The sequence below is a fragment of the Nonlabens sp. Asnod3-A02 genome (assembly GCF_045063755.1).
GTDB classification, from domain to species: domain Bacteria; phylum Bacteroidota; class Bacteroidia; order Flavobacteriales; family Flavobacteriaceae; genus Nonlabens; species Nonlabens xylanidelens.
Genome location: NZ_JBEFOC010000008.1, coordinates 1,098,259 through 1,155,929, shown reverse-complemented (window position 1 = coordinate 1,155,929; position 57,671 = coordinate 1,098,259). Strand labels below are relative to the sequence as shown.

The 57,671-nt window shown below is 36.0% G+C and carries 52 protein-coding genes (2 of these 52 only partly in view); 21 read left to right on the top strand and 31 right to left on the bottom strand.

All coding sequences use genetic code 11. The features are described 5' to 3' along the window. The 10 genes from ACJJVN_RS15185 to ACJJVN_RS15140 form a co-directional block, all read right to left on the bottom strand. A protein-coding gene (locus ACJJVN_RS15185) for an acyl-CoA dehydrogenase family protein (protein ID WP_104514677.1) crosses the window boundary here: on the bottom strand, nt 1-541 show its start. Its footprint begins 629 nt before the window's first position; the window shows 541 of its 1,170 coding nt (coding positions 1-541); it begins with the start codon at nt 539-541; its stop codon lies beyond the left edge, outside the window. 79 nt (nt 542-620) lie between these two features. Further along, nucleotides 621-1,484 carry a helix-hairpin-helix domain-containing protein gene (locus tag ACJJVN_RS15180; protein WP_104514676.1) on the bottom strand — a complete coding sequence of 288 codons (864 nt, stop codon included), beginning with the start codon at nt 1,482-1,484 and terminating at the stop codon, nt 621-623. A 12-nt stretch (nt 1,485-1,496) separates the two neighbouring features. Next, nucleotides 1,497-3,287 (bottom strand): alanine/glycine:cation symporter family protein, encoded by a 1,791-nt coding sequence (locus ACJJVN_RS15175; RefSeq protein WP_405369754.1) that lies wholly within the window; start codon nt 3,285-3,287, stop codon nt 1,497-1,499. Nucleotides 3,288-3,367: 80 nt separating this feature from the next. Next, nucleotides 3,368-4,378: a potassium channel family protein gene (locus ACJJVN_RS15170; RefSeq protein ID WP_405379233.1), complete on the bottom strand. Its 1,011-nt coding sequence runs from the start codon at nt 4,376-4,378 to the stop codon at nt 3,368-3,370. 12 nt (nt 4,379-4,390) lie between these two features. Continuing rightward, on the bottom strand, nt 4,391-4,618 hold the full coding sequence (locus ACJJVN_RS15165; RefSeq protein WP_104514673.1) for a PspC family transcriptional regulator: 228 nt from the start codon (nt 4,616-4,618) through the stop codon (nt 4,391-4,393). Nucleotides 4,619-4,681: 63 nt separating this feature from the next. Beyond that, entirely contained in the window at nt 4,682-5,950 is a 1,269-nt protein-coding gene (locus tag ACJJVN_RS15160) for a DUF2851 family protein (RefSeq protein WP_405379231.1), read from the bottom strand. 105 nt (nt 5,951-6,055) lie between these two features. After that, nucleotides 6,056-7,072, bottom strand: a complete 1,017-nt coding sequence (locus ACJJVN_RS15155) for a PLP-dependent cysteine synthase family protein (RefSeq protein WP_104514671.1) — start codon at nt 7,070-7,072, stop codon at nt 6,056-6,058. A gap of 106 nt (nt 7,073-7,178) precedes the next feature. Further along, on the bottom strand, nt 7,179-8,261 hold the full coding sequence (locus tag ACJJVN_RS15150; protein WP_405379229.1) for an amidohydrolase family protein: 1,083 nt from the start codon (nt 8,259-8,261) through the stop codon (nt 7,179-7,181). Nucleotides 8,262-8,308: 47 nt separating this feature from the next. Then, on the bottom strand, nt 8,309-8,725 hold the full coding sequence (locus ACJJVN_RS15145) for a hypothetical protein (protein WP_405369757.1): 417 nt from the start codon (nt 8,723-8,725) through the stop codon (nt 8,309-8,311). Nucleotides 8,726-8,835: 110 nt separating this feature from the next. Then, on the bottom strand, nt 8,836-9,621 hold the full coding sequence (locus tag ACJJVN_RS15140; protein WP_405379227.1) for an SDR family oxidoreductase: 786 nt from the start codon (nt 9,619-9,621) through the stop codon (nt 8,836-8,838). Nucleotides 9,622-9,734: 113 nt separating this feature from the next. Between ACJJVN_RS15140 and map the strand changes: the two genes are divergently transcribed. The 3 genes from map to ACJJVN_RS15125 all read left to right on the top strand — a co-directional run bounded on the left by map (nt 9,735) and on the right by ACJJVN_RS15125 (nt 12,031). After that, complete coding sequence (gene map, locus ACJJVN_RS15135; RefSeq protein WP_405379225.1) at nt 9,735-10,544, top strand: type I methionyl aminopeptidase; 810 nt, start codon at nt 9,735-9,737, stop codon at nt 10,542-10,544. 110 nt (nt 10,545-10,654) lie between these two features. Then, nucleotides 10,655-11,260 carry a WG repeat-containing protein gene (locus ACJJVN_RS15130; RefSeq protein WP_405379223.1) on the top strand — a complete coding sequence of 202 codons (606 nt, stop codon included), beginning with the start codon at nt 10,655-10,657 and terminating at the stop codon, nt 11,258-11,260. Between the two features lie 6 nt (nt 11,261-11,266). Further along, a complete protein-coding gene (locus tag ACJJVN_RS15125; RefSeq protein WP_405379221.1) occupies nt 11,267-12,031 on the top strand; it encodes a class I SAM-dependent methyltransferase in 765 nt (254 codons plus the stop codon). A gap of 64 nt (nt 12,032-12,095) precedes the next feature. On the opposite strand, the gene ACJJVN_RS15120 is transcribed toward ACJJVN_RS15125, so the two are convergent. After that, the gene (locus tag ACJJVN_RS15120; protein WP_405379219.1) at nt 12,096-13,145 is read right to left on the bottom strand and encodes an FAD:protein FMN transferase; all 1,050 of its coding nucleotides are present in this window, start codon (nt 13,143-13,145) and stop codon (nt 12,096-12,098) included. Beyond that, nucleotides 13,142-13,504: a Na(+)-translocating NADH-quinone reductase subunit F gene (locus ACJJVN_RS15115; RefSeq protein ID WP_104514664.1), complete on the bottom strand. Its 363-nt coding sequence runs from the start codon at nt 13,502-13,504 to the stop codon at nt 13,142-13,144. The genes ACJJVN_RS15120 and ACJJVN_RS15115 overlap by 4 nt, the downstream gene beginning before the upstream one ends. 144 nt (nt 13,505-13,648) lie before the next feature. On the opposite strand from ACJJVN_RS15115, the gene ACJJVN_RS15110 reads away from it, so the two are divergent. The 7 genes from ACJJVN_RS15110 (at nt 13,649) to ACJJVN_RS15080 (ending at nt 21,112) form a co-directional block, all read left to right on the top strand. Beyond that, nucleotides 13,649-15,094 (top strand): aldehyde dehydrogenase, encoded by a 1,446-nt coding sequence (locus ACJJVN_RS15110; RefSeq protein WP_405379217.1) that lies wholly within the window; start codon nt 13,649-13,651, stop codon nt 15,092-15,094. A gap of 152 nt (nt 15,095-15,246) precedes the next feature. Further along, the gene (locus ACJJVN_RS15105) at nt 15,247-15,807 is read left to right on the top strand and encodes a transposase (RefSeq protein WP_405379215.1); all 561 of its coding nucleotides are present in this window, start codon (nt 15,247-15,249) and stop codon (nt 15,805-15,807) included. Beyond that, nucleotides 15,794-17,002, top strand: coding sequence for an NAD(P)/FAD-dependent oxidoreductase (locus ACJJVN_RS15100; protein WP_405379213.1), 1,209 nt, complete (start codon nt 15,794-15,796; stop codon nt 17,000-17,002). The genes ACJJVN_RS15105 and ACJJVN_RS15100 overlap by 14 nt, the downstream gene beginning before the upstream one ends. Nucleotides 17,003-17,477: 475 nt before the next feature. Continuing rightward, nucleotides 17,478-18,992 carry a 2,3-bisphosphoglycerate-independent phosphoglycerate mutase gene (gpmI, locus tag ACJJVN_RS15095; protein ID WP_405369765.1) on the top strand — a complete coding sequence of 505 codons (1,515 nt, stop codon included), beginning with the start codon at nt 17,478-17,480 and terminating at the stop codon, nt 18,990-18,992. Nucleotides 18,993-18,996: 4 nt separating this feature from the next. Beyond that, the gene (locus tag ACJJVN_RS15090) at nt 18,997-19,605 is read left to right on the top strand and encodes a thioredoxin family protein (protein WP_405379211.1); all 609 of its coding nucleotides are present in this window, start codon (nt 18,997-18,999) and stop codon (nt 19,603-19,605) included. 80 nt (nt 19,606-19,685) lie between these two features. After that, the gene (locus ACJJVN_RS15085) at nt 19,686-20,756 is read left to right on the top strand and encodes a hypothetical protein (protein ID WP_405379209.1); all 1,071 of its coding nucleotides are present in this window, start codon (nt 19,686-19,688) and stop codon (nt 20,754-20,756) included. Next, nucleotides 20,753-21,112 carry a cupin domain-containing protein gene (locus ACJJVN_RS15080; RefSeq protein WP_405369768.1) on the top strand — a complete coding sequence of 120 codons (360 nt, stop codon included), beginning with the start codon at nt 20,753-20,755 and terminating at the stop codon, nt 21,110-21,112. The genes ACJJVN_RS15085 and ACJJVN_RS15080 overlap by 4 nt, the downstream gene beginning before the upstream one ends. A gap of 29 nt (nt 21,113-21,141) precedes the next feature. Here the strand turns inward: ACJJVN_RS15080 and ACJJVN_RS15075 are convergent, their stop codons facing one another. Continuing rightward, entirely contained in the window at nt 21,142-22,449 is a 1,308-nt protein-coding gene (locus ACJJVN_RS15075; protein WP_405379207.1) for a hydroxymethylglutaryl-CoA reductase, degradative, read from the bottom strand. Nucleotides 22,450-22,577: 128 nt separating this feature from the next. Here ACJJVN_RS15075 and ACJJVN_RS15070 point away from each other — a divergent pair, with 128 nt between their 5' ends. From ACJJVN_RS15070 to ACJJVN_RS15060, 3 genes are all read left to right on the top strand, one after another. Continuing rightward, a complete protein-coding gene (locus ACJJVN_RS15070; RefSeq protein WP_104514655.1) occupies nt 22,578-24,731 on the top strand; it encodes a S9 family peptidase in 2,154 nt (717 codons plus the stop codon). A 36-nt stretch (nt 24,732-24,767) separates the two neighbouring features. Further along, entirely contained in the window at nt 24,768-26,852 is a 2,085-nt protein-coding gene (locus tag ACJJVN_RS15065; RefSeq protein WP_405369771.1) for a peptide MFS transporter, read from the top strand. A gap of 83 nt (nt 26,853-26,935) precedes the next feature. Then, nucleotides 26,936-27,460 (top strand): thioredoxin family protein, encoded by a 525-nt coding sequence (locus ACJJVN_RS15060; protein WP_405379205.1) that lies wholly within the window; start codon nt 26,936-26,938, stop codon nt 27,458-27,460. Here the strand turns inward: ACJJVN_RS15060 and ACJJVN_RS15055 are convergent. From ACJJVN_RS15055 to surE, 5 genes are read right to left on the bottom strand one after another with little or no spacing between them, the layout of a single operon-like run. Continuing rightward, nucleotides 27,457-29,523: a ComEC/Rec2 family competence protein gene (locus ACJJVN_RS15055; RefSeq protein WP_405379203.1), complete on the bottom strand. Its 2,067-nt coding sequence runs from the start codon at nt 29,521-29,523 to the stop codon at nt 27,457-27,459. The two genes, ACJJVN_RS15060 and ACJJVN_RS15055, sit on opposite strands and share 4 nt — an antisense overlap. Before the next feature lie 23 nt (nt 29,524-29,546). Beyond that, nucleotides 29,547-30,212: a C40 family peptidase gene (locus tag ACJJVN_RS15050; protein WP_405369776.1), complete on the bottom strand. Its 666-nt coding sequence runs from the start codon at nt 30,210-30,212 to the stop codon at nt 29,547-29,549. A 1-nt stretch (nt 30,213) separates the two neighbouring features. Then, nucleotides 30,214-31,329, bottom strand: a complete 1,116-nt coding sequence (gene lpxB / locus ACJJVN_RS15045) for a lipid-A-disaccharide synthase (protein ID WP_104514651.1) — start codon at nt 31,327-31,329, stop codon at nt 30,214-30,216. Next, nucleotides 31,326-31,601 (bottom strand): hypothetical protein, encoded by a 276-nt coding sequence (locus tag ACJJVN_RS15040; RefSeq protein WP_104514650.1) that lies wholly within the window; start codon nt 31,599-31,601, stop codon nt 31,326-31,328. Before ACJJVN_RS15040 ends, lpxB begins: the two co-directional genes overlap by 4 nt. A gap of 19 nt (nt 31,602-31,620) precedes the next feature. Further along, on the bottom strand, nt 31,621-32,403 hold the full coding sequence (surE, locus tag ACJJVN_RS15035; protein WP_104514649.1) for a 5'/3'-nucleotidase SurE: 783 nt from the start codon (nt 32,401-32,403) through the stop codon (nt 31,621-31,623). A 123-nt stretch (nt 32,404-32,526) separates the two neighbouring features. Here surE and ACJJVN_RS15030 point away from each other — a divergent pair, with 123 nt between their 5' ends. The 4 genes from ACJJVN_RS15030 to ACJJVN_RS15015 are packed head-to-tail and all read left to right on the top strand — an operon-like array spanning nt 32,527 to nt 37,037. Then, nucleotides 32,527-34,683, top strand: a complete 2,157-nt coding sequence (locus ACJJVN_RS15030; RefSeq protein ID WP_405379200.1) for a carboxy terminal-processing peptidase — start codon at nt 32,527-32,529, stop codon at nt 34,681-34,683. After that, the gene (locus tag ACJJVN_RS15025) at nt 34,683-35,786 is read left to right on the top strand and encodes an ABC transporter permease (RefSeq protein ID WP_405379198.1); all 1,104 of its coding nucleotides are present in this window, start codon (nt 34,683-34,685) and stop codon (nt 35,784-35,786) included. Before ACJJVN_RS15030 ends, ACJJVN_RS15025 begins: the two co-directional genes overlap by 1 nt. Further along, nucleotides 35,787-36,608, top strand: coding sequence for a DNA/RNA non-specific endonuclease (locus ACJJVN_RS15020; RefSeq protein WP_405379196.1), 822 nt, complete (start codon nt 35,787-35,789; stop codon nt 36,606-36,608). A 3-nt stretch (nt 36,609-36,611) separates the two neighbouring features. Next, on the top strand, nt 36,612-37,037 hold the full coding sequence (locus tag ACJJVN_RS15015; RefSeq protein ID WP_405379193.1) for a DUF4279 domain-containing protein: 426 nt from the start codon (nt 36,612-36,614) through the stop codon (nt 37,035-37,037). A gap of 57 nt (nt 37,038-37,094) precedes the next feature. Here ACJJVN_RS15015 and ACJJVN_RS15010 read toward each other — a convergent pair whose 3' ends face one another. After that, nucleotides 37,095-38,375 (bottom strand): ABC transporter permease, encoded by a 1,281-nt coding sequence (locus ACJJVN_RS15010; protein WP_405379190.1) that lies wholly within the window; start codon nt 38,373-38,375, stop codon nt 37,095-37,097. Here ACJJVN_RS15010 and ACJJVN_RS15005 point away from each other — a divergent pair. After that, nucleotides 38,368-39,633: an exo-beta-N-acetylmuramidase NamZ domain-containing protein gene (locus tag ACJJVN_RS15005; RefSeq protein ID WP_405379188.1), complete on the top strand. Its 1,266-nt coding sequence runs from the start codon at nt 38,368-38,370 to the stop codon at nt 39,631-39,633. The two genes, ACJJVN_RS15010 and ACJJVN_RS15005, sit on opposite strands and share 8 nt — an antisense overlap. Nucleotides 39,634-39,838: 205 nt before the next feature. Here the strand turns inward: ACJJVN_RS15005 and ACJJVN_RS15000 are convergent, their stop codons facing one another. The 3 genes from ACJJVN_RS15000 to ACJJVN_RS14990 all read right to left on the bottom strand — a co-directional run bounded on the left by ACJJVN_RS15000 (nt 39,839) and on the right by ACJJVN_RS14990 (nt 42,849). Next, on the bottom strand, nt 39,839-40,576 hold the full coding sequence (locus ACJJVN_RS15000) for a hypothetical protein (RefSeq protein ID WP_405379185.1): 738 nt from the start codon (nt 40,574-40,576) through the stop codon (nt 39,839-39,841). Nucleotides 40,577-40,609: 33 nt separating this feature from the next. Further along, nucleotides 40,610-41,617: a GTPase ObgE gene (gene obgE / locus ACJJVN_RS14995; RefSeq protein WP_104514643.1), complete on the bottom strand. Its 1,008-nt coding sequence runs from the start codon at nt 41,615-41,617 to the stop codon at nt 40,610-40,612. Between the two features lie 128 nt (nt 41,618-41,745). After that, complete coding sequence (locus tag ACJJVN_RS14990; protein ID WP_405379182.1) at nt 41,746-42,849, bottom strand: adenylate kinase; 1,104 nt, start codon at nt 42,847-42,849, stop codon at nt 41,746-41,748. Between the two features lie 152 nt (nt 42,850-43,001). On the opposite strand from ACJJVN_RS14990, the gene purK reads away from it, so the two are divergent. After that, nucleotides 43,002-44,144: a 5-(carboxyamino)imidazole ribonucleotide synthase gene (purK, locus tag ACJJVN_RS14985; RefSeq protein ID WP_405379179.1), complete on the top strand. Its 1,143-nt coding sequence runs from the start codon at nt 43,002-43,004 to the stop codon at nt 44,142-44,144. Nucleotides 44,145-44,396: 252 nt separating this feature from the next. Here the strand turns inward: purK and ACJJVN_RS14980 are convergent, their stop codons facing one another. The 9 genes from ACJJVN_RS14980 to porU form a co-directional block, all read right to left on the bottom strand. Continuing rightward, nucleotides 44,397-44,630, bottom strand: coding sequence for a hypothetical protein (locus ACJJVN_RS14980; RefSeq protein ID WP_405379176.1), 234 nt, complete (start codon nt 44,628-44,630; stop codon nt 44,397-44,399). Continuing rightward, nucleotides 44,623-44,787, bottom strand: a complete 165-nt coding sequence (locus tag ACJJVN_RS14975) for a hypothetical protein (protein ID WP_405379173.1) — start codon at nt 44,785-44,787, stop codon at nt 44,623-44,625. Before ACJJVN_RS14975 ends, ACJJVN_RS14980 begins: the two co-directional genes overlap by 8 nt. A gap of 227 nt (nt 44,788-45,014) precedes the next feature. After that, nucleotides 45,015-45,698: an SDR family NAD(P)-dependent oxidoreductase gene (locus tag ACJJVN_RS14970; protein ID WP_405379171.1), complete on the bottom strand. Its 684-nt coding sequence runs from the start codon at nt 45,696-45,698 to the stop codon at nt 45,015-45,017. After that, nucleotides 45,691-46,692, bottom strand: coding sequence for a M20/M25/M40 family metallo-hydrolase (locus ACJJVN_RS14965; RefSeq protein ID WP_405379168.1), 1,002 nt, complete (start codon nt 46,690-46,692; stop codon nt 45,691-45,693). Before ACJJVN_RS14965 ends, ACJJVN_RS14970 begins: the two co-directional genes overlap by 8 nt. A gap of 145 nt (nt 46,693-46,837) precedes the next feature. Beyond that, on the bottom strand, nt 46,838-48,481 hold the full coding sequence (locus ACJJVN_RS14960; RefSeq protein ID WP_405379165.1) for a pyruvate dehydrogenase complex dihydrolipoamide acetyltransferase: 1,644 nt from the start codon (nt 48,479-48,481) through the stop codon (nt 46,838-46,840). Nucleotides 48,482-48,484: 3 nt separating this feature from the next. Beyond that, the gene (pdhA, locus tag ACJJVN_RS14955) at nt 48,485-49,483 is read right to left on the bottom strand and encodes a pyruvate dehydrogenase (acetyl-transferring) E1 component subunit alpha (RefSeq protein WP_104514637.1); all 999 of its coding nucleotides are present in this window, start codon (nt 49,481-49,483) and stop codon (nt 48,485-48,487) included. Between the two features lie 152 nt (nt 49,484-49,635). After that, the gene (cdd, locus tag ACJJVN_RS14950) at nt 49,636-50,118 is read right to left on the bottom strand and encodes a cytidine deaminase (protein ID WP_104514636.1); all 483 of its coding nucleotides are present in this window, start codon (nt 50,116-50,118) and stop codon (nt 49,636-49,638) included. Between the two features lie 3 nt (nt 50,119-50,121). Then, nucleotides 50,122-51,276 carry a type IX secretion system outer membrane channel protein PorV gene (gene porV / locus ACJJVN_RS14945; RefSeq protein WP_104514635.1) on the bottom strand — a complete coding sequence of 385 codons (1,155 nt, stop codon included), beginning with the start codon at nt 51,274-51,276 and terminating at the stop codon, nt 50,122-50,124. Nucleotides 51,277-51,319: 43 nt separating this feature from the next. After that, nucleotides 51,320-55,165 carry a type IX secretion system sortase PorU gene (porU, locus tag ACJJVN_RS14940; RefSeq protein WP_405379162.1) on the bottom strand — a complete coding sequence of 1,282 codons (3,846 nt, stop codon included), beginning with the start codon at nt 55,163-55,165 and terminating at the stop codon, nt 51,320-51,322. Nucleotides 55,166-55,361: 196 nt separating this feature from the next. Between porU and gldJ the strand changes: the two genes are divergently transcribed. After that, entirely contained in the window at nt 55,362-57,053 is a 1,692-nt protein-coding gene (gldJ, locus tag ACJJVN_RS14935; protein WP_405379159.1) for a gliding motility lipoprotein GldJ, read from the top strand. Nucleotides 57,054-57,128: 75 nt separating this feature from the next. Then, nucleotides 57,129-57,671, top strand: partial view of a UDP-N-acetylmuramoyl-tripeptide--D-alanyl-D-alanine ligase gene (gene murF, locus ACJJVN_RS14930; RefSeq protein WP_405379156.1) — the 5' end (the start) only. It continues 723 nt past the right edge of the window; 543 of the gene's 1,266 nt are visible here — the first part of the coding sequence; it begins with the start codon at nt 57,129-57,131; its stop codon lies off the right edge, out of view.

Genomic DNA, 57,671 nt, shown 5'->3' with positions numbered 1-57,671 from the left:
TACCCTTTGCATCTACATCAGTTTTTGCAGCGATTACCAAGTAGTCACTATAAACACCGTTAGTAATAAATGTTTTTGAGCCGTTAATGATATAATGATCACCATCTTTAACAGCAGTGGTTCTCATTCCTGCAACATCACTACCACCGAATGGCTCTGTAATACCTAGACATCCTATTTTCTCTCCTGTTAACGTAGGAACAAGGTATTCTTGTTTTATACGCTCATCTCCTTCTTTAAGTAAGTGTTGTGCACCTAGGAAAGCTTGCACCCACATAGCTGCTGCAAAACCACCTGAATTAATGCGTTGCATTTCTTCTAAGAATATCACTGTATAAAAGAAATCTAGATCTAGACCACCATATTCTTCTGGATAATAAAGACCGAAATAGCCCATCTCTCCCATTTTCTGAAAAATCTCTCGATCTATCTTTCCTGTTTCTTCCCATCTATCAATATGTGGAACAGCTTCTTTATTAAGAAAGTCTCTAAAACTTTGTCTGAAGGCGTCATGCTCTTCAGTGAAATATTTTGAATACATAAATTAAGTACTATATGATTATAGAAAAACACTTAAAACATAATTTTAAATGCGATATTCTCAGTTACAACTGATTATTTTAATCTAATGTCAAATATAGTTGAATTAATGCTAATTTTTCTTGTGGAAATCTAGATGTTAACATCACTTTATCCCAAGATTTAAATCCATCGCGCAACGTCCTTTGTTCCATTAGTTTATCAACTAGGTAGTCGTCAAAATAAGGAATAGCTAACAACTGTTCATCGGTAGCGGTATTTAATGCTATTTTCTTAAAACCAACCGGAGCTGTGACATAAAAATGCTTCTTTAATTGCACCATAGTAGAATCGGTAAGGCCATAGACACCTCTAACTTGAGAGATATCTATAAAACCCTTAAGTCGATCTCTTTCTTTAATAATTCTCCCAGAAAGGGCTGGACCTATTCCATAAACCTTTTTAAGTTGATCTTGAGAGGCTAGGTTAATATTTGCAGCGACTACTTTACGATCTTTATAAGGTACAAAGGTTTTATAAGTATTCTTTTTAGGGTTTGTAACCCATTCAGGAAATTTAAAATATGGCGATATACTATCCAGCCATTGATCACTAACTTGGGTTACTTTTTGAAAATCTTTCTTAGAGTTTACCCATTTTCCGCTTTCGCGAAAGCGGTGCAATCGATCTATCTCTTCTACACTAAGACCTAATTTATAACCTCTATAGTCAGTTATATAATTAGGGTTAAAAGGATAAATAGTATCTCTTCTACTTTGTTGGATTCTTTTTAATGAATCTACCCTATGTTGATATGAAGAAACGTTATCTAGTACGAGTGGATCTGGCGGTAAGGTTCTAATATAATAGAGACCAGCAACAACTAATATGATAAATAGTAATAATATAAAAATCCCTCTTTGCTGACTTCTATCAAATGCAAAGAGGGATTTTATATTATTCAAAATAAGTATGTTTTATTTAGTCTGTGGTATTTCTCCAGATTTTACTTTAGCAAAATAAGTTTTGAGATCTTTTGCAACTCCACCTGACATCATGTATAAACCGATAAGGTTAGGAATAGCAAGAGTAAGGAACATCATGTCTGCAAAATCTATTACCGCACCTAAACCTATAGAAGCCCCTAAAACTACCGTTAATAAAAATACAGCTTTAAATATAATTTCTACAATTTTCTTGCTTCCAAAAATACTTTGCGCTGCTTTTACACCGTAGTAAGACCATGTAAGAATAGTTGAAAATGCAAATAAGAAAATAGCTATAGTAAGTAAATAGTCTGCTCCAGGAATTACTTTAGAAAATGCAACTGCTGTAAGAGCAGAACCTGTAGCTACTTCTCCTTGATACGTACCAGTAAAAATAAGAACTAAAGCTGTAAGTGTACATACTACAACGGTATCAATAAATGGCTCTAAAAGAGCTACAAAACCTTCAGCCACTGGGTGATTAGTTTTTGCAGCAGAGTGAGCAATTGAGGCAGATCCTAAACCAGCCTCATTAGAGAATGCAGCACGTTGAAATCCTAATACAAGAACACCTAAGAAACCACCATACATAGCGTCTGCTTGAAATGCGCCATCTATAATTAATCCAAACGCGTGTCCTACTTCAGTAATGTTTGCTCCTACTACGATTATACACATTAAGATATATAAACCTGCCATAGAAGGGACAACCTTATCAGTAACCTTTGCGATTCCTTTAAGGCCTCCTACGATTACGATACCTACTAGGACTGCGATTACAACACCTATGATAGTTTTTGCTGTTCCATCCACACCCATAACACTTGCTAGTTGCGCAGTTGCTTGGTTAGCCTGAAACATTGATCCTGCAGCAAATGCCGCAAGCATAATAATAATGGCATATATAAGAGAAAGACCTTTACCTAGTCCACCTAATCCTTTTTCAGCAAAACCTTTTTTAAGGTATTCCATAGGACCACCAGAGATCGTTCCATCTTCTGCAACGGTTCTATATTTTACTCCAAGAGTACATTCTATAAACTTAGAAGACATACCTAGTAAACCTGCAAGAATAATCCAGAATGTTGCTCCTGGACCACCTGTAGAAATAGCTACTGCTACACCTGCTATATTACCTAATCCTACTGTTCCAGATACTGCTGTTGCAAGAGCTTGGAAGTGTGTAACCTCACCTTTAGCATCTGCCTCATCATACTTACCGCGCACTAGTCTTAAAGAATGCTTTATACCACGTATATTGATAAAACCAAAACGAATAGTAAAAAACACTGCTCCTAGAATTAACCAGATTACCATGAATGGCAACTTTATAGTCTTTACCGTACCGTTAGGGTTTAAAACTATGTCGCCATTAGCATCCTTAACCTGATTATCATACAGTCCTAAAGAGTAAAAAGGATCAAAGAAAAAGTATTCATCCATAAATCCTACAATCGGTGCAAATGCCGCACTCATTTTTTCAGGGATAGACTCTGCTGGCACTTCAAAGGCTAGCTCACCAGTTAAACCTGCAGCATCTTCTACTCTTACAGAGTATTCTTTACCTTCTTTTGCGTTTTTTACGGTTTTTGTAGAAGTATCAATATTCTTTTCAGACCAATAATATTTGTATGGAGCCGCTCCTCCTTCTACATTTATATCTATAACAGCTGTCTCTATCTCACTAGAATCATCGGTGATGTTGTGAGACACTTTTAATTGAGAAAAACCTAATTGAGAGAAAAATGTGAAAATTATTAAACTAAGAAATAATTTATTCATGAAGTATAACTTTAAATACATTAAATGGTTAAGTCAGCAAGATGCACAAAAATCTTGCTTTTTGAAAGCTTTACAGCTATTTATGTTATGTCATTGTTAATTCTGTACACTTTTTGCAGTCTGGAAATCTGCTCTGTATTACCTACAACTATAATTTTTGAGCCTGGAACTAATTTTTGATTAGGATCTGGGTTTACAATATAATCTCCTTGTGGAGATTTATAACCTATAATCGTACAACCTGTTTGTTCCCTTAGATTTAGTTTAACAATGGGGCAATCTTTAATATCATCAAACATTTGCTCAAAAGAAACCTGTTCAAGATTTACTCCATCATTACCTCCATAACTTAATTTATCCCAAAATTCAATCAAATCAGGACTAACAATTAAGGAAGCCATGTGTTGCCCTCCTATAGCATCAGGTAATATTACATTATTTGCACCAGCAAATTTTAATTTTTTATAAGAATTCTCTTCACTAGCGCGAGATATAATTTTCAAATCCTCGTTCAATTGTCGTGCACTCAGCACCACAAAAAGATTATCTGCATCTTCTGGCAGCGCAGTAATTAAAGTAGAAGCTCTATTGATACCTGCTTTAGCAAGCACGTCATCATCATTTGCATTACCTCTTACAAAGTTTATTCGGTCTAAAGAACAGTCATCAATTACCTGCTGGTCCTTTTCTATAATTATAAACTCTCTATTATAATCCTGTAATTTCTGAACGGCTTGTTTTCCATTACGACCATACCCACAAATTATAATGTGATTCTCCATAGAATTTAAATGTTTATTTTTTCTTTTCTTACTCAATTCTGCTAAACTATTTGTGGACAGTAAATACTCTGTAATCACTGCCAGTGCATAACCTACAGTAATCACACTGAAAAGAATAAAACCAGTAATAAACAACTTATCAGATGAAGTAGGCTCTTGCAGCTCTCTATACCCTACAGTAGTTATCGTTATTACAGTCATATATAACGCATCTATCCATGACAGATCCATTATTATTTTAAAACCTATTACGCCTACAGAAAGCATAAAAAGCAATAAAGCAAAAGCTATTTTTAATTTATTATGCAACTGTCGTCATTTTTAAAGATCAAATACAGAACTACGTTTTGTATAAATAAGGTCTTTAATTTTAAGCCAAAAAGCCATAATTAAATACACAGCAAATCCAGCACCTAAGGTTGCAAACGTGAAATAAATAAAAGTAATACGCACGCTACGTGCTTTCATTCCTAACTTATCTGCCACACGAGAAGATACGTAAAATCCGTATTTCTCCATTAATGTGCGTATATAAGTAACTATTTTCATGCTGTAAATTTAATCAATCGAGATCATAAATTTTCAAAGCTTTAAAGAATTAACTAGATCAGGTTAATTTCTCAATAACGCCACACCTATATCGCAACTCAAACATTTATTGACATCACAATAATTAGACTTTAATTGTAGTAAAGATTGTGTTTGTAACGCACTATCTATTTTAAACAATTTCTTAAACCCTGAAACAACAGTATTTTTCTCGGCCTTCAATTCGTACATTAATTCGAGAAGCTCATCAGTCTTATCTTTTCCTATAAACCTGGCTTGCATAAATTTAATGGGCACAATACAATTTATAATTAAAAGATCTATAAAATCGGCTGTTAGTATTTTTTCTCTTTCTTCTGTTTCTTTATCAAAAACATGATGCGTATTCCAGTATTTAGAAGCCTTAATATCAAATAATCGATGAATGTCTGACCTAGTTCTAGCAAGCAAAATCTCTCCAAAAAGCATAGGATTGCGTTGATACAACATCGCAAGTTGTGAAATTCGCACGGTAGGATAATTTGCCGGTCGCAATCTAAAAAACTTCATAGGTGTTAAAGAAGGTTTTAATAAGTGTTTCGCTTTCGCGAAAGCGTACTCATCAACCAACTCTTTATAATAACCATCTTTCTTTACCTCATCTAGCAATCCAGACTGACCCAATAAAGCTGCCTCTAGTTGAAAAGCATCCTTAGCAAGTTTGCGCACAACTGACTGCTCCATACTACTAGCTAGTTGTTCAAAAGCGTCTGCATTAGTTTTAGTCCCAAAACTTCTGGCTAAAAGCTGAAAAAAAGCAGCTTCCCAATCGTTATTGTTTTGGGCTAGCATGTGCTTAATTCTATCAGACTTATATTCTAATCGTTCAAAAAAAAGTTTTTCTATCCATTGATCTCTCAAAAAAGAATCTACCGTAACCCACTGGTTTTCACAATTTATAAATTGATTATTCTTAACCACAAAGAGCTTTCTATAAGATTGCACAAGCGATTCATTCACATATTTAGAAACATCTAGAACAGGAATATTAACGCCATCTCGCCTAGTAATCTCTGCATCGTGATTCCATACTACGTGTAAAATCACATTATCATATGCAGGGTCATCATCATGACCATGAACATACCAGTCACTTGCTTTTACATGCATTTCTACATTTCCTGCCCAGTCTTGACCATCTATCTCTACACGGCCATTAAAAAAGTCTGGTCCAGAAAAGAAATTATGTGTCCCTAATGATTTTATTTTTATCTCCTTTCCTTCTGTTGTCAGTAATTGCTGACCACTCAATTTCTTAAACTTCCAGAGGTAATGGATAAAATCTTCTTGCATGATGGGAAGATAGCAATTATTTAAAAATTACAGAAACTGCGCTAAAATAGAAAACCTCAAAAGCGATTGCTTTTGAGGTTTTTTATTCATCTTGATAAGTAGCTACTATTTATCATCTGGATGGTAAGTACCATCTTCTTTTAACCAGCCTTTTTCTTTCATCCAGTTATCGTTAAAGAATTTCCCTACATAACGACTACCATGATCATGATAAAGAATGACAACTACATCATCTTCAGTAAAACCTACTTCTTTATGGATTTGTTTTAATCCTTTGATAGCAGCACCAGCACTATTTCCTAAAAACATACCTTCTTCCTTTGCCAGTCTACGTGTATAAACCGCTGCATCTTTATCAGTAACTTTAGTAAAGCCATCGATAATATCAAAATCTACGTTTTTAGGTAAAATATCTTCACCTATTCCTTCTGTTACATATGAGTAAATCTCGTCTTGATCAAAAATACCTGTTTCATGGTATTTTTTAAATACAGAACCATACGTATCTATACCCCATATTTTAACATCAGGATTTTGCTCCTTCAAGTATTTACCTACTCCACTTATAGTACCACCAGTTCCTACACCGACAATAAAATGAGTTATTTTACCCTTAGTCTGTTCCCATATTTCTGGACCAGTACTCTCATAATGCGCTTGTGCATTTGATGGGTTATCATATTGATTAACATACCAAGAGTTAGGTATCTCCTGACTTAATCTTTTACTAGTAGAATAATAAGACTGAGGATCTTCTGGAGCTACATCAGTAGGACATACATGCACCTCAGCACCTACAGCTCTAAGAATATCCATCTTTTCATTAGACTGCTTATCACTTAGAACACATATTAACTTGTACCCTTTAATAATAGCAGCAAGAGCAAGACCCATACCTGTATTACCGCTAGTACCTTCTATAATGGTTCCACCTGGTTTTAGACGTCCATCTGCCTCTGCATCTTCTATCATCTTTAAACCCATACGGTCTTTAGCCGAGTTTCCTGGGTTAAAGGTTTCATACTTTGCAAGTACTAATGCAGGAACATCATTTGCCAGTTTGTTCATTTTAACAAGAGGCGTATTTCCTATAGTACCTAATATATTTTCTACGTAATCCATTTATTCTTAATTAAGTTGCAAAAATAGGATTTAAACTAGTTTCAAGATAAAAATATATCTTAATCTGTCCATTAAATTCATATCCTACATAGAGTGTTGTAAAAATCTAACCCCTTACACGTTCATAAAAAGCTTTTTTTGCTGCTTCATCACTCCCAAAAAGCCATCTTACTACGTGTTCGTCCCACATATCATCTGCTTGTGCTGGAGAGATGATATCACGTTCTATAGCTAGATCAATAATTTTACCTGGATAAGAACTCTGTTTTTCACTATCCATTTCTCCCAATGGGTATGGATCATCTAGCCCAACAAGAACCTGTTTTGCTCCTTGATTTTCTACAAGAAGTTTCAAAGAACCAGTATCATGCACTAGAGTATCAAAGAAAATATTAGGATGACCTACAGATTTTCTAGGATGCGTTTTTCCTTCAAATAAATCTGGTCTACCGTCGAAGCCTTGAATCCTACGTCCTAGATTCATTTGCGCTAGTTGTCCACCATGTGCAAAACATATACGCATACCAGGATATTTAAACGCATATCCATTAAGAGTTAAGAAATGATAAGCATCTGCACATTGTGCTAGCATCCATATTAAATGAAAACGCCATGATGTATTCTGTAGTTTTATAAATTTCTCACCATCATAAGGATGTATCTCTACTGCAAGGTTAAGTTCACTAGCTAGCTCAAAAATAGGCTCGTTTTCTTCATCAAAAATACATCGCCACTGTCCTATAGTATCCATGTAGTGAGTAGGTAGACAAAGTAACTTCATCCCTAGAACTTTTACACAACGCTCTATTTCCCACAACGCTCCACGCACATAACCTGGGTGTACTACAAAACCACTTGTGAATTTTGAAGGATGGTCGTGCTGTATTTTTGCATTAAAATCGTTTTGAAAACGTAAAGCTTGTTTCATCTCTTCTAGACGCAAACCATTTCCATACAGCTGACTTAAATTTAAAATAACCGCGTGGTCTAGTTTATACTTATCCATCCACTCTAGCTTTTCATCTAGAAAGAAACTAGAATCAGTTACAGGACGAGACCAGCCTTTTTGCAACATATTCTTACGCTCAGGATCTACCCAAAAAATCCCTTTCTCACGCATGAAATCTGGAATTTGCTCTGGATATGGTAGTAAATGTGAGTGACCGTTAATGCGTAGTTTTTTATTCATGGCTGTTTAGTTGTATTAAATTATTAGTCTGTATGGATTTAAAATAATTACTTATTTAAAAATAACGTCTCGTTGCTAGCTTTTAACTGTCGTTGTTTTAACCTAATGTATTCGAACAGATTTTGCACTGTAGATATATTGTTATCTATTAACTCTCCTTCTGAATAAGGTGCTAATTGCAACTTTTTAGATATTCGGATCATAATTTTATCATCATCTTCGTCAGTAGAATCTACCTTTAAATCATAATACAAATCATCTTGCGGAACAATCATAATTCCGGCAACTTTAGAATATTCTTGAATTGCTTCTTTTATAATTTGTATTTCATTTCTTTTAAAACCTCGTTTGAGAAAGAACTCATAAAACTCTTCCCAAGTGACTTTCATGTTTTTCCTTTGCTCTACAGCTTCATCTATAGAATCATTAAATACCTTGTTATTATTAAAAGATTTATGCAACATAAATACTATTGCTAATACTACACTTAGAATTGTTCCTCCTATTTTTAAAGCAAAAATCAAATTAAATCTCTTTATTGTGGTTAAAAACCTACTTGATGCATAACTTCATCCTACAAACTCTTCGTCCTTCCACCATCTACCGGTAAATTAATACCGTTAATGTAGCCTGCCTTATCACTGGCAAGAAAAGTAATGGCATTTGCTACTTCTTCTGGTTGTGCAAATCTTCTTGCTGGGACATAGCCTTTCATGATTTCGGCAGCTTGTTCTTCACTGTGTCCTGCTCTTTGTGCTTTTCCTGCAATGATTTTATCAAGTCTATCGGTTGCGGTAAATCCTGGTAATACATTATTAACCGTGATTCCAAAAGGTCCTAATTCAGTCGCCAATGTTTTTGCCCAACTTGCCACTGCTCCACGTATCACGTTAGAAACTCCTAAGAACTCTATAGGTGCTTTTACACTGGTAGAGATCACATTAATTACCCTTCCATAACTAGCTTCTTTCATTCCCGGCGCGCATGCTTTGATCAATACTTGGTTGCATTTTACATGTTGTGTAAAGCCTTGTTCTAACGCATCAACTTCTGCATCGATTAAGAATCCTGGTGCAGGACCGCCTGTATTGTTTACTATAATATGTATAGGGTTCGCTTTCGCGAAAGCGGAAACTACATCCTCTACTTCTTTAAAATCAGAAAAGTCGGCCACAAGAAAAGCATGATCATTGCGTTTACTTGTGTCTAATTCACTAAGAACTTCTTGTAATTTATTAGGATTGCGCGCTAGCAAAATTACTCGTGCACCTGCTTGAGCAAACTGTATTGCAGTTTCTCTTCCTATTCCGGTACTGCTTCCACAAACGAGAGCAGTTTTGTCTTTTAAGTTGATATCCATCTAGCGAATTTACAGAAAAATGAGAGAAATAGACCATTGTAATACTTTTGATAACGTCTTACTTTATTGACCAATGATTTGATAATAACTACCTTTGCCGCTTTCCATAGATTATGATCGTTACAAAGAATAAAGAAGAGTTAGAAATCATGCGTCGTGCGGCGTTAATGGTAAGTAAAACCTTAGGTATGATTGCTGCCGAAATTAAGCCTGGTGTAACCACGCTTAGACTAGACACACTTGCAGAGCAATACATACGTGACAATGGTGCAATACCAGGTTTTAAAGGGTTGTACGATTGCCCTAGCACATTGCTCATTTCTCCTAATGAAGAAGTGGTACATGGTATACCTAAAGAAGTAGCCATTAAAGAAGGTGACGTTCTTTCAATAGACTGTGGCGCTATAGTAGACGGTTTTTATGGTGATCATGCCTATACCTTTACGGTAGGTGATGTACCACAAGAAACTCAAGATTTATTAGACCGCACAAAGAACTCTCTTTATTTAGGTATAGACCAACTAAGAGTAGGAAAACGTGTAGGTGATGTAGGTTATGCGATTCAAGATTATTGTGAATCCTTCGGTTATGGAGTAGTACGTGAACTGGTAGGTCATGGATTAGGTCGAGTAATGCATGAAGATCCACAAATGCCTAATTACGGTAAGCGTGGTCGCGGTAAAAAGTTTGTAGAAGGAATGACGGTTGCTATAGAGCCTATGATTAACCTAGGAACAAAAAACATAAAACACCATCCTGATGGCTGGACCATTACCACTAGAGATAAAAAACCTAGTGCACATTTTGAACACGATGTTGCTATAGTAGATGGAGAGCCTCGTTTACTAAGCACATTTGATTATATTTATGAGGTGTTAGGGATTACTTCAAATGAGGAAGATCCTTATAGGTGGAAAGATTAAAAAAATATAAAGACTTTTCAGTTTTTAAGACCTGGGAAAGGAACTCTACTTACAAAAAAATCGCTACAACACTATCAGATTCCACTTCAAGAGTGGAATAACAAGACTATATGAAACTCCGCTTCAAATTCTTTTTCAAAATATTCTCACTATTTGTAACAACAATTAGTTGCCAAAATAAAATAGAAATTGAAGTCTTTGATTATAAAAATATAGAATTAAACAAAATTGATTCTAATGACTCTTTAATTGCCATAACTAATGAAGAATATCTTCAATTTGGAGCTCCAATAGCATTTATTAATTCTGAAAGAGATACCGTTATACCTTTCGGTAAATATGCATATTTCGGTGATGAAATTTTAAAACACTCTGCTAAAGTAATTTTGCTAAGTGAAAACAAACTTATCGGAATTGATAAATTTGAGAATAGACTTTATGATGTGTTTTTATTTGATAATGGACCAGATTATTATAGTAACGATTTAGTTAGAGTAATTAGAAATCAAAAAATAGGTTTTGCCAATGAATTTGGAGAAGTTGTTATTCCATGTAAATTTGAATTTGCACATCCATTTTCAAACAACAGAGCTAAGGTGACATTTAAAGCTGAAAAAATTAAGGATTTAGATCACACAATGATTATAAGTGACGAGTGGTTTTTTATCGATAAAAAAGGAAATAAGTTAAATTCAGATTTACTTGAAAGGAATTAACAACATATGAAACGCCTCTTCAAATTCTTTCTCAACCTCATCCCTAGACCTTGGCTTATAAGTTTAAGTTACTATGTGCGTCCACTAATCGCTTGGTGGTATCGTGGTGATCGATATGAAGACCCTATCGATGGAAAAACTTTTAAGAGCTTCTTACCTTATGGTTATGAAAGTGTGCGTGAAAATGTATTATCTCCATCTACGCTTTCTTTAGAACGCCATAGATTGTTATGGCTGTACTTGAAACACAAAACCGATTTACTTACAAGACCTCAAAAGTTATTACACTTTGCTCCAGAGCAATGTTTTTATAAATTGTTCAAGGAAAGCAATACTATAGATTACACCACAACAGACCTCAACTCTCCATTAGCTGATGTTCATGCAGATATCTGCAACCTGCCATTTGCTGATAATGAGTTTGATTTTATTCTTTGTAATCACGTTTTAGAACACATTCCAGATGATCAGACAGCGATGCAAGAAATCTACCGAGTTCTTAAACCTAGCGGTACTGCGATCTTGCAAATACCATTAGAAAATGATCGAGAAGAAACCTTTGAAGACGATTCTATTACAGACCGTAAAGAACGTGCTCGCATTTTTGGACAGTACGATCACGTGCGCGTATACGGAATGGATTACTTTGAACGTCTAGATCACATAGGATTTATAGTAGACGCTGTAGATTACACTAAAGAATTAGGCGCAAAACAAGTAGATCGCTATAGACTAGCGTCTGGCGAGTTAATTCCTGTGGTAAAGAAGTAATCTCCTATTCTAAGATACCTTTTCCTCAAGAGTAGAATTAATTCTAACCTTAGAGAAATGAAAACTACTTACCAGCCTGCTTCACATAACTTTGAAAACCTGGCGTTACTTCAAAGCGTAGCAAGCCATAACCATCAGTATACATTATAACTACCTCTAGGTCTTTTAAGTTTTTCAATAATTCACGAGATTTTTCTAGTGGCATGGCCATAAAAGCTGTTGCATATCCGTCTGCTAGAGTGCAGTTGTTAGCTATTACATTCACTCCTAACACCTCACTAGGTTGTGCTTTGCCTGTAATAGGGTTAACTGTGTGCACAAATTCTTGTCCGCTTTTAGGGTCTTTTTTAAACTTGCGGTAATTACCACTACCAGCCATAGCTTTATTAGACAACTCTACGACCGTAACGTAAACGCGCTCATCATGTTTTTGTTTAGGATCATCTATTCCTATAGACCATTTACCATCACGTTGTAAATTCATACCCTTAGTCACCACCTCACCGCCTACCTCTACTAGATAATCGTTAACTCCTTTTTCATCTAGTAACCGTGCCATGTAATCCACCAGTGTACCTTTGGCAATAGCATTAAACTCTAGATACATTCCTTTCTGGTCAGATTTGATATAAAAAGAATCTTTAACCGTAGTAGGCACTATAGACATTTTATAAAAACCTACATATTGTTTAAGGCTGTCTATTTTCTTTTGTGACGGTATAACCTCTTGCTCTCCATTTGCTCCAAAACCATATGCATTTACCAGATTCCCAACCGTAGGATCAAAGTATCCATCAGTCTTGCGATACACCTCTTGTGCTTGTTCAAACACCTCTTTAAAAGGTTTCCCTACCAGCACACTATCTTCTCCAGCGTTGATTCTATTTATAAGAGAACCCTTTACCCAGGTACTCATAGAATTATTGAACATAGTAATAATACTATCTACATCTTTTTCAACATTAATCTGATCGTCTGCAAATAATTTTATAGAATACGTAGTCCCTATAGCATTACCTACAAATTGTTGTGGTTCTGGGCGTACAACATCAGCTTTTTTTTCTTTACAAGAAAAAAGCAATAATAAACACGATACTACTAAGACGTTTTTCATTTAATTTCTATTAAACCTGCAAAATTCACCACATAATCATCTTGATGATGTACAGGCATTTCATAATTACGAGAGTTAGCCAGTCCTACACCAGCATAATAAGTTCGTGCTTTATACTTTTTACCATGATCGCGCATCATATGAAGTAATTTCTCATCATAATGAACCGGATTTGCAGGATAAGTAACCGCACGTACCACAACAAAATGAAGAAATTTATCCTTTAAAGCCACAAACTGTGGATCTTTTTTAGGTTTAGAGTTAATGGATAAAAACTCATATCCCAATTCTTCCATTTCTTTCCCTACGATATTCATCGCCAGCTGGTGTAATTCCTGTTCTGATAGTGGTGTAAGCATTTTACAAAGATATAGTTCATAATGCGATTAATAGTTATTGTTATACCGCTTTCGCGAAAGCGGTATAACAAAAAACCTTTTCCATATCTTTAAACTCTAAATTTCTTTATCAAAGGATATTTAAAAAACCAATTACGACACTACATGGATATTACCAACTTCATCAATAACGAAGAGCAAATTCCTTTATCAGGATTTTGGCTGGATAATTATGAACCTGCAACTGGAAAAATATATGGAGAGATTCCTAATTCAAATGAAGACGATGTAGAAAAGGCATATCAGGCAGCAAAAGCAGCTTTTCCATTATGGTCCAATACTACAATTGATGAGCGTTCTAAAATCATGTTGCGCATTGCAACCCTAATTGAAGAAAACATAGAGCAACTAGCCGCTGCAGAAAGTCGTGATAATGGAAAACCTTTATGGCTGGCAAAAGCTGTGGACATACCGCGAGCGTCTTCTAACTTCAGGTTTTACGGTAATGCGATTACTCAATATGCGAGCAAATCCCATGAAAGTATAGGTAAGAACACCATAAATTATACGCTACGTAAACCTATAGGAGTCGTGGGTTGCATCTCTCCATGGAATTTGCCCTTGTATCTTTTTTCTTGGAAAATTGCTCCTGCAATTGCTGCTGGGAATTGTGTAGTTGCAAAACCTAGTGAGGTCACTCCTGCGACAGCTTACTTACTCGGCGAGATTGTAAAAAAAGCAGGATTACCAGCTGGTGTTTTAAATATAGTCCATGGAAATGGTGCCAGTTGTGGTCAGGCCATAGTCACACATCCACACATCAAGGCGATCAGTTTTACTGGCGGCACGACTACTGGAGCGCACATCGCAAGAACTGCTGCACCCATGTTTAAGAAGCTGTCTCTAGAATTAGGCGGTAAGAATCCTAACCTCATCTTTGCCGACTGTGATTATGATAAAATGTTAGACACTACGGTACGATCTTCCTTTGCTAACCAAGGTCAGATATGTCTTTGTGGTAGCCGTATTTTTGTACAACAAGATATTTACGAGCGATTTAAAACAGATTTTGTTAATCGTATTAAGAAATTAACCGTAGGTCATCCAGAGCAATCTAGCACCAAAGTTGGTGCTGTGGTAAGTGCTAGCCATAGAGAAAAGATTGAGGAGTATATCGCTCTAGCAAAAGCAGAACCAGAAAACTACACCTTATTAACTGGCGGCAATCGTGTGGATGTAAAGCAGTACCCTAATGGATATTATCTAGAACCTACCGTTATAGAAGTAAGCTCTAACGACTGCAAATTGAACCAAGAAGAAATCTTTGGACCAGTCGTTACCATAATGCCATTTACTGACGAAGCGCACGCACTGGAACTCGCAAATGGCACTAAATATGGACTAAGCGCTACTCTATGGACTAACGACCTATCGCGAACTATGCGCATGACGCAAGAGATAGATGCAGGAATAGTATGGGTAAACACCTGGTTAAATAGAGATTTGCGAACACCTTTTGGCGGTGTAAAAGACAGTGGTGTAGGTCGTGAAGGCGGTTTTGAAGCCTTAGATTTCTTTACAGAGCCTAAGAATGTTTGTATTGAGTATTAAACATCGAGAATTCATTTAGACCATACCAACACAAATAGTTGGTATGTCAAATCTTAACAACACCTAAAAAACCAAAACTAATCGTAACCAACATGTCAAGTATTTCTCTTGGCATGTTTGGTGGAAATGCACGATGTATGTAACTTGCTTTTATGTACGATAAAATTGAAGGTGATAGATATTACCATATTTTCAATCAAGCAAACGGCATGATTGACATTTTTAAAGAGTCTCGCAATTACCCTTTCTTTATTGATAAGATGGAATACCATCTAACACCGGTTTGTGAGATTCTTGCTTTTTGTTTACTTAAAGATCAATTCCACATCATTCTTAAATCAAAAGAAGAGCCAGAGTCAAAAATTCTTGACGCATTTAACAACCTTCATTCTGAGTATACACAGTCTTATAACAAGGCATATAACCGATCAGGAGATTTGTTTGAAGATTCTTTTAAAAGAAAATTGATTGAATCAAATGAGTTATTAAAAAACACAATTTTACACACTCATCACCTTCCTATAGCTAGCGGCACAGTTAAGCATATCATGAGCTATCCATGGTCCTCTTATAACGAAATTATGGACGACGACATCACTTTTTTAGAACGTGACTTTGTTCTAGAATTGTTTAATGATTCTGCTAACTTTGCAGCAGCACATGAGGCTTTTAAATCAAACCCTTCTTTCATTCCTACTTTTGAGCAACAATAACTACAGCACCATAATCATAGGCGGCGGCGCAGCTGGATTTTTTACAGCAATTAATCTAGCAGAGCAATCTCAAAATCATAAAATTGCAATTTTAGAACGTGGTAAAGATGTACTTCAAAAAGTGCGTATTTCTGGAGGTGGAAGATGTAATGTCACTCACGCACAGTTTGAACCTAAACCACTATCACGCAATTACCCACGTGGCGAGAAGGAATTACTAGGACCATTTCATAGCTTTATGACCGGCGATACCATCGCCTGGTTTGAAGAGCGTGGCGTGGAATTAAAAATAGAAGAAGATGGTCGCATGTTTCCTATTTCTAACTCTTCACAAACTATTATCGATTGCTTTATCTCGCTTGCGCGAAAACATAAAATCGACATACTTACCAGTCAGAATGTAGCCTCTATAGAGAAAACAGAAAACTGGAATTTAAAAACCAAAACAGACACTTTTACAAGTAATAATCTGGTAGTAGCTGCTGGAAGTAGTCCCAAGGTCTGGCAAATGATGAGTAAACTAGACCACACAATTATCAATGCCGTGCCTTCTCTTTTTACTTTTAATATAGTAGACAAACAGATAACAGAACTTGCAGGTGTTGCTATAGAAGCTAGTGTCACTATACCTAGTTTAAAATTAGAATCTCAAGGCCCTTTATTAATTACCCATTGGGGATTTTCTGGACCTGCCATTTTAAAAATGAGCGCTTGGGGTGCAAGAAAACTGCATGAAACCGATTATAAATTTGACCTAGTCATCAATTGGTTAAATTATGTATCGCATCAAGAGTGTATAGAATCACTTTTTGAAAGAAGAAAAAACTCTAAAAAACAAGTTGGTAACGAGTGGTTATTTGATCTTCCTAAACGATTATGGAAACATCTAGTAAATAGCATATCACTCACAGAAAAAAACTGGGCAGATTGTTCTAATGTAGATCTAGAAAACCTAGCGACACTATTAACCGCTAGCTCTTTTTCTATCAATGGAAAAAGCACTTTTAAAGATGAGTTTGTTACCGCAGGTGGAGTTGACCTAAAAGAAATCAATTTCAAATCTTTCTCTTCTAAGAAACAAGAAAACCTCTATCTAGCTGGTGAAATCTTAAACATAGATGCCATCACAGGTGGTTTTAATTTTCAAAATGCCTGGACCGGTGGCTGGATGATTGCTAGGGCGATAAGTAAATAGATGAAGTTGAATTTCTAATTATTGAAAATTAACTTAATTATTTTAACGAAACTTATCGTAACAGTTAACCTCTTATGATCAGGAATTATAGCTAAAAGCGTTATCAATATTATTGAAAATGATAAAATTAGCATCACTACTAAAACTGATGGAGAAAGATTTGATAATTGATTCATAATAAAATTGAAGCTATAGAGTAATTAAAAGAAAAAATGTAATAACAGTACCGCCATTTCCACTAAAAAACCATACAGTTAATACTCTTAAATTCAGATACTCACTTCTAATTCAATACTACATATTAATTCCTTAATTAAGTAGTGTCATTAAAATAAGTGAAATGACTTATAATGAGATTAGATATATAATTCTTAAAATACCGCAATCGCTTTCGTAGAAATACAAGCAAACAATCATCAAAAAACCAGCTAGTATCCTGCGATTTTCTTAACTTAGGTGTTCAAATTTTGACACATTGAATAAGAAAACGATATTGATGATTCTCGACGGTTGGGGAATCACACAAGACCCTAAAGTAAGTGCGATAGCACAAGCTAATACTCCTTTTATAGACAGTTTATATGATAAATATCCGCACGCTACATTGCGTACTGATGGTGAACATGTAGGCTTACCAGAGGGACAAATGGGAAACAGCGAGGTAGGACACATGAATCTAGGTGCTGGACGTATTGTGTATCAAGATCTAGCCAAAATCAATAAAGCGATAAAAGACGACACTCTTAAAGATGAAAAGGTGTTGGTGGATGCTCTCGCTTTCGCGAAAGCGAATTCTAAAAAAGTACATTTCTTAGGTTTATTATCTGACGGTGGTGTTCATGCACATATAGATCATTTAAAGGCATTACTTGATGTAGCCCAAGACATGGACGTAGAAGATGTTTTTATACATGCATTTACTGACGGTCGCGATGTAGATCCTAAAGCAGGTGCTGGTTATGTAAAAGACATTACTAATTATGTAAGCGGTACAAACGCACAACTAGCAACCATCACAGGACGTTATTTTGCTATGGATAGAGACCAGAGATGGGAACGTGTTAAAAAAACCTATGACGTGATTGTTCATGGAATGGGAACACCTACTCACGATCCTGTTGCTGCTATAGAAGAAAATTATAAAAATGATATTACTGACGAGTTTATAGAACCTATAGTAGTTCTTAATGGTACAGAACCTGCTGGACTGGTAGAAGATGGCGATGTGGTTATTTTCTTTAATTACAGAACAGATCGCGGTCGCGAATTAACACAAATGCTCTCTCAAAAAGATTTCCATGAGCAAAACACGCATGCGCTAGATCTTTACTATGTGACTATGACAAAGTATGATGACAGTTACAAGAATGTAAAAATCATCTTTGAGAAGGATAATCTTAAAAACACTTTAGGCCAGGTATTATCTGAGGATGGTAAAACCCAAATACGTATTGCCGAAACTGAAAAATATCCACATGTTACATTTTTCTTTAACGGTGGTCAGGAAGAACCTTTTCATGGAGAAAGCAGATTGATGTGTAATTCTCCTAAAGTAGCTACATACGACCTGCAACCAGAAATGTCTATAGACTGTGTTTCTAGCAGTATTATTCCAGAAATCAACAATCAAGCAGCAGATTTTATATGCCTTAATTTTGCTAATCCGGATATGGTAGGACACACTGGTTCTATGGAGGCAGCGGTAAAAGCATGTGAAGCTGTGGACGATGCAGCAAATAAAGTCATTACTGCGGCTATTGAAAATAATTACACTGTAATAGTTATTGCAGACCATGGTAACTGTGAGGTAATGCTTAATCCTGACGGATCTGTAAATACGGCTCACACGACAAATCCTGTCCCGATTATTATAGTAGATAAAGATATTAAAGAGGTGAAAGATGGAATACTAGGTGACATCGCACCTACCATCTTAAAGTTAATAGGAACACAACAACCGGTAGAAATGACTCAGAATTCCTTAATTTAGTAATATGAAAAAGATACTTATACTACTTGCTGCGGTAACACTTACTGCCTGTGGAACTCAAAAAACGGCTACTACAGCTTCTACTACTAAAACATCTATGGAAAATAAGGTAGACGAAGTGACTAAGGAACTGCCTACTATGGATGCTACAACTTCTTATCTCAAGGATGCGTCTGGAAATTTATCTGGAGAGGTTCAAAAAGATGCGTTTATGCAAGCTCCTTTTGACAAGTGGTTCAACAGTCGTCTAGCAGCATATCAACCAGATCAAGAAAGCATAGATGGTCTTAAGGTTGCTCTAGTAGACATAGAGATAAGAGCTTATATGGGAACCTGGTGTGGAGACTCTAAAAGAGAAGTACCTCAGTTCTATCATATACTAGAAGCTGCTTATTATGATCTTGATAAGGTAACCATGATTGCCGTAGACAGATCAAAATCAAAACCTACAGACCTGGTCTCTGGATATGATGTGAATCGTGTCCCTACTTTTATTTTCTATAGAGACGGAAAAGAAATAGGCCGTTATGTAGAAAGACCTAGAGAGTCGCTAGAAAAAGACATGTTAAAAATAGTTACAGGACAGGAATACAAACATTCTTACGATAACTAATAAAAACATAACAGTAATATCATAAAACGAGGAATTCATATTCCTCGTTTTTTTTATATCTTGAATTTAAATTAAAACTGTTGAATCTTCATTTTTCAAATCGTTATGTCCTTAACGCCACACTAATAATTTGCTGGCTAGCAACAGCATTCTTGGGCTTTAATGGTTTTTTTAAATCTCATCAGTTCTTAACGGTTTCTTTATTAGGCATCAAAATAGCTGATGTTTTTACATCCCTAATTGCCGCGTCTGTGTTTTTACTTCCGGTGGTTAGTCTATTTATCAATGTTAGAATTGCAAAATGGCTGCTTCTTATAGCCGTGGTGTTATATGTAGCACTTATTTTGTTAGACCTTCATAGACTAACACCATACATGATTGTTTATTTAGGAATATTCACATCGCTCATTTTACTCAAATACGACTCCAGTATTCTATATACTGCATTGCTAATTATAGCTTCAGGAATTTATATTTTTAGTGGTTTGCATAAGTTAAACCCAGGTTTTGTTACCCATATAGCACCTAGATTATGGTTTCATTCTTTACCTATAACTTATACAGAGACCATAGGATATACGTTTGCCATGGTAGAAATACTAAGTGGTTTATTATTGTTGATTCCGTTTACGCGCAAATTTGCCTGCATCGTAATTATAATTATGCATACCATCGTTATTTGGAAATTAGGCCCGTGGAAGCTGGACTGGAATATTATCGTACTTCCATGGAATTTCATGATGGTGATGGTACTGATATATTTGTTTAGAAAAAGCGCTTTTTCGACCTTCAGAATAGGATCTGCAAAATCAATTGTATCACTACTAGGTATATTCTTCTGGTTGTTACCGGGACTTTCACAAATTATATGGATTCCAGAAAATCTAAGTATGAAGTTGTATTCTGGCACATCAAAAAGTGGTTACCTCGTTATCAATAAAAAAGTAGATCAATTTGCAAATTATGATCGCACACCTGATCATGAAAAAATGTTAATCAGTTTACAGCGTTATTCTATGGGAGAACGAGGTATCGCGCTACATCCAGAGCTAGTTATTTATGATCAAATACTAGAGAATATAAAAACTAAAATTCCATATACAGACGACATTTATTACATTCACCCAGATACAATAAAAGAAAAATTATGAGCGCCATTAATCTAAAAGAAAAACTGAGTTTATTTAATGATCAGTGGACTCCTAAAATAATAGGTGAGTTAAATGGACAGCACGTAAAGCTAGCAAAACTGCAAGGTGAGTTTGTCTGGCACGATCACATCAATGAAGACGAGTTATTCTATGTTATCAAAGGTCAGTTGATTATAGAACTAAGAGATAAAATTATAACCCTTAATGAAGGCGACCTGTATATTGTACCTCGCGGAGTAGAGCATAAACCCATTGCACATGAAGAAGTACACATCATGTTATTTGAACCAGCAGTTATAAAACATACTGGCGACGTACAACATGAAATAACTAAAGAAAAACTGGACTGGATTTAATACTATCAGGCTATAGATAGAAAACTTATCTAACTTCTTAATACTAACAGACTTTCTCTTAACGCAGAAAAACTAGGGGTTTTATCAGCATATTCTTTGCGCAATAAATCCTTTTCTACATCTGTTGCTCCTATTTGTTCTAGCATATTAACCAGATGCATTTTCATGTGACCTGCCTGTATACCGGTAGTAACAAGAGAATGAAGAGCCGCAAAATTTTGCGCCAATCCTGCCACAGCAGTCACCTTCATTAAATGCTCTGCACTTGGGTTTTCTAATATCTGTAAAGCAAGTTTAGAGAGTGGATGTAAAGATGTAAGCCCACCTACAGTTCCTAGCGCTAGAGGGAAATCTGCCTCAAAAATAAAGGTATCGTTCTCAACTCTAGCTTTAGTAAGACTGCGGTACTGACCGTCTCTCGCTGCATAAGCATGCACACCAGCCTCTACCGCTCTAAAATCATTTCCTGTAGCAATAACCACAGCATCTATACCGTTCATAATCCCTTTATTATGGGTTACTGCACGATAAGGTTCTACCGTTGCGATATCTACCGCTTGCACAAATTTTCTAGCAAATTCTTTTCCAGTTACCCCATTGATAGTTCCTATCTCATCTATTTTACAAGACACAGAAACATTCACCACACATTCTGGCACATAATTACTCAAGATGCTCATGATCACCTCTGGTACATCGCTAGAGAATCCATCAAATTGAGATGCTTTTAATCTAAAAGTAGTTGCTAGTTGCTCTAGCGTGGTGTTTATAAAATTGGCTCCCATTGCATCTTTGGTTTCAAAGGTTGCGTGCAATTGGTAATAGCCTTTTAGGTTTTTGGTTTTATCGATTAAATCTAGAGAGACTATACCGCCACCACGTTTTTTCATCGAGGCGTTTATTTGTTCTAGAGATTGTAGTAATTCCGCTTTCGCGAAAGCGTAAAACGCATCCATCTCACTGCTCAAACCATGATACATCAAATGTACCTGCCCTACCTTTTTAGTTCCTTTTATCACGGTTTTAAAACCACCACGATCCATCCAAAACTTAGCTGCTTTACTAGCCGCAGCCACCACACTACTCTCCTCTATCGCCATAGGAATAGTGACCAGCTGGCCATCAATCTTAAAGTTAGGAGCCAGCCCAAATGGGAAGTAATAATTAGTAACCGTATTCTCACTAAAACCGTCATGTAGATCTTGTAATTTCTGATCTTCATTCCAGTATTGGGTTAGCGTTTCTCTAGCCGTAGCGTTATCATTTAAATGATTAGAAACGAGCCAATCAATTTTTTGTGATTTTGAGAGTTTTGAGAATCCGGTAACAGGTTGCATAAAATATAATTGAATGGCAAAGATACAATCGTTATGCATAATTCCCTTATATAGGATAATTGCCCAAACCGTAGCTTTATTGGTGTATTTTTTGTAAAATTGAGGTCACACGTAATTAAAACTAAGGAATGATCAAAAACTGCATGCTTTTATTGGCTTTTATATTTGTAAGTCAAAGCATTACCGCACAGAAAAACATTAGTGTAGAAGATATTTACAGAGGTGAATTTCGCACACAAGGGCTACAGTCTCTAGCATCTTTAAACAATGGAACAGAATATTTAGTTCTCAACTATAATAGAGATCGTACTCAAACTATAGATAAGTACAGTTATACAACTGGTGAAAAAACTGGAACTCTAGTAAGTAGCTCTGATATTCAATTACCTATACGTGACTATATTTTAAGTAGTGATGAGAAGCAAATGATGATTATTTCTGAGAGCTCTCAAATTTTCAGACGTAGTTCTAATGATAAAGTTCATATTCTTAATTTAGAAACTAAAGAGTTGACCTCTTTAAGTGATGATCTAGTTAGAAGTCCTTCTTTTTCTCCTGACGGTAAAAAGGTAGCATATGTTTTTGAAAACAACATTTACTATAAAAATCTAGAAAGCGGCGCTGTTATACAAGCTACTACAGATGGTGTAACAAATAAACTTATTAATGGTGTTACTGACTGGGTTTATGAAGAAGAGTTTGCTATAGTAAAAGCTTATGAGTGGAGTCCTAATAGCGAGCAAATTGCCTTTATATCTTTTGACGAAAGTGCTGTTCCAGAATTCTCTATGGATGTTTATGGTAACGAATTATACCAAAAACCATATGTTTTTAAATACCCTAAGGCTGGAGAAAAAAATGCTGTAGTGGCTTTGCACCAGTTTACATTATCTACTGGAGCAAGAAAAGAAGTTGCACTAGGTCGTAATGAAGAATTTTACATTGCTAGAATAAACTACTCCCCTAACGGTAAACTAGCTGCGCAGGTTTTAAATAGACATCAAAATGTGCTAGACTTTTACTATGTAGATGCAAGTGGTAAAGCGAGTATCGCTTTTACTGAAAAGGACACTGCATACGTAGATGTAACTGACGACCTTACTTTCTTAAAAGATGGAAGTTTCTTATGGACTAGTGAAAAGGATAACTGGAGACACATTTATCTTTATGATGCAAATGGTACGGAGAAAAAACAACTAACTAAAGGTAACTGGGATGTTACCTCTTACTACGGTTATGATGCAAAATCAAAGCGCATCTATTTTCAAAGTACTGAAGATGGTTCTATAAATAGAGGAATTTACTCTATCTCTTTAAAAGGTAAGAAAAAGAAAAAACTATCTGCTCAAATAGGAACTAACAGTGCTTCTTTTAGTAAAAACTTCACTTACTTTATTAATACTTTTTCTAGCGCTACTACTCCACCGGTGTATACTTTAAACAATGCAAAGGATGGTAAAAAGGTGCGTGAAATTAAAAACAATAATGATCTTACTACAAAGCTTAGTAATTACCAGGTAGCACAAAAGGAGTTCTCTACCATTAATATTAATGGAAATGACTTAAATATGTGGACTATGAAGCCTAAAGACTTTGACCCTAACAAGACGTATCCATTATTCATGACTCAATACAGTGGTCCAGGTTCTCAATCTGTAGCAAATAGCTGGTATGGAGCAAATGACTTCTGGTACAGTATGCTTGCAAACGAGGGTTACATCGTTGTTTGTGTAGACCCACGTGGTACAGGTTTTAAAGGAGCAGACTTTAAAAAAGTTACTCAAAAAGAATTAGGTAAATATGAAGTAGAAGATCAAATCGCTGCTGCAAAACAACTAGGTTCTATGGATTATGTAGATGCCAGCCGCGTAGGAATATGGGGATGGTCTTATGGTGGTTTTATGAGTTCTAACTGTTTATTAAAAGGTAATGACACCTTCAGTATGGCGATTGCAGTTGCACCAGTAACTAACTGGAGGTTCTACGATTCTATCTATACAGAACGCTACATGACTACACCACAAGAAAACGCAAGTGGTTATGATGATAACAGTCCTATAAACCATGTAGATAAGTTAAAAGGGAAATATCTTTTAGTACACGGTACTGCAGACGATAACGTACATGTTCAAAACACTATGAGAATGGTAGAAGCACTTGTGCAGGCTGACAAGCAATTTGACTGGGCTATTTATCCAGATAAAAATCATGGTATTTACGGTGGTAACACTAGAATACACTTATACAACAAGATGACTAATTTTATCAAAGAGAATTTATAATAACAATCAACTCAACTATAAACATAAACTATACATATGGAATTTAAATTCAACGGTTCTGCCGCAAATCAAAAGACCATTCTAGATCACCCAGCTGGTCTATTTGTTCTGTTTTTCACAGAAATGTGGGAACGTTTCTCCTATTACGGGATGAGAGCTTTATTAGTTCTTTTTCTTACCGCATCCTTATTAAATGAAGGTTGGGGATGGGAAAGAGCAGATGCCTTAACACTGTATGGTTTTTATACAGGACTAGTTTATTTAACACCAATTATAGGTGGGTTTTTAGCTGACAAGTTTTTCGGTTTTAGAAAAGCCGTAGTTATAGGTGCTTTAATCATGACTTTAGGACATGCAGCAATGGCTATAGAAACGGTAAGTTTTACCTATTTAGGTCTTGCTCTATTGATTTTAGGTAACGGTTTATTTAAGCCGAATATCTCTTCTATAGTAGGTAATCTATACAAATCTCAAGGAAAAGAAAAAGATGCTGGTTATACTATATTTTACATGGGTATTAACGCAGGTGCATTCTTAGGTATTCTTTTATGTGGTTACTTAGGAGAGAAATTTGGATGGAATTACGGTTTTGGTCTTGCAGGAATATTTATGTTCTTAGGGATGTTACAATTCTTTTTTGTCCAAAAGATATTTGGTAGAATAGGATTATCACCACAAGGAACTCAAGATTTTGATGACGCTGTAGAAGACTCATTAGAAGAAACTGAAGATGCGATAGAAGACGTAGTAGAAGAAGCTAAGAAAAACAAAATATCACGTGATAGAATTATAGTAATAGGTGTACTTGCCTTTTTTACAATTTTCTTCTGGATGGCATTTGAACAAGCTGGTGGATCCATGACCATTTTTGCAGGTGATTATACAGACCGTGTATTAACCGGTGGTGCTGCAAGTGCGTTTACTATCATAAACACAATTCTAGTAATTGTGCCTTTGATTATCGTTACATGGGTACTGGCTATGTTGTGTAAACAAATTATGAAAGACTATCCTCTTTCTAGCATCATGCTTATCGCTAGTTTTATAACCATATGGGCGATTGCTATTTTTGTTATAAAGAACGATTTTGACACTAAATCTTACCAAGTTTCTTATGTAGATGATAACGGAAATTCTAGAGTTACTAAAATTCTTACCACTCAAGATTTTGAAATAGGTTCTCAAACAGGAATTAGTGTAGGTAGCGGACTAGATCTTTACTTTGCTGACGACAAGAAAAACGAATCAAATATTCAAAACGGCAACTACATAGTAAATGCTAAGAATGATTCTATAGGTATGATAAGAAAAGGTGTTATAACTAAATTTGAAGCACGTTCTAAAAAAGGATTATTCTGGAAAGATGCTGAGTATGCTATAGTAGAATACACAGATGCAAAAGGAGTAAAACAATCTACAGATATTTTCTTAGGTGATACTTACTTAAAAGAAGGAGAGTACAATGAACTTAGTGACGAAGAAAAGAAAGAGAACAAACTTATGAAAGTAGGTAATCCTTACAACCTTCTTCTAGCTCAAGGAGTTGGTTTTTCTGACGAAAGCGCTACTAAAGGAACATTAACTAAAATTAATGAGAACGAAGTAGAAATAGGAGCATCATGGTTTGGTATCCTAAACTCTTTCTTCATTATTGCATTTGCACCAGTTTTCTCTAGAATATGGGAATCTAAAATGAATCCTTCTGGACCAGTAAAATTTGCCATCGGTTTGATACTTCTAGGAATAGGTTTTGGAGCTCTTGCTTATGGTTCTATGGACATACCACAAGGTGCAAAAACAGCATCAGTAAGTATTTTATGGCTTATTCTAGCTTACTTATTCCATACACTAGGAGAACTATGCGTCTCTCCAGTAGGACTATCTTATGTAAGTAAACTAGCACCAGTTAAATTAATGAGTTTAATGTTCGGTATATGGTTTGTTGCAAACTTTATTGCTAACACTCTTGCAGGGCTTTCAGGTAGTTTCATTGACTCTATTTCTGAGCAATATGGACTATCAACTTTCTTCATGATTTTTACATTATTACCTATAGGTGCTGGAATAGTCATGTTATTGATCAAACCTATTTTGATCAAAAAAATGCACGGAATCAGATAATAAATTTGTTCCAACATATTTTTAACACAAAACGCACCATAACGGTGCGTTTTTTGCGTTGATAGATTTTGTAACTTTACCTTATGAAATTATTCCCTATCGTATTTCTATTGTTTTCGGCACTTGGTTTTTCTCAAGTAAACTGGATGACCATGAACGAGGCATTAGAAGCTCAGCAAAAAGAACCTCGCAAGATTTTAATGAAGTCCTATACAGACTGGTGTCCTAATTGTAAATGGATGGATAAGTACGCTTTCGCGAAAGCGGACATAGCCACCTACATCAATAAGAATTATTACCCTGTGAAATTTAATGCTGAAGGAACAGAAGTAATCAATTACAAAGGAGCTACTTATGCAAATCCCTTTAAGAAACGCAATGATAGAGCACAACATCAATTTGCAGAGTTTATAAGAATATTTGAATATCCTACCTTAGTTTTCTTTGACGAGAAAGGGACGATTATTAACCCAGTACCAGGTAAATTAGATTCAAAAAAGCTAGAGATTTACATCACTATGCTGTCTGACGAGACATACAGATCTATCAATACAGGTAAAAAATGGAGTGATTACCAGCGTGACTTTAAGTATAAACTACAAGATTAATTAATCTCTATCGCTCCTACTTCATAAGTATTGAGCAATTCTACCTTGTTCTTATCACAGGTGACTTTCCAAGCATCTACTACATTACGGTAGTTAGAGCCGTCTGCTATAATAAGTTTTGGGCTTAAATCTAGAATAAGTCTTTCTAGATTAATTTTAGGAGAGTGCGAGAACAGTATAGTCGCATTCTTAATGTTGGTATTATACAAGCTGTTTTCATCTACAACTATGAGCTGAGCACCTTTATAGCTCATCAAATTTTTAAGAGAATCTAGCACTAATGTTTTACCACGATTATTCTCGATCGCTTTTAATCTCTCTAGACTATTCACAGCCCGTATAGAGTCCATTACATGTAAATCTGTATAGAGCACAGCATTATTCTTATTACTAATACTTACAGCGCTTCCTGTAGCTTGATGTAAGACTAAAAAATGATCCTTACTAGAGGAGTAAGATTCAAAGCCTTTTAAACTAAACAACAGAATTAAGGAAGTTATACTTATATGTAACATCCAGTTCGGTTTTTTGAGATAAAAACGCTCTCTTTTACTCCTTTTAAAATAAGGCAGTAGAAATAGAATCGCACTAAATAATGCTACATAAGACAAAACCGTTTCCCATAAAGAAACATGCACCTCTTTAATGATGAATGCATCCCAAGAACTTATTCTAGCTACGGTTTCTATTATAAATTCTAAAACTGTATTTAAAGAGGCAGTAAGCCATCCAGTAGGGAAATCTATTAATAATAAAAGTATAAGTAACAAGGACGCACCGATGATAAATGGTAGTAATGGCAGCAACATCATATTACCTAGAATAAACAGACCTGGAAACTGATGGAAATAAAACAAACTTATTCCTGCAACACCGATTTGAGCAGCTAGAGTAACTGTAAAGACATTCCATAAGAAATCCTTGACCTTATTGCGCCATGTCCATAACCCTGCAATGACTGGCTGAATTAACACTATAGAAAAGACCGCCATATAGCTTAACTGAAAACCTACCTGAAACAACAATCTAGGATCATACAACAAAAGCACAAATGCAGATAATGTAAGACTGTGATAAACTGATCCTTTACGTTTAAGATTCATACCGACAGCTACAAAAGAAAACATAGTTACAGCTCGCATAATAGATGGAGACATACCTGTAAGTAATGCAAATGCCCATAATAGTAAAATAAGAACAGCACTCTGTATCCAGCGGCCATACTTTAATCTTAAAAGTCGTCTAGTCAGAAATCTTAAAATCAATAATATGATACCCACGTGTAGGCCACTCAATGCTAGTATATGGATAACGCCTGCATCTCTAAAACTTTTAGTCACCTCTGGGTCTACGTTTTGTCGCTGTCCTAAAACTAATGCCTCTATCATAGCTTTAGGTCTATCTCTCAGACCAGACTCAGCTAATTCGGTTAAAATAGTTTTACGTAATTGTAATAAGAAACTTAAATCTCCTTCTCCACTAGTATAACTTAAAATTCGAGGTTTATCCACGTACACCTGACCATAGACGTCTATAGATTTTAAATAATTCCTGTAATCAAAGTCGCCAGGATTACGGGCAAATGCAGGTAAATTCACATCGTCATAAACGGTGAGTCGATCACCTACTTTGTACCCTAGACTATCTGATCTTTTAAATAATACAAGAGTATTACCTGAAACTGCTTCTTGATCTAGTGCAATGACCTGAGCATAGAATCGGTCGTTAAATTTATTGGGGGTTAGTCGTTGAGACAGCTTTAATTGCAAGACATGATCCTGACCTTGTGTTTGCTTTTGTATAAAATGATTTGTACTTATTTCATTTTGAAAATATAAATGTGCTCCACCTATAAAAAAGAAAAAACTATAAACGGAAAGAGCAAAAACAACCTTGAAACCAAAAGAAAACTTACCTATCACCAATACTGTAATGGCGCAAAATACAGCAGCACAAATAGCATAAATAAAAAGCGTAGGATCTATCTCTATGAATCTAGCAAATAAGATTCCAACAATGAGAAACAATAAAATTCTGTAAAAAGGATAGTCTAGCCAGCGCATGACTAAATATAGTTAAACTATTTCTAATCTATCCTACCTGCTCTAAGAAAGGCATTTAGCCAGTATGCTTCATTAAGTGTAGAGGTCATAACGCCACGAGATGTTGTAGAATGTATAAACTCAATTTCTCCAGGCGTCACTCTTGTTATTAAGGCTACATGATTTACCTGGCGTTTATTTCTACCAGTTGCAAAGAATAAAAAATCTCCTTTTCTCACCTCATCGAGGTCCATTTCTTGGGCAGTAGCATACATAGAGCGGCTGGTACGCGGCACCGTTTTACCTGCCTCTTTAAATGCGGTACATATAAGACCACTGCAGTCCATTCCTTTTCTAGTTGTACCACCATAACGGTACTTCACACCTTTATAATCCATCGCATTATCAATTACCTCATCAATAAATGACGTACTCTCTTCATAAGGTTTTTGATCTGGTTCTTCCGTAAAAGAAAATTCCTTTTCAGGTGTCTTAACAATCATCGTACGCGCCGGTCTCGCAGTAGCAGGTTTTTCCTTTTTAATTGATGTTCTAGCGGCTTCTCTTTTTGTAGTAACCACTTTAGGTTTAGAGCTACCACATGAGGTTAAACCTAAAAACAAAAGAGTTAATAATGAAAATGAAACTATGTGAATAGAACGATTTTTATTTAGGTCTTGCTTTCGCGAAAGCGGAATACTTACATTCATATTACTTCTTAATATCTTTATAGATCAAACTAGCTGTGTTCTCACTCGCACCTATACCACCTAATTTTTTTTCTAACTCATAGTAATCAGCAAAAATGCGATTGCGTTGCGTAGGGTCTAAAATAGCGTCCAGTTCTTGCTTAAGTTTTCTTTTATTAAATTCTCCCTGAATAAGCTCTGTCACCACTGGCTCATCCATAATTAGGTTAACTAGAGAAATGTAATCTAGTTTCACGATTCTTTTTGCAATCTGGTAACTGATAGAACTACCCTTATAACAAACCACTTGTGGCACTTTAAAAAGAGCTGTTTCTAAAGTTGCGGTACCAGAGGTTACTAACGCTGCATGACACAAACTCATTAAATCATAAGTGCGATTCATGACTAGGGTTACTGGATAGTTTTTTAAATAGGTACTATAAAAAGACTCGTCCTGACCAGGTGCACCAGCAATGATGAATTGGTAATCTGGATACTGATCTACCATCTCTAACATAACACTAAGCATTTTTTTAATCTCTTGCTTGCGACTACCTGGCAATAACGCAATAAGAGGCCTATCATCTAGATTATAAGTGGCAAGAAATTTAATATGATCTACAGGCTCTCTTTGAGAAATGGCGTCTATTAATGGATGTCCAACAAAATGAACTGGAAACTGATGTTTCTGCTCATAGAAATCTTTTTCAAAAGGCAGAATCACGTACATCTCATCTACATCATTTTTTATCGCAGTGATGCGACCTTCTTTCCATGCCCATATTTGTGGAGATATATAATAGTGATTGCGGTAACCTTTAAGTTTTGCCCATTTCATAATCCTGAAATTAAATCCAGGATAATCTATATAGATAATAACATCGGGCTTAAACTCTTCAATATCTCTTTTACAGATACCTATGTTTTTAAGTATAGTCTTGAGATTACTCAACACCTCTACAAAACCCATAAAAGCGAGCTCTTTATAATGCTTAACAAGTTTACCGCCTTGAGCCTCCATCAAATCTCCACCCCAAAATTGAAATTGAGCCTCTGGATCTTTCTTCTTAAGCTCTTGCATAAGTAAAGATCCATGAAGATCTCCACTTGCCTCGCCTGCTATTAAATAGTATTTCATAGAATAAAATTAAACATTAAACCTGCAATACCTGCTAACATAGTAGCCATTACAACACCACGCGCCTCATATTCCTGAATTGGCTTTTTAAACTTGCCTATTTTTCCAGTCAAGAAAAAGAAGAATAAAACTAAATTAAAAATCGCACCCAGTACAATTAATTTACCTAAAAAACCTTCTCTATAACCATCTACTAGAGCTTCTTCAAACTCATAAGGTGTTATGAGAATAATATATAAGTAGGTCCCTATAGCGTTTGCTATAAGACCCATAATAAACCCTTTTAATATTCTACTTGCCAAAATCCCATGTATTAAGTTCTCCTATATAATGATGTGCGGTAAGATCATATTGTGTAGGGACTATAGAAATGTAATTATTATCTAGTGCCCACTCGTCTGTATCTTCTCCTTTGTCGTCATTTACAAATTTACCTGTAAGCCAGTAATAATCTTTACCATAAGGATTTGTACGTTTATCAAACTCTTCTACCCAGTAAGCATTTGCCTGACGGCATATTTTAACTCCTTTTATTTCTTCTTTTGTAGCCTTAGGTATGTTTACATTAAAGATAACACCTCTAGCCATACCTTTTTCTAGTACTTGCTCAATAATTTGTTTTACATAATCTCTAGACTGAGAGAAGTCTGCATCATGATCATAATCACATAGAGAAAACCCTATGGCAGGAATGCCTTCTATACCTGCCTCCATAGCAGCACTCATGGTACCACTATAAATCACGTTAATAGCACTATTGCTACCATGGTTAATACCGCTAATACATAAATCTGGTTTGCGATCTAAAATCTCATGGCTAGCCATTTTTACACAATCTACTGGTGTACCACTAGTTGTATATTCTTTATGATCATAGTCATGCTGTAGGAATTCTTTTACATAAAGCGTGTCGTTTATAGTTATTGCGTGTCCCATAGCACTTTGTGGACTATCTGGTGCAACCACTACTACATCGCCTAGTTCTCTAGCAATACTTATTAACGTCCTGATTCCCTTTGCGGTAATACCATCATCATTAGTAACAAGGATGAGTGGTTTCTTTTTATTTTCCATAAGATTTTTAAGGTGGTTAAAATTAAGTAAATTAGCCGAACCATGTGATATTCTTGCCTTACTTTAACCATCTTAAATTGGCATGGTTTTTACATGTGTAGAAAGAGACAAATGAAGATCCTTATGAATTTCCTTAAAAATAATTTTATACTAGCGATACTCACATTACTTGTGGCAACGGCTAGCTGTAGTTTTACTAATAATACTATAGACCCTGGAGACAAAGAAAAAGAGCAATTATTAGTGAATTTAATTTCACACGTCTTGAAAAGAAATCACTTTTCACCAGCAGATCTTACCGATCAATTCTCAAAAGAAATTTTTGACAATTACATCAATGATTTAGATCCTGCAAGGAGATATTTTTTAGAAAGTGATTACAAAGAATTTCAGGCATATGAGTATTTAATCGATGATCAAATACGTGATAGTAAGGTAGATTTATTTAATCTAACCTACGAGCGTCTTTTAAAACGTCAGGAAGAATCAGAAAAGATTTTTGCAGATTTAATAGAAACGCCATTTGACTTTACAATAGATGAGCGCATGGATACCGATTATGAAAAGGCACCCTATGCAAAGGATAAAGCTGAGTTAAAAGATAGGTGGAGAAAACTTTTAAAGCTAACAGCTCTAGGTACGTATTACGATAAAATAGAAGAGCAAAAGGAAGCTCTTGAGGAAGATCCTGAATCTGAGCAAAAGAGCCTAGTTGATCTAGAAAAAGAAACCAGAGCAGAGATCAAAAAGTCTATGTTAGAGAATTTTGACAATAATGACGATGTACAACGTCTGGACTATTTCTCTTTATTTGTAAATTCTATAACTGCTCATTTTGATCCACATACTAACTATTTCCCACCTCAAAACAAAGATCGTTTTGATACTTCAATGAGTGGTAAGTTAGAAGGAATAGGTGCACGCCTTCAAAAGAAAATGGATTACATAAGTGTAATTGAGATTATCTCTGGTGGACCAGCATGGAAAAGTGAATTGATCGAGGTAGGTGATAAAATTCTTAAAGTAGCACAAGAAAAAGATACTACTGCTACCTCTATAGTAGGTATGAGAATAAGCGATGCAGTAGAACTTATAAAAGGCCCTAAAGGTAGTAAGGTAATCTTAACTCTTAAAAGAGTGGATGGCTCTATAGAGGACATCACGTTAATAAGAGATGTTGTTCAAATAGAAGAAACGTTTGCAAAATCTGTAATAGGAAAAAATGAAGGCTTTAGATTTGGTTTCATTAATCTACCTAAATTCTATTTTGATTTTGACGATCCTAATGGACGTGCATCAGGAAACGATATCGCACAGGAAATTAAAAGATTAAAAACTGAAGGTATGGACGGTCTTATATTAGACCTACGTAATAACGGTGGCGGTTCTTTAAGAGAAGTAGTAGAAATGGCTGGACTTTTTGTAGATGAAGGTCCTGTAGTACAAGTAGCTTTAAAAGATAAAAGAACAAGAACTCTTAGAGACAGTGATAGTGGTGAGGTTCTTTGGGAAGGCCCGCTAGTGATTATGGTAAACGAGTTTAGCGCAAGTGCAAGTGAAATACTAGCCGCTGCTTTACAAGATTATGAGCGTGCTGTGATAATAGGTAGTAAGCAAACCTTCGGTAAAGGAACAGTTCAAAATTTTGAAGACCTTAACCAGTGGGTACGTAATAATGAATATGGTGATCTAGGTGCTGTAAAATTAACTACTCAAAAATTCTATAGAATTAATGGTGGTAGCACACAACTAGAAGGTGTAAAAAGTGACGTGGTAACTCCAGGTAGATATAGTTATATTGATGTAGGAGAACGTGATGAAGAATTCCCACTTCCTTATGATGAAATCGCCAAAGCAGATTATAATAAATTTACAGGCTATTCTAATCTTGCAGAATCTATTCAAAAGGCACAAGAAAGAATAAATAACAACCCTACATTTAAGCTGATCGATGACAACGCAAAATGGTTGAGCGAGCAACGTGATAACAATGACATTCCGTTAAATTTCACAGAATATAGCGAGCGCCTAGATAGGTTAGAAAAAGAAACAGAGCAATTTGACTCTTTATCTGATTATAAAAACAACTTAGAATTTGATATGCTAACTTATGAGAAGACACTAACTTTAAATGATAGTGCTCTTAAAGATAAACGTGAAGCATGGATGAAAAATCTTAAGAAAGATGTCTATGTTTCTGAGGCTGTAAATGTTCTTAAAGATTTACGCATGAACAATATTAAAAATGATAACAAGACTAAATGGAGCGTTAAGAATTAATGTCTCATAAATCAACATCATTAAGCTCTATCGCGCTCCAGAAGTTCAAAAAAAACTTCTGGGGCGTTTTGAGTTTTATAGTTATTCTATTTTATGCCATCATCGCATTATTTGCATATGTACTCGCACCAGACGACACGCAGTATGCAAATCAAATGCATATTTCCATCCATTCACAGCCTCCAGGTTTTACGGTAAACCTTCTGCAACTTCCATCTGTACAAACAGAATCTAGTTTTTGGGACTGGTGGAATGGTAAAACATCCACCATTGAAGAAATCCCTTATTCAGATCTTGATTTCAAAGATGGTAATTTTTATTACCGTCCTTATGATGTAGATGGTAATCTATTGCCTTTTATAGAAGTGCCTTTAAGATTAAAAGATAAGATGGATTTGTCTCGCTTTCGCGAAAGCTACACCACTAAAAAAACATTTCTTCTAGGTACAGATAAATATGGTCGTGACCTTTTGAGCCGTATGATGATAGGGACTAGAGTCAGTATTTCTATAGGATTTGTAACGGTTTTTATTTCCTTATTTATTGGAATATTTTTAGGAGCCGTCGCAGGTTATTATGGTGGCAAAATAGACGCTGCTATCATGTGGTTAATCAATGTTACTTGGTCCATTCCTACACTTCTTATGGTAATTGCTATAAGTATAGCTTTAGGAAAAGGATTTCTCACTGTCTTTATAGCCGTAGGTCTAACGATGTGGGTAGAAGTGGCACGTGTGGTACGTGGTCAGATAATAGTCGCCAAAGAATATCAATACGTGACTGCTGCCAAAGCTTTAGGATTTAACAATTTTAGAATTATAACAAAACATATTCTACCTAATATTATGGCCCCTGTAATCGTGATTAGTGCAGCAAATTTTGCCGCATCCATCCTTATAGAAAGCGGTCTTAGCTTTCTAGGTCTAGGCGCACAACCACCTATGCCTAGTTGGGGCAGTATGATTAAAGATCATTATCAATACATAATTCTAGACAAGGCGTATCTTGCAATCGTTCCAGGGATTGCTATCATGACCTTAGTAATGGCTTTTATGCTTTTAGGAAATGCTTTAAGAGATGCACTGGACGTAAAAACTAGTTAGATGAGAAAATACATTTACCCTATTATAATACTGGCGTGTGCTGCTGTTTATTACACCTATCAAAATAAAGAAAACGAAACATATTCTGAAGATAACCTATCGCAAGATGAATTTCTAAATCGTGATGTAGATGGTGATGGTATTAAATCACTAGCATTAAAAGATTTCCTACCACGTTCTAATAATCAAATTGTAAACCACCATACTTACAGTCTATCTTATAACGAACAACATGAGCAGGCAGAGTGGACAGCGCATGTTTTAAGAGCAAGTGACATAACTAATAACAATTACAAAAGACCTTACTTTGAGGTAGATGACAAAGTAAAAACCAAGGCTGCTCATTGGCGCAATTATAAAAAAAGTGGTTATGATAAAGGCCACCTCGTTCCTGCTGGAGATAGAAAATCTACTAAAGCTGCTCATGACGAGACTTTTCTTACTTCTAACATAAGTCCACAAGAACATGCCTTTAATGCCGGTATATGGAACACACTAGAGCAAAAGACTAGGTATTATGCAAAGCGCTATGATGAGGTTTATGTGATCACAGGATCTGTCCTAAAAGACGATTTAAAGTCAATAGGTTCTGAAGATGTATCTGTACCAGAACAGTATTATAAAATCCTATATCGCAATGACTCTAATGGTGGTAAAATGGTTGCTTTTTTAATGCCACATGAAAAGACTAATAAATCTATTTATGACTTTATCACTAGTGTAGATAAAATAGAAGAGTTGACAGGAACTGATTTCTTTTATCAACTACCAGATTATATTGAGGATAAGCTAGAGGCTGGAAAGACTTCTAAAGGGTGGTAGAAGATGAATGAATCCTCTAATACATATGTATATTTCTCGCTAATCGGAGATGATTTTGATACAAATGAATTAACTGAAAGACTTGGAATTAAACCGACCGAATCACGGAATAAGGGAGATAAAGGAAATTACAACTCAAGTCTAAGATTCTCATGCTGGAAAATATCTACCGAAAAGGGAAAAGAATATTATAACGTTTATAAACTGATAGAAGAGATAGTTGAAATACTTTATAGTAAGATTGATATTATTATAATGCTAAAAGATGAATATCAGCTTGATTCAGTTTTGCAAATTGTTTTAGATATTGATATCAATCCTAACCAATCAACACCAGCTCTTGGGTATGATTTAAAAACAATTGATTTTTTGCATCAAACAAAGACAACAATCGATGTTGATATTTATAGATTTAATTCACTAGAATGATAAATATAATCTTAATGCCTTAAGATTATATTTATCATTAGACATTTACCATTTAACCTACTCAAACCTCATCGCCTTAACCGGGCTTATTTTACTCACTATAAAAGTAGGGATAATCAAAGCGAGTAAACATACTACAAAGGTTCCTAGATTTAAGGCTATAACATGCCACCACGATATATAAACAGGCATTTCTGTCACATGATACGATTGTGGATCTAGCGTTAACGGGCTGAAAAAGTACTGAATTCCTATCAAACCTAGACCTATGACATTCCCTATCACAAGGCCTTTGAAAACTAAATTCATTGCATTGTATAGAAATATTTTACGCACCGTCCAGTTAGACGCGCCTAGCGACTTTAAAACACCTATCATATTAGTACGGTCTAGAATCAGTACTAATAATGCGGTTATCATGTTGATTATACCTACAATAAGAATAATACCTATAATTCCAAAAATATTACCATCTAACAAAGCGAGCCATTGAAATATAGCAGGTAGCCCTTGTTCTATAGTTTTGGCATTTAATTCTGACGGTGTATTTAACTGTATGTTTCTACCTATTTCATCTAGTTGATCAAAATCATTAATAAAAACCTCAAACTTCCCTACTTGACTCTCATCCCATTTATTGATACGTTGTATGTGTTTAATATCACCTACTATAAATTTAGAGTCATATTCTTCTAGACCGCTATCATAAATCCCAGAAACAGTAAAAAATCTAGCTATAGGCTCCTGACCATTTGCTTTCATAAAATAAGTACTCGCTTGGTCTCCTACAGTAAGTTGTAAACGCGCAGCAATATCATCAGAAATTAATACATCAAAAGAAGTGTCCTCCTTATTTAATTCGGGCAACGCACCTTCTATTAGAAAATCTTGAAGATACTGCCAGTTGTAATCTGTACCAACTCCTTTAAGTATGATTCCTTCAAAGTCAGTTGCTGTGCGTATCATACCTCCTTTAGTTGCGATAGCCTGTATATGTGTTACCGCTGGCACATTTGCAAAGTCAGGATAAAAATCTTGTTCTTTTGAGATAGGTTTTACCGTGGTTACAGAATTATTGCGATCATATAACGAAATACTTACATGTCCATTAAAGGCACTTACCTTCTCTTTTATTTTTTTCTGTAGGCCTACACCAGTGGCAATAGCAATAAGCATCACAATAATACCTATGGCAATTGCTGCTATCGCAATTTTTATTATCGGCGCACTTACGCTATTTTTATAACTTGTACTACTTTGTACCCTTTTAGCAATGAAATACTCTAGATTCACTTTTTCTCCTTCTATATTCAAATATACCATAATCGCTATGGTCATAGGAATAACTTCTTGTAATTCTAAGATCAATGGTAATAATACACCTACATCTCCTATTGAAGAAGAAATCATTCTCCAAGATAATCGCAATGAACAGCTTCTAGTAGACGCAAATAACAACGATCCCATACCTGCGGCTTATTTGTTAGGCGATTGGATAGAAAAATTAAAAGGTAAAAGAGTTGCCATAGTAGGTAATCAAACCAGTGTTGTAAAAACGCAAGACACCATTATTTCTAAAGAATGGAAAACTAAAGAAAAACTACGTTACACACATCTTGTAGACACTCTATTAGCACATGGCATAGACATTAAAAGAGTATTTGCACCAGAGCATGGCTTTAGAGGCACTGCAGACGCTGGCGCAACGATTAAAGATGGTATAGACTCGCAAACTGGGCTGCCTATTATTTCTTTATATGGTAAAAACAAAAAGCCTTACAAAGAACAATTAGAAGACATAGACGTTGTCCTTTTTGACATACAAGACGTTGGTGCACGTTTTTACACTTACATCTCTACACTACATTATGTCATGGAGGCCTGCGGACAGTACGATAAAAAATTGATTGTTCTAGACAGACCTAATCCTAACGGTCATTATATAGACGGTCCCATTCTAGAGCAAGAGCATCAGAGCTTTGTAGGTATGCATCCTGTTCCCGTCATTCACGGTATGACTATAGGAGAATACGCCCTCATGATTAACGGAGAAAACTGGCTAGATAAAAACCTAACAACAAACCTAGAGATCATAGAATGTAAAAACTACACACACGACTCTTCGTATAGCATACCTATAAAACCATCTCCTAACCTACCTAATGACCAGGCTATAAATCTATATCCTAGTCTTTGCTTCTTTGAAGGTACAGATGTAAGTGTAGGCCGTGGTACAGAGATGCAATTTCAAGTTTACGGTTCTCCATCACTGGTAAAATACACAGACTTTGACTTTACACCTACGCCTAATGTAGGTGCCAAAAGACCTAAATTTAACGGGAAGAAATGCTACGGTGTAGATCTTAGAGATTATAAAAAGCTAGATCATTTAAACTTAGAATTTTTGGTAGACGCTTTCGCGAAAGCGCCATCAAAACAAAACTTCTTCAACTCATTTTTTACTAAGCTAGCAGGAACAAAAACATTGCAAGCACAGATCGAGAAAGGTATGACCGCACAAGAAATAGCAGCCACTTGGGAGAAAGGACTAGAAGATTATCAAGAAATTAGAAAGAACTATTTACTGTATAAATAAAAAACATCGCTCATAAATAATCATCGTACGGTGGCAATGAATGAATGATAACTAATTAACTCATCTTAGTTTTATTTAGCACGTTTACAACTGAGCAATGGTGAAATATGCTAAGTAATTTGAGCTATAAAATTTAGTATACCAAAAAGCTAAAAGCCTGAATCTTTTAAAGATTCAGGCTTTTATGATAGTATTTAAATACTATCTAGTTGTCTCTGACCATGTATAATAAAATCTCATCTTCTATTTGTGAGACTATCATAAAATTATCACTTACTTGATGTATTCTATATACAATCTTTTCATCACCAGAATTTGAAGTACCTACTAGGTCGTTATTATCATGATTAATTTTAAACTTTTGGGTATTACCGAATCCACTTACACCTAGCTCTACCTCTTCACTAGTTTTAAAATGCAGCGTTATCATTAACCCCACCATTTCAAACATCTCTGCACCTTCAGACTCATTAACAACTCTTACTTCTTCTACCTTCCATTTACCTAGAAGCAACTCTTCGTTTATCGTCTCGTTTTTATAGCTGGTTTCTTTTAAATATGTATAAGTTTTTACCGCTGTAACATCGCCTTTTATCAAATAAAAGCGCATATTCCTTAAAGAATAACGAGCTTCATTTTCAGATAATATCTCTAGAGAACCTTCTTCTAGTTGTAGCGTATTACCTTCTTTAATGTAAGTAGCCTCTGTCTCTTTTCCCATGAACTTATTTACATAAGTACCGTCTTCTTTAAAAACTAATTTATAAGAAGCAAACATGTTTGAAACGGTGCTAATTCGTTTTTCTAGTTCTTCAGCACTCAAGACACCATCATCAATAGCCTCACGATCCACACGGTTAAAACTCCATGTTCCTAAAAAATCTTGCGCTGTACTTAATGTACAGGTCAACAAGATTACTGTAAGAATAAACTGTTTAATCATTTTTAACTATTTTCTAGATTAGGAAATTGCAATCTACTCGTTCAACATCGCCCATAGACGATCTTTTAACTGTGTTAAATTATGCTGTGAAATAGAAGATATAAACATATAAGGCGCTCCATTAAAAGCTCCTTCATTATCTAGCTCTTCTCTCATTTGCTCCATCAACTCTTCGTCCAGCATGTCGGCTTTTGAGATCACTACAAAACGTTCTTTGTCTAGCATCTCTGGGTTGTACTTTCTCAACTCATTTACTAGAATGTCATACTCTGCACTTATATCGTCAGAGTCTGCAGGAACAAGAAATAGTAAGGTAGAGTTACGCTCAATGTGTCTTAAAAAACGGTGACCTATTCCCTTACCTTCTGCAGCGCCTTCTATAATACCAGGAATATCTGCTATTACAAAAGTTTTATAATCACGGTATTCTACAATACCTAGATTAGGCTTTAAAGTAGTAAACTCGTAGTTAGCTATTTTAGGTTTTGCCGCTGTAAGAACAGAAAGTAATGTAGATTTACCTGCATTAGGAAATCCTACCAGACCTACGTCTGCAAGAATTTTAAGTTCAAAAGTCACATCTAGAGATGTACCATCCATTCCTGTCTGCGCATAACGAGGCGTCTGTCTAGTAGAGGTTTTAAAATGCCAGTTACCACGACCACCTTTTCCACCTTCACAAAGAATAAAATCGGCACCATCTTCTAGAATCTCATGTACCACAAGACCAGTTTCTGTATCTCTAATAACGGTACCTAATGGCAATTCTATTATAATATCCTCACCATCGTACCCAGTTCTACGTTGCTTTGCACCGTTACCACCTTGAGCAGCCTTAAAGTGGCGTTTGTATTTAAAATGATAAAGTGTCCATAGATTTTTATTTCCTCTAAGTATGATATGACCACCACGACCACCATCACCACCATCAGGGCCACCTTTATCTATATATTTTTCCCTGTGTAAGTGAGTACTTCCTTTACCGCCACGGCCAGATTCTACAGTTACCTTTGTATAATCGACAAAATTTCCTTCAGTCATAGTTCTATGTTCAGTTAAACGGTTATTAAGAAACCATTTTTTGTTCTCAGTTAATAGTTAACTGAGTATTTATAATATTTGAAACCGTTTCCCTAGACCAGAAGGGGATAGTTTCTACTTGTTACTTTTTAAAGTTTATCAAACTCTACACTTAAACGCTCTGTAATAGCATCCATAGATCCTACTCCATCCACGCCGTAATATTTACCTTGCGCTTCATAAAAATCTTTTAACGGTGCAGTTTGCTTGTAATAAACCGAGATACGATCTCTTATCACACCTTCATTAGCATCATCTGGGCGACCGCTGGCTTTACCTCTTTCTAGAAGACGTTCTACTAGAGCTTCATCATCTACTTCTAGAGCTACCATTCCAGCTATCTCTGTATTTTTTTCAGATAATAATTCGTCTAGCGCCGTTGCTTGTGCATCTGTTCTAGGAAAACCATCAAAAATAAAACCTGCAGCATCTGGTGTTTTTTCAACCTCGGCCTTAAGCATTTTAATAGTTACCTCATCCGGCACTAGGTTTCCTTTGTCCATAAACGACTTTGCCAGCGTCCCTAATTCAGTACCGTTTTTAATATTGTATCTAAAAACATCTCCTGTAGAAATATGAATTAAACCATATTTGTCTTTTAGACGAGTTGCTTGAGTTCCTTTTCCTGCTCCTGGAGGGCCGAATAAAACGATATTTTTCATGCGTTGAGTTTGTACGTAAAGTTCGGGCAAATTGCGCCCTAAATTATTATAATCCATGCCGTATCCCACGACAAATTTATTTTCTATTTCCTGCCCTATATAATCGATTTTCAACTCTCGATCATACACTTCTGGTTTAAAAAAGAGCGTTGCTATTTTAATCTCTAGAGGATTGTGTTCGGCTAGCTTTCGCGAAAGCTTCTCTACCGTCAGACCACTATCTACTATATCCTCTACGATAACAACTGTCCTACCTGCTAGATCTACATCTAGCTCGTTACCAAACTCTACGACACCAGTAGAACTAGTACCGTCGTAACTTTTTGCACGCAAGAAACTTATCTCACATTCATGATTAAATTTACGAGTCAGGTCGGCAAGTACCATGTAACTACCATTTAATATTCCTAAAAATACGGGCTTTTTATTTGATAAATCTTTGTTGATTTGAGACGCAAGGTTATCTACAGCAGCAGCTATTTCTTGTGCGCTCAAAAAAGGTTTAAAATAAAGATCGTGGATCTTAATCACTATAGTTCATTTTTTGCAAAGATACTATTTAGTAAGCAGTTGACAGTATCTGTTAGCGGTGGTTATTAGACTGATAAACTAATCGGTTTAAATATATATAATTCTGTTTCTATTTCAAGTTAGGTTTCAATTTAACCACTTATTTTTGAAACATGAAACAGACACAATTCTCTTCAAGTTTTACATTAGGTATTTTAGGCGGTGGACAACTAGGCAAAATGATGCTTTACACTACTAGAAAATGGGACATCAACACTTATGTGATGGATAAGGACGATACGGCACCGGCTTTTCAAGGCTGTGACGTTTACTTTGAAGGAGATATTATGGATTATGAATCTGTAATGGAATTTGGTGAACAGGTAGATGTTCTTACTGTAGAAATAGAAAACGTAAACGTGCAAGCGCTTCAAGATCTAGAAGATAAAGGAATAGCTGTTTCTCCTAGTGCCAAAGTTCTTAATCTAATAAGAAATAAAGCGCGACAAAAATCTTTCTACCAAGATAAAGACATCGCGACTGCAGCCTTTGAGGTATACTCTCAACCTAATCTAGAACACCAAAGAGACTATCCTTTTATATGGAAAAGTGCCGAAGGTGGTTATGACGGAAAAGGTGTCAAAGTAATACGACAAGCTAGTGACCTAGAAGACTTACCTCAAGTAGAGTGTATTTATGAAGATATGGTCGATTTTGATCTAGAACTAGCTGTAATCGTTGCTCGTAATGCAAACGGAGAGATGAAAACATACCCAGTAGTAGAGATGGAGTTCCATCCTGAGGCAAATCAGGTGGAATATGTCATATGTCCAGCACGTATTAACATGGATATTTCTGACCGTGCGAGAGAACTTGCTTTAGAAGTTTCTGAAGCTTATGAACATGTAGGCTTACTTGCAGTAGAAATGTTTCTTACTAAGTCTGGCGAGCTACTAGTTAATGAAGTAGCACCAAGACCACATAATTCTGGGCACCACACTATAGAAGGATCTATTACAGACCAATTTGAGCAACATGTAAGATGTGTATGCAATTTACCTCTAGGTGCTACAGACAGCACAGTTGCAAGTGTCATGGTAAATCTAGTAGGAGAAGAAGGTCATACCGGTAATGTAATCTACGATGGTATAGAAGATATTCTTGCCATGCCAGGTGTAACACCTCATATCTACGGTAAAAAAGAAACTAGACCATTTAGAAAAATGGGACATGTGACTATAGTCGCAGATGATATAGTCGCTGCTCGTGAACTTGCTGAAGTCGTAAAAGGAAAAATTAGAGTTATTGCGGAGTAGTGAAAATGGTTTATTGAATTTCCACACTTTATGAGAAATTTGATCATACCTTTTCTTGATTTTCACACGTATAAATTCCCACAAAAATAGAAAACGGCTAAATCGTAAGTTCGTTATATAAATCGGTTGTTAGTGATGAAAACCTTTTAGGTTGCCGTTCTAATATTTCATCTAATTTCTAGCTCTTTTTTTATTGGCGAAACCTTACAGATCAAAGTAGAACATGAAATATAGGATACAAAAGAGATTAAATCAATAATCTTCAGAATCACTTTTATTTTTTAATTGCTTCATTTTCCACCTTCCATAAATAGCAAAACCCAAAATAAAAATTACAATCCCAACGTACACATGCCAGTAGCCTTCCATCGGTCTACCTGGAAGTCTACTGGTTGTTTTGTGCGGTGACAGCTGTAAAAACAATATGATCAATTTGACAAAATGCATAGTTGATAATTGAGTGTCTAAAATTACGTTCTTAATCATCTCTTTTATCAAGATATTTTCTAATAACAAAGCTGTATAATAATCCGATCGTTACTATGAAACCTATAAGAAGTACAACTTTCCACGCCTCTGGTGTTACGCATTCATTACAAGAGTCATTATCAGGAAGGTACTGCCATTGCGTTAGTAAATTCATAAATAACGTGAGTTCGACATAATAATATTAGGCTATTTGCTATCGGGAAAAACCTTATAAGTTAAGGTAGCGCTTTGATTTCCATTCCTAAAGATTTGAAAATCAACATCTCCAATTAAATATCAAATTGAAACTGGGTAATAATCGTTCCCGACTGCCGCTCGAACTGACATCTAAAAAATCAAAAATCTGATATCGTTAATCTGCAATCGTTGATCGATATTTCTTTAAGGAGTACTAGAACTAACTTCTAAAACTTTACCATTATAGAACTTATTACCTGTTAAGGCAAAATTCATAATATAAGCTGCCATTTCTGTAGCCGTTAATGGTGCTTTATATCCCGGAAAAGCTTCTTCTAGCATTTCAGTTTGTACGGCTCCTAAAGCAAGTGTATTGAATGACGGTCCGTTTTCTTTATATTCTTCTGCTAAGAGCTCAAAAAGTGTAATTACAGCTGCTTTTGCGCTAGAATAAGCGGCAAGTCCAGGGAATTTTGCACTTCCTTGAATACCTCCCATAGAACTTATAGCGATTACATGTGAATCGTTGTTCATAGCCGGCATTAAAGCCTGTGTTAATGCTGCTACTCCAAAAACATTTACCGCATAACATTGCTGAAAGTCTTGAGCTGTTAATTGCTCAAAAGGCTTATTAACCAACATACCTGCGTTATGAATAACCACATCTATGCGATCCCATTTTTTCAGAATTTCATTTGCTGCATGATCTATACTAGACTGGTCACTTAAATCTGTTGCGATAGCGAGAACTGTACTACGTTCTAGAGCCTGTACGGAAGCAATCTTTCGCGAAAGCGCTATCACCTCATGTCCAGCATTAGAAAGTAATTGAGTAAGCTCAAAGCCTATACCGCGACTAGTTCCTGTAATTATTATTCTTTTACTCATTTGTTGCTGGTGTTAATTTCAATTTCTTACCATTAACAACATTAAACACACCTGGCATCACCGCATTTACTAACTGCGCCATGTGGTCTGTATTTACCTTTGTTGTGTCGTCTCCTACTTTGTGATAGTGATCAAAATTTGTAAAATCAAATGTACTGAAGGTTTGAGAAGGAACATTAAATGCCTCAAAGAATGGATAGTTGTCTGATCTTTTAAATAGATTAAATTTTGCCGCTTGATCTAGTTTACCTGTAACGACACGATTGATATTTGCCTCGTTAAAAACAGCTGCCATATTAGAGCCATCATGCCCTGTTAAATATGCAATGTATGGACGGTTTACCATAGGTGTTCCTGTCATTTCAAAATTAAGCATCGCGACTACATTCACACCTTCTTCCTTCATACGGTTTGCAAGGTGCTTAGAACCTAGAAGTCCTTTTTCTTCAGCTGAGAACAAAGCAAAAACTACGGTTCTTCTATTAAAATCAAGTTCCTTAAAATTAGTCGCTAGAGCAAGAACAGATGCTGTACCGGTTGCGTTATCGTTTGCACCATTTGCTATACTATCTCCTGCAACGGCTTGTAACATACCTATATGATCGTAATGAGCACCTATCACTACAACTTCATCTTTCAACGCTTTATCAGATCCTGGAATCATGGCTAGTACGTTAAAGGCTTTTTTACCTTTTGCATCAAAGTTATCTAGATAAGACCCTTTATAGGATGCGATACCTAACTCTTGAAAACGTTCTGAAAGATAAGCAGCCGCTTTTTCTATACCTTCTGACCCTGTATCACGACCTTTTAAATCGTCACTAGCAAGGAAAGCCACATCTTGAGCTATTTGAATAGTGTTTGCTTTTGGAAATTTAAGCTCGTTGATCTTCTCAACATTCTCCATAGCCCTTGAGACAGAGTCTATTTTTTTTGAAGAACTACATGATGCTAGAATCGCTGCGGTAGAGAGTAGAAATATTATTTTTTTCATGACTGTTTTTTAGTTGAAGTAAAGATAGTTATTTAGTTAAAGAGTAGAGAGCAGATCTGGATAGTCCTAAAACAATTAATAAGGTAATTAAAAAAGCCAAATCTTACGATTTGGCTTTTGAATAATAATTTATGAATCTTATGGATTACATGTACATAACAATTGGGTTCTCGATATAAGACTGGAATGTTTGTAAGAATGCAGCACCTGTTGCTCCATCTACAGTCCTGTGATCACAAGCTAGTGTAATCTTCATCACATTACCTACTACTATCTGACCGTCTTTTACAACTGGTTTTTGAACAATAGCACCTACAGACATAATAGCACTGTTAGGCTGGTTAATAATAGAAGTAAACTCTGTAATACCGAACATACCAAGGTTAGAAATAGTAAATGTACTTCCTTCCATTTCTTTAGGTTGTAACTTCTTACTACGTGCTTTACCAGCAAGTTCTCTTACCTTACCACCTATTTGTTGCATACTCATCTGGTCTGCAAATGGTAAAACTGGCACAAGAAGACCGTCATCTACAGCAACTGCTACACCTATATGGATGTGCTTTGCGATAACAGTATTTTTATCTGTCCATTGCGTATTCACTTTAGGATGTAATCTTAACGCCATCGCTGCCGCTTTAATTACCATATCGTTAAAGCTAATTTTAGTATCAGGTAATTGATTAATTGCTTTTCTACTAGCGATAGCATTATCCATATCTAGATCGATAGTAAGATAATAATGAGGCGCTGTAAACTTAGACTGACCTAAGCGTTTTGCAATTGTTTTTCTCATTTGAGAATTAGGAACCTCTTCAAAAGTTTCTGTTCCTACAGATACAAAAGAACTACCAGATGATGCAGCTGCAGCACTAGGTGTAAAACTCTCTATATCACTTTTTACAATACGTCCATTTTCTCCAGATCCAGAAACCTGACTTAAGTCGATTCCTTTTTCTTCGGCCATTTTCTTTGCAAGTGGAGATGCAAAAATACGTCCACCGGTTGCAGCAGCGTTAGAAGACTTGTTAGAAGAAGATGCTACAGGAGCGGCTTCTTTTTTAGCCTCTACTTTCTTAGGCTCTGACTTTGGAGCTTCTTTCTTCGGCTCTTCTTTCTTTTCTTCTTTTTTAGGAGCAGCAGTTTTACTTGCACTTATTCCTGAAACATCAGTTCCTGCAGGGCCTATGATAGCTAATAGCGTATCTACCTTTGCAGTTTCTCCTTCTTGAATACCTATCTTAAGAAGTGTACCACTGTTAAAAGATTCAAATTCCATCGTTGCCTTATCGGTTTCGATTTCTGCAAGGATATCACCTTCTTCAACAGAATCTCCTTCTTGTTTTAACCATGACGCTACAGTACCTTCTTCCATAGTATCACTAAGACGTGGCATGTTAACAATAACAACACCATCAGGAATATCAGAACTCGCACTAGATTCTTCTTGATCATCTGAAGACGTATCTTCTTTTGAATCAGAATCTGTAGTAGTTTCATCACTAGTTTCAGAACCTGATCCACCTTCTAGCAAACTAGAAATATCTTCACCTTCTTCTCCTATAATACATAGCAATTGATCAACAGGAGCAGTTTCTCCTTCTTGAACACCTATGTGTAGTAACGTACCGTTTTGGAATGATTCAAATTCCATGGTAGCTTTATCAGTTTCAATTTCTGCAAGGATATCTCCTTCTTCCACCTTATCACCTACTTTCTTCAACCACGCAGCTACAACACCTTCTTCCATGGTGTCACTTAAACGTGGCATGTTAACTATCTCTGCCATAACTTATGATTTTGCTGGTAAAAATGGATAATCTTCTTGTTCATATACAGCGTCGTACATCACACTTTGTTCTGGGAACGGTGACTCTTCTGCAAACTTCTCACATTCTGCAACACGTTCTTTTACACGTTTTGCAACATCTTTAAAGTGATCTTCAGACATGTTGTGATCGCTCATCAATCTATCCTTCACTTGCGTGATAGGATCAATTTTTTGATATTCGGCCACCTCGTCTTTAGTTCTATATTTTTGAGCATCACTCATAGAGTGACCTCTGTAACGATATGTTTTTAATTCTAAAAAAGTTGGTCCACCACCAGAGCGAGCTCTTTCAATTGCTTCAGACATAGCCTCGGCAACTTTTTCTGGATCCATGGCATCTACTGGTCCACAAGGCATTTCATAACCTAGACCTAGTTTCCATATATCTGTATGGTTTGCAGTACGAGCAACACTTGTACCCATAGCATAACCATTATTTTCTACACAAAATACTACTGGTAAATTCCATAACATAGCAAGGTTAAACGCTTCGTGCAAAGAACCCTGACGTGCAGCACCATCACCAAAAAAGGTAAGTGTAACAGCGTTAACACCGTGAAATTTATCACCGAATGCAATACCAGCACCAAGAGGTATTTGCCCTCCTACGATACCGTGACCACCATAGAAACGGTGTTCTTTAGAAAAAATATGCATAGAACCACCTAGTCCTTGAGAAGTACCAGTTGCTTTACCATAAAGCTCTGCCATTACTCTTTTAGGGTCTACACCCATTCCTATAGGTTGTACGTGATTACGGTATGCGGTAATCATTTTATCCTTTGTAAGATCCATTGCGTGTAGTGCTCCTGCAAGAATTGCTTCTTGACCATTGTATAGGTGCAAAAATCCACGAACTTTTTGTTGGATATAAACCTGAGCTAATTTGTCCTCAAACTTTCTCCAGAAAAGCATTTCCTCGTACCAGTTCAGTAAGACATCTTTAGTGACTTTTTTCATGTAATTATATGTTAAGTGGTCCGCTTTCGCGAAAGCGGAACAAAGATCAAATATAAAGATCCTTTCCTAACTTTTGCTCAAGCTGCAGAACAAAAATAGACGAAAAAAAGGTAAGGAAAAACCTATTTATGGGTTAAAATTGTACGCAATCGTTATAGATAATTCTTATCGAACACGAGCGGCAATAAATCACTCAAGGAATCTGACTTTAAAACCTTGCCAGCAGCTCCCATAAAATATAGTTCTATATCGTTTTCTTGATTATTCTCATACTCAGCTATAGACTGCCTGCATGCGCCACAAGGCGGCACTGGTTTGTGAAAAGAATCGTCTTTGGGACTAGCTGTAATAGCCATTTTTAAAACAGCAACACCAGGGTATTGAGATCCTGCCGCAAATATAGCAACACGCTCTGCACACAATCCTGACGGATAAGCAGCATTCTCCTGATTATTACCTGTTATTATCTCACCGTTTTCTAATAACAATGCACAACCTACTGTGAAATTTGAGTAAGGCGCATATGCACGGTGACGAGCCTCTATAGCCAGATCCATAAGTGAATGATCTGGTGCAGCAAGCTCTTCTATATTATCGTATACCTCGAGGGTAGTGTGTAGTTCTAATTTTTTGATAGTCTAGTATTCTGTGTATTCGTCACCGAAGTTAAAAGTAAGTCCAAATCTTAATGTCCCTTCTAGTGGACTATTTACCCTACTTGTAGAAAATAAATAAGATAAGTCAATGTTGATTTGAGAGAATTCAAAACCTGCCCCTAGTGAAAGAAACTGTCTAGCTCCCTTATCATCTGCTTCATTAAAATATCCTGCACGTAGAGCAAAAGCATCATTATAGGTATACTCTGCACCTAAAGCCCAAGTAAATTCTCTAAGCTCTTCACTTATACCACCTGGCGCATCACCAAATGATTGAAAAATACCTGAAATAAAAGTTACATCATCATCTTCACCTTCTATGATCTCACCAGTAGTATCGTCTAAAATCGGTGGCGTAGGGACTAAAAGTTTATTCACCTCGGCAGTTACACCTATCTTACTAAAACCATCGTTAAGGATAAAGTCAAATCCACCACCTAAAGCTAAGTTAGTAGGAATAAAATTTTCTTGCCCACCAGCATCATAAGTAATCTTAGGACCAATGTTAGAGATATTAAATCCGGCTCTCCATCTACCATTGAAATCATTATAAGCTTCTTCTTCTGACTGGTAATATCCAGAAACATCTACGGCAAAACTATTTGCCGCACTAGCGTCGCTATCTACTCCTTGAATACGTAAATCAGATCTTAAAAAACGACCTGTTACCGCCATGGCAAACTGCTCACTCAATTTCAAAGAATAAGTACCATCAAGAACAAACTCATTTGGACTTTCTTCTCTACCTGGGTCTGCAGCATCCTGTCGCAGTGTTATGGATCCCAAAGAAAAATATCTTAAACTACCAGCAAAAGCACTTTGCTCATTGATTCTATTTGAATACACTAATTGAGCAATTGCGATATCATCTACTAAATTACCTAAGTAAGGAGTATAAGCTACACCAAATTTATGCTGCCTCGTACTGAAGGCATATTTTGCAGGATTCCATTGTTGCGACCATGCGTCTGGACTAGTAGCTACACCCATATCTCCCATACCAGCAGCTCTAGGATCTCCAGCAATTCTTAAAAAAGGGAGTGCCGTTGTAATTACTCGAGTATCATTATCCTGAGCATTACTTACACTAGGTATTGCAAATGTTACTACTACGAAAAGTAAAAATATTTTCTTCATCAATAAAATTTATGCGGTGACAAATATATGTTAATCAATCTTATTATAAAATCACGAGCTTTTCTACTTTACTCGCAGATTTATTAGTTAACGTAGATTTTACGGTTATCTTATAAATATAAACTCCTTTCCCTAATCGCTGGCCAAAATCATCTCTTCCATCCCAAGTGATTTCTCTAGATGTAAACCCTGTGGTTGTGATGTTTTGATTTTTACTCCAAACTACTTTACCACTTACAGTCATCACTTGTACCTGGACATCTAACGGCTCAAAAGGCCTGTTATGATTGAACCAAAACTCAGTATATGTACTAAAAGGGTTAGGATAATTTAATACTCTAGTTAACTCTACACCATCAGATTCTGACACTACAAACTGAATCTCATTCATAGAACTATTGTTATACGTATCCCATGCGGTAACTTTTAAAGTATGTAATCCTGGCTCTATATCCCTAAGAGGAAAACATACCTTCCCTTGAGTAAAATCATCTTCATCTGCCTCATAGTAATCATTTAAGATAAATGGATTTGTTTCATCACCGTCTAGAATACCAGTAATGTCATGCCCTATACCACTAGAAGTATTAATTCCATTATCATCACTTAAAAAAGCAAGTAAAAACGGATCACTATCCGTAACACCACCAGAAACAAAATTAGTGTCATTCATAAACAACTCCACCTCAGGACCTAAATCGTCTGCAGGTGCATTGCGATTAATACCACCTATTTGAATATCTTGAGAATATCCATTTTGATCTTCTGGTACGTTATCTCTTTTTGCATAAAAAGAAACTCGGCCAGCACCTACTGGTATCTGTGTATCTCTAGGCATGATAAAATCAAACTCAAATTCTCCGTTTGTAATAGTAGCCTGACCTCTAAAAAGAGCTTCACCTAATTGATCAAAAGGCAAGACTATTATAGGATCACCAGCCACTGCTGTATCTCTGGTATTGTCGTTTGCCAAAGTTTCTCTGCTTATATTTTTATCAAACACAGTTACATAAAGAGTACCGTTATAATCGTTGATACGATTTCCAGGAATCGTTTGCACCTCTCCACCTAAAGAAACACGATCTAAAGCCTGTAACACATCTGTATTTGTCGCAATAGGATTTCCATTAACAGTATTAAGAACTACACGAGGCTGAGGAAAAGCTAATTTTAATGCCGGATCTCCTATAAAAGTAATAACTCTACGAGTGGAAGTAGATTGAAAACTAAGATCTGTTTTTGCTAGTCGTAACGCTTCAGCCATTGAAACTGGCTCAACATTATCATAACCAAAAATGTACTGATCTAATATATTATTAAAACCAGCACCTACATTAACAAAAATCAAACGGTTAGTTGCCACTGAAGCAATAGCTCCACCTTCTGGATTCAGGTAAGTTAACTCACCACCACTAACACGCAACGGATTATCAAATCGTGTAAATTCACATGTTACCGAAATAAACAACGGTAATGTATTAGGATTACGCAAGTTCTGAACAAGCGATTGAGTTATAATAAACTCTCTTGCGAGCCCATCTTCATTTCCATGACCAAAATAATTTATCACCAAAGAACCCTGTTCAAAAGCATCTCTTATATCATTAACAGCATCTGGATATTTAGGTCCACCAGCCGTACTAAATTGCTCATAACTATCTAACAATATTTTATTTACGTTATAATCAGGTCTGTTTAAAAATATCTCATCACCTAGATCATTCACATTTTCTTGCAATATTCTATCAGAAAGAATATCCACATCATCACCTATCAAAGCGATATTATTTCTCCATTTATTAAAAGCAGGCTCTGCAGTATAACTGATCACCTTATCCACCATCTCTCTAGCTTCTTGAATATCACTCACTATCATGCGCCCCACAGCTATATCCATGAGATTATTTGCAGCGACTGTCCCCTCACCATTATCCATGAAAGCAAAAAAATCATCTGTACAAAAAGAAGCCGTTAATGAAGTACTCTCTAAAGAAAGATAAGACGGCACGATATTATCTCTTATCCTTAATCTATCCTTATAGTCATAACTCGCATCACCAAATAAATTTACAAACTGCACCCTATTTGCTGGTGAAGATGCATTATCATAAACATATCTAACAAAATTTCTAATCGCACTTATATCCTGTTTACCTTCCGAAAATTCATTATAAATCTCTTGTAAAGTCACCACTTTAGTATTGAGATTACTCTCGGTGATATGGTAATTTGCAAGTCTTTGTGCTTCTGACTGTAAAAACTCTGCCGTAATAATTAAATAATCTATATCTCTAAAATTACCTGATCGGTCATTAAAAATAGTCCCTTTTAAATTCTGATTTACAACAGTACTATTCCTTACACTCACAACATTGTAAAAATCTGAAGAGTCAACCGCTAGATACTCTTTAGTTTGCCCACCATTATCAGTAAAAGAAAAAGTAGCGTCTTGCAAATTGTTAGTAACCTTACGTACATTATTAACATCAGTTATATCCCATACCTCACTTATTTGAGATGCATTAGAGAATTGATATTCTACCACACCACTTTGAGACGCAGCATTAGGTACATCAAATCTAAATTGTTCGTTTTTACCGGTTAAACTCTGAGGTATCTCTAAACTTATATAGTCCAAATAACCAGACGCTCCAGGGTTTCCAGAATTATCATAAGACACATTAACAGAAACCATATCAGAACTAATACTAGCATTAGACACTAGTAGCGTTGCCCTAGCCGCAGCACGTATGTTTTGCCCTGCCACACCACTTAACGAAGAAGTACCAAGAGCTACATCATTTAAACTAAAGCTCATACTTGTATCATTATCTGACACTGCTCCAGTGGCTATTCTCACTACGGCAGGTAAAGTACTTCGTACATTTTCAAACTCAAATTCAAAAACTTGCTCTGGTTCAAAATCAAAACGCTCACCATACCATACGCGACCTATAGAGGCTATATTTACCAGATCCACCTCATGGTGTTGCCTAGCATAATAATAATCATAAGTAATAGCTGGTACAGCACTGGGTTGCACAAATGGTAAAATACGCTTACCAATAGCCCCATCTACCGTTAGATAATAAAAAGACTCATCTGTATAAGGATTAATAAAACTATCGTTTTCACTAACGTAATCTGTATTTGTAGCAATTCCGTAAAACAAGATCTCATCTCCATTATCAAACCTACCATCTTCACCACCTGTAACGGTAATAGCAACCTCAGGAGCATCAAATAATTGATCATCACTATTAACTAAAGGCAACGATGTACCTCCCTGACCATAAACCTTAATTCTAGCAGGGTCGATAGAATTAACATCTATACCTAAATTAGATAAGAAAGACCTGCTTATTCTATTTACACCAGTTCTCTCTACCTTAAATCTGTACCAATTTCCAGATGCTAAAATAGAATTACTAAAGCTTGCGTTTTTAACCTGAAATTGCGCCGGCGCATAAGAATAGCTGTAGTTAAAAGAAACTACCTTCTTATACTGATTTCCATCCTTAAAAATTGGTGTTATTTTTAATTGAGCATAGTTACGCTTTCGCGAAAGCGCATTTCTTAAAGAATATTGAAACCCATTAGAAATTTGTGATGGATTTAACTGTCCAAGATCTGTTACCCTTATCGTCTCTGTCTTCAAATTTGTTATTTCAACAGAGAATTCATCAACTTTTTGATTTATTTGAAAACTTTTAATCCAAAATAAATCTCGTCCATCAAAACTATGGCTTTCTCTAAAATACGGAACTTTAATTTGCTGATCACCGATATCAAAGGATTCCAAATCCTTCCAATCAATTACCTCTCGACCACTTTGAGCAAGCGCGCTAGCATTAAGAAGTAAAATTATTAAGTAGAAAAAATGCTTCATCGATACACTAACGGCTGTTAATATGAATTAGTATTTAAAAATATTCACAAAATTTTAAGACAACACATAATAATCGCAATTCGTCGTCGTTTAATATGCTTGAACGACAAATGTAACGCGAATTATACGAATTAATGCTTTCGTATTAGATTGAAATAATTATATTGCGACTCATTTTTCAAAACAAATTCTTAAAATGAAGAAGTACTTTGCAGTAAAAGCAGTCTTTACTCTCTTCGCCGGAATGGCGATAGTGAGTTGTGGTGGTGGTGGAAACGACTACACATCCACATCTCGTGGAACCGGTTGGGACGTCACCGGTAAAAACGGATTTGAACTTAACACAAAATATAAAGAACAAGATACAGGACCTGGTCTTGTCTTTGTAGAAGGTGGAACATTCACGATGGGTCGTGTTAAAGATGACCCTATGCATGATTGGAACAACACTCCTAATCAACAGCATGTTCAATCTTTTTACATTGATGAAACTGAAGTTACTAATGGTATGTACCTTGAGATGTTAGAATACATCAAAGCTGTCTTCCCACCAGAAGATGAAGAATACCGTAACATTTATAACGGCGCAGTTCCTGATACATTAGTATGGAGAAATCGCTTAGGTTATAATGAAGAAATGACTAAAAACTACTTACGTCACCCAGCTTACCAAAACTACCCTGTAGTAGGTGTAACATGGATACAGTCTGTAGAATATGCTAACTGGAGAACTGATCGTGTAAACGAATTAATTCTTAATGAGCAAGGTTATACGTCTAAAGACGCTCTAGCAAATCAAGAGGCTGGTGCAACATTTAGTACTGAAACTTATTTGAACGCTCCGACTCTAACTTATGGTGGTGACGAAGAAAAGACAAAAGGTGGAAAAAGATCTGAACAATTAGAAAAGCAAAAAACAGCAAAAGCAGCTAAACAAGGTGATGGTACTGGTGAAGTAAGTGGCTTATATGTAACAAGAAAAGATGGTGTTATTTTACCAGGTTATAGACTACCTACTGAAGCTGAGTGGGAATATGCTGCTCTAGGTTTAGGAAGTGTACGTGAGTATAACGCATACCGTGGTAGAAAGAAATACCCTTGGGATGGACAATACACTAGAAGTGGAAAACGCAAAACTCGCGGTGACCACATGGCTAACTTTAAGCAAGGTGATGGTGATTACGGTGGTATAGCTGGATGGAGTGATGATGGTGCAGATATCACAGCTCCTGTTAAGTTTTATGAGCCTAACGATTTTGGTGTTTATGAAATGGCAGGTAATGTTTCTGAATGGGTTGCTGATGTTTATCGCCCTATGGTAGATGACGAGTTTAACGACTTTAACTATTACCGTGGTAACGTTTACACAAGAAACAAAATAGGTGCAGATGGAATGATTGCAATTGTAAGCGCAGACTCTATTCCTTATGACACACTTAGTAATGGTAAAGTTATCGCTCGTGCATTGCCAGGTGAAATCCAACAAGAAGCTATCGATGATGATGAGACTTATCTAAGAACTAACTTTGATAGAAGCGATAACCGTGACTTCCGTGATGGTGATGCTCAATCAACTAAATACTTTGATAAAAAAGATCGTCTTGATGATGAAAATAACAGAATGTACAATTCTCCTAATCACAGTGTAACTGCAGATTCATTAGGTAACCTAGATCGTCAATACGACAAGGATACTAACAGAACTTCACTAATCAATAACGAAGTAAGAGTCATTAAAGGTGGATCATGGAGAGATAGAGCATACTGGTTAGACCCAGCGGCTAGAAGATCATACCCACAAGATATGGCTAAGGATGACTTAGGTTTCCGTTGTGCAATGTCTAGAGTAGGTTCTAAAGCAAAGAAAACTAAAAGACCTCGTAACTAATAAATCGAGACCTTTCATATTTACAAAGAAGCCCTTATTTTTAAGGGCTTTTTTAATACCCTAAATTGAAACTAAATGTTAGAACAACTTCATCAAATCTTCTTAAAATCCAACGGAGTGAATACAGACACTCGTAGCATAGAAAAAGATCAATTATTCTTTGCTCTTACAGGAGATAATTTTGATGGCAATCAATATATAGAACAAGCGTTAAACAATGGCGCCATTCATGCAATAAGCAGCGACACTAAATGGTCGACAAACCCCAAAGTAACCGTTGTGAAAAACACCCTTACAACACTACAGGAACTGGCCACCTTTCATAGAAACCAACTTAACATTCCCATTATTGCTCTCACCGGAAGCAACGGCAAAACCACCACTAAGGAACTTATACTATCAGTATTGGCAAATCAATTCAAAGTAAAAGGAACTAAAGGAAACTTAAACAATCACATTGGCGTTCCACTAACACTCCTCTCCTTTGACTCTAGTCTACAAATAGGAATAGTAGAAATGGGCGCAAATCACCCAAAAGAAATCGCTGCATTATGCGATATAGCTCAACCTAATATAGGACTTATAACAAATTATGGAAAAGCCCATCTAGAAGGGTTT

Coding starts and splice junctions, on each gene's coding strand:
- ACJJVN_RS15165 (WP_104514673.1), bottom strand. CDS start 4,618: ATGAAAATAGTTACTTATATACGCACATTAATGGAGAAATACGGATTT.
- ACJJVN_RS15120 (WP_405379219.1), bottom strand. CDS start 13,145: ATGAAAAACGTCTTAGTAGTATCGTGTTTATTATTGCTTTTTTCTTGT.
- ACJJVN_RS15005 (WP_405379188.1), top strand. CDS start 38,368: ATGGTCATAGGAATAACTTCTTGTAATTCTAAGATCAATGGTAATAAT.
- ACJJVN_RS14965 (WP_405379168.1), bottom strand. CDS start 46,692: ATGAAAAAAATAATATTTCTACTCTCTACCGCAGCGATTCTAGCATCA.
- ACJJVN_RS15105 (WP_405379215.1), top strand. CDS start 15,247: ATGTACGATAAAATTGAAGGTGATAGATATTACCATATTTTCAATCAA.
- ACJJVN_RS15140 (WP_405379227.1), bottom strand. CDS start 9,621: ATGGATATCAACTTAAAAGACAAAACTGCTCTCGTTTGTGGAAGCAGT.
- gldJ (WP_405379159.1), top strand. CDS start 55,362: ATGAAGAAGTACTTTGCAGTAAAAGCAGTCTTTACTCTCTTCGCCGGA.
- ACJJVN_RS15110 (WP_405379217.1), top strand. CDS start 13,649: ATGGATATTACCAACTTCATCAATAACGAAGAGCAAATTCCTTTATCA.
- ACJJVN_RS15025 (WP_405379198.1), top strand. CDS start 34,683: ATGTCTCATAAATCAACATCATTAAGCTCTATCGCGCTCCAGAAGTTC.
- pdhA (WP_104514637.1), bottom strand. CDS start 49,483: ATGAAAAAAGTCACTAAAGATGTCTTACTGAACTGGTACGAGGAAATG.
- ACJJVN_RS14975 (WP_405379173.1), bottom strand. CDS start 44,787: ATGAATTTACTAACGCAATGGCAGTACCTTCCTGATAATGACTCTTGT.
- ACJJVN_RS15030 (WP_405379200.1), top strand. CDS start 32,527: ATGAATTTCCTTAAAAATAATTTTATACTAGCGATACTCACATTACTT.
- obgE (WP_104514643.1), bottom strand. CDS start 41,617: ATGACTGAAGGAAATTTTGTCGATTATACAAAGGTAACTGTAGAATCT.
- ACJJVN_RS15130 (WP_405379223.1), top strand. CDS start 10,655: ATGAAACTCCGCTTCAAATTCTTTTTCAAAATATTCTCACTATTTGTA.
- ACJJVN_RS15010 (WP_405379190.1), bottom strand. CDS start 38,375: ATGACCATAGCGATTATGGTATATTTGAATATAGAAGGAGAAAAAGTG.
- ACJJVN_RS15055 (WP_405379203.1), bottom strand. CDS start 29,523: ATGCGCTGGCTAGACTATCCTTTTTACAGAATTTTATTGTTTCTCATT.
- ACJJVN_RS15115 (WP_104514664.1), bottom strand. CDS start 13,504: ATGCTTACACCACTATCAGAACAGGAATTACACCAGCTGGCGATGAAT.
- porU (WP_405379162.1), bottom strand. CDS start 55,165: ATGAAGCATTTTTTCTACTTAATAATTTTACTTCTTAATGCTAGCGCG.
- ACJJVN_RS15175 (WP_405369754.1), bottom strand. CDS start 3,287: ATGAATAAATTATTTCTTAGTTTAATAATTTTCACATTTTTCTCTCAA.
- ACJJVN_RS15050 (WP_405369776.1), bottom strand. CDS start 30,212: ATGAATGTAAGTATTCCGCTTTCGCGAAAGCAAGACCTAAATAAAAAT.
- ACJJVN_RS15090 (WP_405379211.1), top strand. CDS start 18,997: ATGAAAAAGATACTTATACTACTTGCTGCGGTAACACTTACTGCCTGT.
- purK (WP_405379179.1), top strand. CDS start 43,002: ATGAAACAGACACAATTCTCTTCAAGTTTTACATTAGGTATTTTAGGC.
- ACJJVN_RS15015 (WP_405379193.1), top strand. CDS start 36,612: ATGAATGAATCCTCTAATACATATGTATATTTCTCGCTAATCGGAGAT.
- ACJJVN_RS15150 (WP_405379229.1), bottom strand. CDS start 8,261: ATGAATAAAAAACTACGCATTAACGGTCACTCACATTTACTACCATAT.
- surE (WP_104514649.1), bottom strand. CDS start 32,403: ATGGAAAATAAAAAGAAACCACTCATCCTTGTTACTAATGATGATGGT.
- ACJJVN_RS15070 (WP_104514655.1), top strand. CDS start 22,578: ATGATCAAAAACTGCATGCTTTTATTGGCTTTTATATTTGTAAGTCAA.
- map (WP_405379225.1), top strand. CDS start 9,735: ATGATCGTTACAAAGAATAAAGAAGAGTTAGAAATCATGCGTCGTGCG.
- lpxB (WP_104514651.1), bottom strand. CDS start 31,329: ATGAAATACTATTTAATAGCAGGCGAGGCAAGTGGAGATCTTCATGGA.
- ACJJVN_RS15080 (WP_405369768.1), top strand. CDS start 20,753: ATGAGCGCCATTAATCTAAAAGAAAAACTGAGTTTATTTAATGATCAG.
- ACJJVN_RS14960 (WP_405379165.1), bottom strand. CDS start 48,481: ATGGCAGAGATAGTTAACATGCCACGTTTAAGTGACACCATGGAAGAA.
- ACJJVN_RS15000 (WP_405379185.1), bottom strand. CDS start 40,576: ATGATTAAACAGTTTATTCTTACAGTAATCTTGTTGACCTGTACATTA.
- ACJJVN_RS15020 (WP_405379196.1), top strand. CDS start 35,787: ATGAGAAAATACATTTACCCTATTATAATACTGGCGTGTGCTGCTGTT.
- ACJJVN_RS15075 (WP_405379207.1), bottom strand. CDS start 22,449: ATGCAACCTGTTACCGGATTCTCAAAACTCTCAAAATCACAAAAAATT.
- ACJJVN_RS15155 (WP_104514671.1), bottom strand. CDS start 7,072: ATGGATTACGTAGAAAATATATTAGGTACTATAGGAAATACGCCTCTT.
- ACJJVN_RS15125 (WP_405379221.1), top strand. CDS start 11,267: ATGAAACGCCTCTTCAAATTCTTTCTCAACCTCATCCCTAGACCTTGG.
- ACJJVN_RS15040 (WP_104514650.1), bottom strand. CDS start 31,601: ATGGGTCTTATAGCAAACGCTATAGGGACCTACTTATATATTATTCTC.
- ACJJVN_RS14970 (WP_405379171.1), bottom strand. CDS start 45,698: ATGAGTAAAAGAATAATAATTACAGGAACTAGTCGCGGTATAGGCTTT.
- ACJJVN_RS15145 (WP_405369757.1), bottom strand. CDS start 8,725: ATGTTGCATAAATCTTTTAATAATAACAAGGTATTTAATGATTCTATA.
- ACJJVN_RS15065 (WP_405369771.1), top strand. CDS start 24,768: ATGGAATTTAAATTCAACGGTTCTGCCGCAAATCAAAAGACCATTCTA.
- ACJJVN_RS15060 (WP_405379205.1), top strand. CDS start 26,936: ATGAAATTATTCCCTATCGTATTTCTATTGTTTTCGGCACTTGGTTTT.
- ACJJVN_RS14980 (WP_405379176.1), bottom strand. CDS start 44,630: ATGATTAAGAACGTAATTTTAGACACTCAATTATCAACTATGCATTTT.
- porV (WP_104514635.1), bottom strand. CDS start 51,276: ATGAAGAAAATATTTTTACTTTTCGTAGTAGTAACATTTGCAATACCT.
- ACJJVN_RS15160 (WP_405379231.1), bottom strand. CDS start 5,950: ATGCAAGAAGATTTTATCCATTACCTCTGGAAGTTTAAGAAATTGAGT.